At 70.5% G+C, this 55540-nt stretch carries 58 protein-coding genes (2 of these 58 running past the window's edge); 34 read left to right on the top strand and 24 right to left on the bottom strand.

What is annotated here, in order from left to right:
- Together lepA and ABD987_RS38340 are read left to right on the top strand one after the other, a co-directional pair.
- Nucleotides 1-1399 carry the 3' portion of a translation elongation factor 4 gene (lepA, locus tag ABD987_RS38345; RefSeq protein WP_345406235.1) on the top strand. 443 nt of this gene lie to the left of the window's left edge, so the window shows 1399 of its 1842 coding nt (coding positions 444-1842); the start codon falls outside the window, past its left edge; its stop codon occupies nt 1397-1399.
- Nucleotides 1400-1523: 124 nt separating this feature from the next.
- Nucleotides 1524-2099 (top strand): Uma2 family endonuclease, encoded by a 576-nt coding sequence (locus ABD987_RS38340; protein ID WP_345406232.1) that lies wholly within the window; start codon nt 1524-1526, stop codon nt 2097-2099.
- Here the strand turns inward: ABD987_RS38340 and ABD987_RS38335 are convergent, their stop codons facing one another.
- Together ABD987_RS38335 and ABD987_RS38330 are read right to left on the bottom strand one after the other, a co-directional pair.
- On the bottom strand, nt 2100-2549 hold the full coding sequence (locus tag ABD987_RS38335; protein WP_345406229.1) for a pyridoxamine 5'-phosphate oxidase family protein: 450 nt from the start codon (nt 2547-2549) through the stop codon (nt 2100-2102). It lies immediately after the preceding gene.
- A gap of 161 nt (nt 2550-2710) precedes the next feature.
- The gene (locus ABD987_RS38330; protein WP_345406226.1) at nt 2711-4474 is read right to left on the bottom strand and encodes a family 20 glycosylhydrolase; all 1764 of its coding nucleotides are present in this window, start codon (nt 4472-4474) and stop codon (nt 2711-2713) included.
- A 157-nt stretch (nt 4475-4631) separates the two neighbouring features.
- Here ABD987_RS38330 and ABD987_RS38325 point away from each other — a divergent pair, with 157 nt between their 5' ends.
- Nucleotides 4632-5684, top strand: a complete 1053-nt coding sequence (locus tag ABD987_RS38325; protein WP_345406223.1) for a nitronate monooxygenase — start codon at nt 4632-4634, stop codon at nt 5682-5684.
- Between the two features lie 65 nt (nt 5685-5749).
- Here ABD987_RS38325 and ABD987_RS38320 read toward each other — a convergent pair whose 3' ends face one another.
- From ABD987_RS38320 to ABD987_RS38310, 3 genes are all read right to left on the bottom strand, one after another.
- Complete coding sequence (locus ABD987_RS38320) at nt 5750-7213, bottom strand: amino acid permease (RefSeq protein ID WP_345406220.1); 1464 nt, start codon at nt 7211-7213, stop codon at nt 5750-5752.
- A gap of 109 nt (nt 7214-7322) precedes the next feature.
- The gene (locus tag ABD987_RS38315; protein ID WP_345406217.1) at nt 7323-8366 is read right to left on the bottom strand and encodes an alpha/beta hydrolase; all 1044 of its coding nucleotides are present in this window, start codon (nt 8364-8366) and stop codon (nt 7323-7325) included.
- 118 nt (nt 8367-8484) lie between these two features.
- Nucleotides 8485-9450 carry a quinone oxidoreductase family protein gene (locus ABD987_RS38310; RefSeq protein WP_345406214.1) on the bottom strand — a complete coding sequence of 322 codons (966 nt, stop codon included), beginning with the start codon at nt 9448-9450 and terminating at the stop codon, nt 8485-8487.
- Nucleotides 9451-9509: 59 nt separating this feature from the next.
- Here ABD987_RS38310 and ABD987_RS38305 point away from each other — a divergent pair, with 59 nt between their 5' ends.
- From ABD987_RS38305 to ABD987_RS38295, 3 genes are read left to right on the top strand one after another with little or no spacing between them, the layout of a single operon-like run.
- Nucleotides 9510-9710 carry a hypothetical protein gene (locus ABD987_RS38305; protein ID WP_345406211.1) on the top strand — a complete coding sequence of 67 codons (201 nt, stop codon included), beginning with the start codon at nt 9510-9512 and terminating at the stop codon, nt 9708-9710.
- A gap of 11 nt (nt 9711-9721) precedes the next feature.
- Nucleotides 9722-10207, top strand: a complete 486-nt coding sequence (locus ABD987_RS38300; protein ID WP_345406208.1) for a guanyl-specific ribonuclease — start codon at nt 9722-9724, stop codon at nt 10205-10207.
- Nucleotides 10204-10548 (top strand): barstar family protein, encoded by a 345-nt coding sequence (locus tag ABD987_RS38295; protein ID WP_345406205.1) that lies wholly within the window; start codon nt 10204-10206, stop codon nt 10546-10548. Before ABD987_RS38300 ends, ABD987_RS38295 begins: the two co-directional genes overlap by 4 nt.
- A gap of 139 nt (nt 10549-10687) precedes the next feature.
- Here ABD987_RS38295 and ABD987_RS38290 read toward each other — a convergent pair whose 3' ends face one another.
- Nucleotides 10688-11461, bottom strand: a complete 774-nt coding sequence (locus ABD987_RS38290) for an enoyl-CoA hydratase family protein (protein WP_345406202.1) — start codon at nt 11459-11461, stop codon at nt 10688-10690.
- A gap of 134 nt (nt 11462-11595) precedes the next feature.
- On the opposite strand from ABD987_RS38290, the gene ABD987_RS38285 reads away from it, so the two are divergent.
- A complete protein-coding gene (locus tag ABD987_RS38285; RefSeq protein ID WP_345406199.1) occupies nt 11596-12990 on the top strand; it encodes a M1 family metallopeptidase in 1395 nt (464 codons plus the stop codon).
- A gap of 24 nt (nt 12991-13014) precedes the next feature.
- Nucleotides 13015-14409 (top strand): M1 family metallopeptidase, encoded by a 1395-nt coding sequence (locus ABD987_RS38280; protein WP_345406196.1) that lies wholly within the window; start codon nt 13015-13017, stop codon nt 14407-14409.
- A gap of 74 nt (nt 14410-14483) precedes the next feature.
- On the opposite strand, the gene ABD987_RS38275 is transcribed toward ABD987_RS38280, so the two are convergent.
- The 9 genes from ABD987_RS38275 to ABD987_RS38240 all read right to left on the bottom strand — a co-directional run bounded on the left by ABD987_RS38275 (nt 14484) and on the right by ABD987_RS38240 (nt 21631).
- Nucleotides 14484-15122, bottom strand: coding sequence for a cyclase (locus ABD987_RS38275; protein ID WP_345406193.1), 639 nt, complete (start codon nt 15120-15122; stop codon nt 14484-14486).
- Between the two features lie 195 nt (nt 15123-15317).
- Nucleotides 15318-16055 carry a sirohydrochlorin chelatase gene (locus ABD987_RS38270; protein ID WP_345406190.1) on the bottom strand — a complete coding sequence of 246 codons (738 nt, stop codon included), beginning with the start codon at nt 16053-16055 and terminating at the stop codon, nt 15318-15320.
- A complete protein-coding gene (locus tag ABD987_RS38265) occupies nt 16052-17314 on the bottom strand; it encodes a sulfate adenylyltransferase subunit 1 (RefSeq protein ID WP_345406187.1) in 1263 nt (420 codons plus the stop codon). Before ABD987_RS38265 ends, ABD987_RS38270 begins: the two co-directional genes overlap by 4 nt.
- Nucleotides 17314-18234, bottom strand: coding sequence for a sulfate adenylyltransferase subunit CysD (cysD, locus tag ABD987_RS38260; protein WP_345406184.1), 921 nt, complete (start codon nt 18232-18234; stop codon nt 17314-17316). The genes ABD987_RS38265 and cysD overlap by 1 nt, the downstream gene beginning before the upstream one ends.
- A 12-nt stretch (nt 18235-18246) precedes the next feature.
- On the bottom strand, nt 18247-18942 hold the full coding sequence (locus tag ABD987_RS38255) for a phosphoadenylyl-sulfate reductase (protein ID WP_345406181.1): 696 nt from the start codon (nt 18940-18942) through the stop codon (nt 18247-18249).
- Nucleotides 18939-19097: an Insertion element protein gene (locus tag ABD987_RS38250; RefSeq protein WP_345406178.1), complete on the bottom strand. Its 159-nt coding sequence runs from the start codon at nt 19095-19097 to the stop codon at nt 18939-18941. Before ABD987_RS38250 ends, ABD987_RS38255 begins: the two co-directional genes overlap by 4 nt.
- On the bottom strand, nt 19094-20794 hold the full coding sequence (locus ABD987_RS38245; protein ID WP_345406175.1) for a nitrite/sulfite reductase: 1701 nt from the start codon (nt 20792-20794) through the stop codon (nt 19094-19096). Before ABD987_RS38245 ends, ABD987_RS38250 begins: the two co-directional genes overlap by 4 nt.
- Nucleotides 20795-20907: 113 nt before the next feature.
- Nucleotides 20908-20994, bottom strand: coding sequence for a putative leader peptide (locus tag ABD987_RS44660; RefSeq protein ID WP_378214257.1), 87 nt, complete (start codon nt 20992-20994; stop codon nt 20908-20910).
- Nucleotides 20995-21058: 64 nt separating this feature from the next.
- Nucleotides 21059-21631 (bottom strand): TetR/AcrR family transcriptional regulator, encoded by a 573-nt coding sequence (locus tag ABD987_RS38240; protein ID WP_345406172.1) that lies wholly within the window; start codon nt 21629-21631, stop codon nt 21059-21061.
- 75 nt (nt 21632-21706) lie between these two features.
- Between ABD987_RS38240 and ABD987_RS38235 the strand changes: the two genes are divergently transcribed.
- From ABD987_RS38235 to ABD987_RS38210, 6 genes are all read left to right on the top strand, one after another.
- A complete protein-coding gene (locus ABD987_RS38235; protein ID WP_345406169.1) occupies nt 21707-22123 on the top strand; it encodes a VOC family protein in 417 nt (138 codons plus the stop codon).
- 13 nt (nt 22124-22136) lie between these two features.
- Nucleotides 22137-23354: a radical SAM family heme chaperone HemW gene (gene hemW, locus ABD987_RS38230; protein WP_345406166.1), complete on the top strand. Its 1218-nt coding sequence runs from the start codon at nt 22137-22139 to the stop codon at nt 23352-23354.
- Nucleotides 23355-23427: 73 nt separating this feature from the next.
- Nucleotides 23428-24348: an NADP-dependent oxidoreductase gene (locus ABD987_RS38225; protein ID WP_345406163.1), complete on the top strand. Its 921-nt coding sequence runs from the start codon at nt 23428-23430 to the stop codon at nt 24346-24348.
- Nucleotides 24349-24561: 213 nt separating this feature from the next.
- Nucleotides 24562-25380 (top strand): siderophore-interacting protein, encoded by an 819-nt coding sequence (locus ABD987_RS38220; protein WP_345406160.1) that lies wholly within the window; start codon nt 24562-24564, stop codon nt 25378-25380.
- A gap of 9 nt (nt 25381-25389) precedes the next feature.
- The gene (locus ABD987_RS38215; RefSeq protein ID WP_345406156.1) at nt 25390-26622 is read left to right on the top strand and encodes a serine hydrolase domain-containing protein; all 1233 of its coding nucleotides are present in this window, start codon (nt 25390-25392) and stop codon (nt 26620-26622) included.
- Between the two features lie 69 nt (nt 26623-26691).
- On the top strand, nt 26692-27942 hold the full coding sequence (locus ABD987_RS38210; protein WP_345406152.1) for a styrene monooxygenase/indole monooxygenase family protein: 1251 nt from the start codon (nt 26692-26694) through the stop codon (nt 27940-27942).
- An 86-nt stretch (nt 27943-28028) separates the two neighbouring features.
- On the opposite strand, the gene ABD987_RS38205 is transcribed toward ABD987_RS38210, so the two are convergent.
- Nucleotides 28029-29564 (bottom strand): alpha/beta hydrolase, encoded by a 1536-nt coding sequence (locus ABD987_RS38205; protein ID WP_345406150.1) that lies wholly within the window; start codon nt 29562-29564, stop codon nt 28029-28031.
- A gap of 127 nt (nt 29565-29691) precedes the next feature.
- Between ABD987_RS38205 and ABD987_RS38200 the strand changes: the two genes are divergently transcribed.
- Both ABD987_RS38200 and ABD987_RS38195 read left to right on the top strand, forming a co-directional pair.
- Nucleotides 29692-30009 carry a hypothetical protein gene (locus ABD987_RS38200; RefSeq protein ID WP_345406147.1) on the top strand — a complete coding sequence of 106 codons (318 nt, stop codon included), beginning with the start codon at nt 29692-29694 and terminating at the stop codon, nt 30007-30009.
- A complete protein-coding gene (locus tag ABD987_RS38195) occupies nt 30006-30419 on the top strand; it encodes an acyl-CoA thioesterase (protein ID WP_345406144.1) in 414 nt (137 codons plus the stop codon). The genes ABD987_RS38200 and ABD987_RS38195 overlap by 4 nt, the downstream gene beginning before the upstream one ends.
- 15 nt (nt 30420-30434) lie before the next feature.
- On the opposite strand, the gene ABD987_RS38190 is transcribed toward ABD987_RS38195, so the two are convergent.
- Both ABD987_RS38190 and ABD987_RS38185 read right to left on the bottom strand, forming a co-directional pair.
- Entirely contained in the window at nt 30435-30653 is a 219-nt protein-coding gene (locus ABD987_RS38190) for a hypothetical protein (protein WP_345406141.1), read from the bottom strand.
- Nucleotides 30654-30790: 137 nt separating this feature from the next.
- A complete protein-coding gene (locus ABD987_RS38185; RefSeq protein WP_345406138.1) occupies nt 30791-31486 on the bottom strand; it encodes an SDR family NAD(P)-dependent oxidoreductase in 696 nt (231 codons plus the stop codon).
- A gap of 98 nt (nt 31487-31584) precedes the next feature.
- Here ABD987_RS38185 and ABD987_RS38180 point away from each other — a divergent pair, with 98 nt between their 5' ends.
- The gene (locus tag ABD987_RS38180; protein WP_345406135.1) at nt 31585-32184 is read left to right on the top strand and encodes a TetR/AcrR family transcriptional regulator; all 600 of its coding nucleotides are present in this window, start codon (nt 31585-31587) and stop codon (nt 32182-32184) included.
- Between the two features lie 539 nt (nt 32185-32723).
- On the opposite strand, the gene ABD987_RS38175 is transcribed toward ABD987_RS38180, so the two are convergent.
- The 4 genes from ABD987_RS38175 to ABD987_RS38160 are packed head-to-tail and all read right to left on the bottom strand — an operon-like array spanning nt 32724 to nt 37518.
- Nucleotides 32724-33722 carry a TIGR03842 family LLM class F420-dependent oxidoreductase gene (locus ABD987_RS38175; RefSeq protein ID WP_345406132.1) on the bottom strand — a complete coding sequence of 333 codons (999 nt, stop codon included), beginning with the start codon at nt 33720-33722 and terminating at the stop codon, nt 32724-32726.
- Nucleotides 33723-33732: 10 nt separating this feature from the next.
- Entirely contained in the window at nt 33733-35118 is a 1386-nt protein-coding gene (hydA, locus tag ABD987_RS38170; RefSeq protein WP_345406129.1) for a dihydropyrimidinase, read from the bottom strand.
- Nucleotides 35118-35960: a nitrilase-related carbon-nitrogen hydrolase gene (locus ABD987_RS38165; RefSeq protein WP_345406127.1), complete on the bottom strand. Its 843-nt coding sequence runs from the start codon at nt 35958-35960 to the stop codon at nt 35118-35120. The genes hydA and ABD987_RS38165 overlap by 1 nt, the downstream gene beginning before the upstream one ends.
- Nucleotides 35911-37518, bottom strand: coding sequence for an NCS1 family nucleobase:cation symporter-1 (locus ABD987_RS38160; protein ID WP_345406125.1), 1608 nt, complete (start codon nt 37516-37518; stop codon nt 35911-35913). Before ABD987_RS38160 ends, ABD987_RS38165 begins: the two co-directional genes overlap by 50 nt.
- A 249-nt stretch (nt 37519-37767) precedes the next feature.
- Here ABD987_RS38160 and ABD987_RS38155 point away from each other — a divergent pair, with 249 nt between their 5' ends.
- The 3 genes from ABD987_RS38155 to ABD987_RS38145 all read left to right on the top strand — a co-directional run bounded on the left by ABD987_RS38155 (nt 37768) and on the right by ABD987_RS38145 (nt 41131).
- Complete coding sequence (locus tag ABD987_RS38155; RefSeq protein WP_345406325.1) at nt 37768-38439, top strand: response regulator transcription factor; 672 nt, start codon at nt 37768-37770, stop codon at nt 38437-38439.
- Entirely contained in the window at nt 38436-39485 is a 1050-nt protein-coding gene (locus ABD987_RS38150; protein ID WP_345406123.1) for a HAMP domain-containing sensor histidine kinase, read from the top strand. Before ABD987_RS38155 ends, ABD987_RS38150 begins: the two co-directional genes overlap by 4 nt.
- A gap of 77 nt (nt 39486-39562) precedes the next feature.
- Nucleotides 39563-41131 (top strand): DUF4153 domain-containing protein, encoded by a 1569-nt coding sequence (locus tag ABD987_RS38145; RefSeq protein WP_345406120.1) that lies wholly within the window; start codon nt 39563-39565, stop codon nt 41129-41131.
- A gap of 88 nt (nt 41132-41219) precedes the next feature.
- Here ABD987_RS38145 and ABD987_RS38140 read toward each other — a convergent pair whose 3' ends face one another.
- Nucleotides 41220-41585 carry an SSI family serine proteinase inhibitor gene (locus ABD987_RS38140; protein ID WP_345406117.1) on the bottom strand — a complete coding sequence of 122 codons (366 nt, stop codon included), beginning with the start codon at nt 41583-41585 and terminating at the stop codon, nt 41220-41222.
- A 28-nt stretch (nt 41586-41613) separates the two neighbouring features.
- Nucleotides 41614-43281, bottom strand: coding sequence for a PucR family transcriptional regulator (locus ABD987_RS38135; protein ID WP_345406114.1), 1668 nt, complete (start codon nt 43279-43281; stop codon nt 41614-41616).
- 221 nt (nt 43282-43502) lie between these two features.
- Between ABD987_RS38135 and ABD987_RS38130 the strand changes: the two genes are divergently transcribed.
- From ABD987_RS38130 to ABD987_RS38065, 14 genes are all read left to right on the top strand, one after another.
- On the top strand, nt 43503-44999 hold the full coding sequence (locus ABD987_RS38130) for a CoA-acylating methylmalonate-semialdehyde dehydrogenase (protein ID WP_345406112.1): 1497 nt from the start codon (nt 43503-43505) through the stop codon (nt 44997-44999).
- Nucleotides 45000-45140: 141 nt separating this feature from the next.
- Nucleotides 45141-46166, top strand: coding sequence for a heat-inducible transcriptional repressor HrcA (hrcA, locus tag ABD987_RS38125; protein ID WP_345406110.1), 1026 nt, complete (start codon nt 45141-45143; stop codon nt 46164-46166).
- Between the two features lie 35 nt (nt 46167-46201).
- Nucleotides 46202-47371: a molecular chaperone DnaJ gene (gene dnaJ / locus ABD987_RS38120; protein WP_345406107.1), complete on the top strand. Its 1170-nt coding sequence runs from the start codon at nt 46202-46204 to the stop codon at nt 47369-47371.
- A gap of 5 nt (nt 47372-47376) precedes the next feature.
- Complete coding sequence (locus ABD987_RS38115) at nt 47377-48129, top strand: 16S rRNA (uracil(1498)-N(3))-methyltransferase (protein WP_345406104.1); 753 nt, start codon at nt 47377-47379, stop codon at nt 48127-48129.
- Between the two features lie 477 nt (nt 48130-48606).
- On the top strand, nt 48607-48966 hold the full coding sequence (locus ABD987_RS38110; protein ID WP_345406101.1) for a histidine triad nucleotide-binding protein: 360 nt from the start codon (nt 48607-48609) through the stop codon (nt 48964-48966).
- A gap of 115 nt (nt 48967-49081) precedes the next feature.
- Nucleotides 49082-50194, top strand: coding sequence for a PhoH family protein (locus ABD987_RS38105; protein ID WP_345406098.1), 1113 nt, complete (start codon nt 49082-49084; stop codon nt 50192-50194).
- Nucleotides 50191-50748, top strand: coding sequence for an rRNA maturation RNase YbeY (gene ybeY / locus ABD987_RS38100; RefSeq protein WP_345406095.1), 558 nt, complete (start codon nt 50191-50193; stop codon nt 50746-50748). Before ABD987_RS38105 ends, ybeY begins: the two co-directional genes overlap by 4 nt.
- 14 nt (nt 50749-50762) lie before the next feature.
- The gene (locus ABD987_RS38095) at nt 50763-52127 is read left to right on the top strand and encodes a hemolysin family protein (RefSeq protein ID WP_345406092.1); all 1365 of its coding nucleotides are present in this window, start codon (nt 50763-50765) and stop codon (nt 52125-52127) included.
- The gene (locus ABD987_RS38090; RefSeq protein WP_345406089.1) at nt 52120-52455 is read left to right on the top strand and encodes a cytidine deaminase; all 336 of its coding nucleotides are present in this window, start codon (nt 52120-52122) and stop codon (nt 52453-52455) included. Before ABD987_RS38095 ends, ABD987_RS38090 begins: the two co-directional genes overlap by 8 nt.
- Nucleotides 52455-53354, top strand: a complete 900-nt coding sequence (gene era, locus ABD987_RS38085) for a GTPase Era (RefSeq protein WP_345406086.1) — start codon at nt 52455-52457, stop codon at nt 53352-53354. The genes ABD987_RS38090 and era overlap by 1 nt, the downstream gene beginning before the upstream one ends.
- Nucleotides 53355-53501: 147 nt before the next feature.
- The gene (locus ABD987_RS38080; RefSeq protein ID WP_345406083.1) at nt 53502-53831 is read left to right on the top strand and encodes a CD225/dispanin family protein; all 330 of its coding nucleotides are present in this window, start codon (nt 53502-53504) and stop codon (nt 53829-53831) included.
- A gap of 127 nt (nt 53832-53958) precedes the next feature.
- A complete protein-coding gene (locus ABD987_RS38075; RefSeq protein WP_345406080.1) occupies nt 53959-54300 on the top strand; it encodes a CD225/dispanin family protein in 342 nt (113 codons plus the stop codon).
- On the top strand, nt 54297-54749 hold the full coding sequence (locus ABD987_RS38070; RefSeq protein ID WP_345406077.1) for a DUF2752 domain-containing protein: 453 nt from the start codon (nt 54297-54299) through the stop codon (nt 54747-54749). Before ABD987_RS38075 ends, ABD987_RS38070 begins: the two co-directional genes overlap by 4 nt.
- Before the next feature lie 215 nt (nt 54750-54964).
- Nucleotides 54965-55540 carry the 5' portion of an RDD family protein gene (locus ABD987_RS38065; protein ID WP_345406074.1) on the top strand. The gene runs 561 nt beyond the window's last position, so 576 of the gene's 1137 nt are visible here — the first part of the coding sequence; the start codon lies at nt 54965-54967; the stop codon falls past the right edge of the window.

Below are 55540 nucleotides of genomic sequence, written 5' to 3'. Positions count from 1 at the left end.
CGACCCGGACAAGTACGCCGCCGAGATCGCGCACATCATCGGCTGCGAGCCCTCGGACGTGCTGCGGGTCTCGGCGAAGACCGGCGCGGGCGTCGGCGAGCTGCTCGACGAGGTCGTCCGCCAGGTCCCGGCGCCGCAGGGCGACGCCGACGCCCCGGCGCGCGCGATGATCTTCGACTCGGTGTACGACACCTACCGCGGCGTGGTCACCTACATCAGGGTCGTCGACGGCAGCATCACCCCGCGCGAGCGGATCCGGATGATGTCCACCGGGGCCACGCACGAGCTGCTGGAGGTCGGCATCATCTCGCCGGAGCCCAAGGCCAGCAAGGGCCTCGGCGTCGGCGAGGTGGGCTACCTCATCACCGGGGTGAAGGACGTCCGCCAGTCGAAGGTCGGGGACACGGTGACCTCGGAGCGCAAGGGCGCCGCCGAGCCGCTTGCCGGGTACCGCGAGCCGAAGCCGATGGTCTATTCGGGGCTCTACCCGGTGGACGGCTCGGACTACCCCGAACTGCGCGAGGCGCTGGACAAGCTCCAGCTCAACGACGCCGCGCTCACCTACGAGCCGGAGACCTCGGTGGCGCTCGGGTTCGGGTTCCGCTGCGGCTTCCTCGGCCTGCTGCACCTGGAGATCACCCGCGACCGGCTGGAGCGGGAGTTCGGGCTCGACCTGATCTCGACCGCGCCGAACGTCGTCTACCGCGTGGTGCTGGAGGACGGGAACGAGGTCACCGTGACCAACCCGTCGGACTGGCCGACCGGGCTCAAGATCTCCGAAGTACACGAGCCGGTCAGCAAGGTGAGCATCCTCGCGCCTTCGGAGTTCGTCGGCACCATCATGGAGCTGTGCCAGACCAAGCGCGGTGTCCTGCTCGGGATGGACTACCTCTCCGAGGACCGCGTCGAGCTGCGCTACAACCTGCCGCTCGCCGAGATCATCTTCGACTTCTTCGACACGCTGAAGTCGCGTACGCGCGGCTACGCCTCGCTCGACTACGAGGAGGCGGGCGAACAGGTCGCCGACCTGGTCAAGGTCGACATCCTGCTGCAGGGCGAAACCGTCGACGCGTTCTCCGCGATCGTGCACAAGGACGCCGCCTACACCTACGGGAACCGGATGGCGACCCGGCTGCGCGAACTCATTCCGCGCCAGCAGTTCGAGGTGCCGATCCAGGCGGCCATCGGCTCGCGGATCATCGCCCGCGAGACCATTCGCGCGATCCGCAAGGACGTGCTCGCGAAGTGCTACGGCGGTGACATCTCGCGGAAGCGGAAACTGCTGGAAAAGCAGAAGGAAGGCAAGAAGCGGATGAAGACCGTCGGCCGGGTCGAGGTCCCGCAGGAGGCATTCGTCGCCGCACTGTCCACTGAGGACAACGGAAAGAACAAGAAGTAACCTTCGACGTTCTGGCGCCCCGTCTCACACGATCGAGTGAGGCGGGGCGTCCTCGTCTCTTCCGGCGCCGTTTCTGTCGGTCCCTCCTGGTGTGCTCTGGTCAAAGCCTGGGAAGGAGGGCACCATGACGGTTATGACGGACATACGGTATCCGGCCGGGTCGGGCCCCAAGACGGTGCGCGACCTCGAGGGGATGCCGGATGACGGCCGACGCTACGAACTCATCGACGGGATGCTCCTCGTGAGCCCCGCGCCGGGCCGCAGACATCAGACGATCGCTTATCGCCTCTACGGTGTGCTGGAGGCGGCCTGCCCCGTCCGGTTCGAGGTGGTGGGTGCGCCGTACGCGATCCACATCGGCGATCGGATCGAGTTGCAGCCGGATGTCTTGGTGGGCTGGGAAGAGGACTTCACCGAGAAGGATCTTCCGCGAGCGCCGGTGCTCGCGGTCGAGGTGCTGTCGCCGAGCACGGTGCTCTACGACCTGAACGACAAGAGGGTCGCGTACGAGCGGCTGGGCACTCCGAGCTACTGGGTGATCGATCCGGCCGAGCCCGAACTGACCGTGTTCGAGCTGGATGAAGACGGCCAGTACCAGCAGGTCGCGAAGGCCGCCGGGGACGAGCCGTTCGAGGCCGAGCGGCCGTTCCCGGTGCGGATCGTCCCGCGCGACCTGCTGGGGCGGCTGGCGGAGCGCTGATCAGGTCCGGTTGCGCAGGATCCGGTCCGCCCGGACGAACACCGCCACCCGGCGTTCGGCGGCCATCACGCGGTCGTACTCGTCCCAGTCGTCGTGGGTGCCCGTCGCGGCGATGAACACGTCCCGCAGCAGCTTCGGCAGCCCGGCGGCGTCGAAGGCGGGGTCCGGGTCGTCTGGTCCGATCAGGTGAACCGGGCCGTCGGCCGAACCCCAGTCCCAGCCGTGGCGGAAGGCCAGGCTCGCGTGTCCGGCCCGGCGCAGCAGCTTCAGCTTGTACGCGTCACCCCGCGCCACGAAGGCGACGCTGGTCGCGCCCGTCACCGGGTCGTCGATCACCCCGGCGTTGACGAGCGTGGAATGCACCGTCCCGTCGGCGCGGGTGGTCGCGATCGTGGCCAGGCCGTGTTCCCGTACGGACAGCGCGCGGAGGTGATCCAGGTCATCGCTCATGCGATCGCCTCGCTCCGCGAGACAGTGTTCAATCCCTTTTGGCGCATGACAACCATGATTCGCTCGCAAGCGTCGCTCATGTCCGTGCCCAACGCGGTGCGGTCCGATCCTGTTCCGGGCCGCACCGGAGAACGCCCGGACGGGCGTTCTCCGGTCGGTGGTCAGCAGACGCCGTCGTCGCGCCAGACGCCCCAATCACCGCCGGCGCCGGGTTCCTCGCCCTTCGTCCACCACTTGGCGGTCCACTTGTGCCCGTTGTGCGAGACGGTGTTGCCGCCGGTGTAGACGGATCCGCTGTCCCACGCGGGCAGGGTGCAGGTGCCCGGGGTACCGCCGTTGTCCCACGGGATCTGCGCCGAGCGGTAGAAGTTCATCGACTGCGCCTCCCAGCGCGGGCCCTGTGCCCCGAGCCGGGTCCGGAACGCGTTCCAGTTGTGCGTCGACCACGGCGACCAGCCGAGTTCGGCGTGCGCGGCCAGCCGGGGGAAGGCGAGCAGGTCGATGTGGGCCGGGGTCACCACGGTTTCGGTCCACAGTGGAGACTCGACGCCCCGTACCGCGGATTCGCCGACCCCGGACAGGTACGCGCCGGGATTCCACTCGTAGGCGTCCTTCACCTCGATGTACCCGGCCCAGTTGAGCCCGATCGGCGTGCTGGCGTTGTACTTCATGTCCAGGTACGCCTTGTTCGCCGGGGACATGATCACCTTGCTGCCCTTGGCGACCGCCTTGGCCACGCCGGCGTCGGAGGTGGTGGTGCCCCAGAACTGCGGGCTGGCGTTCGCGGGCAGATCGGCCTTGGCGATGTCGTGCCAGCCGTTCGCCTGCTTGCCGTTGGCCGCCACGATCGGCAGCACCTTGCCGATGAACTTGAGGTAGTCCGGCTGCGAGGTCGCCGCCGCCTCGTCCCCGCCGATGTGGAAGTACGGGCCGGGGGTCAGCTCCGCGATCTCGCGGATGACGTCGGAGACGAACTTGTAGGTGATGTCCTTCGAGATGCACAGCGAGCTGTAGCCGACCTCGATGTCGGTACGCAGCGGCGGCGCGACGCCGTTGCAGTTCAGCTCGGCGTAGGAGGCCTGCGCCGCGTTGGTGTGCCCCGGCATGTCGATCTCGGGAATGATCGTGATGTGCCGCGAGGCCGCGTAGTTCACCAGGTCGGTGTACTGCGCCTTCGTGTAGTACCCGCCGGGGCCGCCGCCGACCTGCGTGCTGCCGCCGTAGGTGGCCAGGCGCGGCCAGCTGTCGATCTGGATCCGCCAGCCCTGGTCGTCGGCGAGGTGCAGGTGCAGATGGTTGATCTTGTACTGGGCGAGCTGGTCGAGGTACCGCTTCACGGTGTCGACGGGGTGGAAGTGCCGGGCGACGTCGAGCATCGCGGCCCGGTAGCCGAAGCGCGGATAGTCGAGGATGTTCGCGCCGGGCACGGCCCACGGGCCCGGTTGCGTGGTCGGGCTTTCGATCTTGCCGGGCAGCAGCTGGCGCAGCGTCTGCACCCCGGCGAACAGGCCGTCGGCGGTGTTCGCGCGGAGCACCACCGAGCCGGCCGTGGAGTTCAGCTGGTAGCCCTGGTCGCCGACCTTCGCGTCGGCGCCGGACAGCAGCAGGGAGACGCCGTCGGCGGGGGTGCCCGCGGCGTCGGAGACCGGCAGCGGGAAACCGGTGGAGCGGCGGAGGACACCGGCGAGGTATTCGCCGACGTCCTTGGCGGGGGCGGAGCCCGCTTCGGTGTGGATCTTGGTGGTTTCGGTCAGCGCGTAGCTGACGCCGTCGAGCGCCTGGACGGAGACCGGGACGGGGACGATCGACTGCAGCGGCGGGGTGGCCGCGGCGGCGGTGCCTGCCGTGGTGGCACTCGCCGTGCCGACGAGCAGGGTCAGTGCGGCGAGCGCGTGACCGAGCCGCCGCGTGCGGGTTTTCTTCACGGGAGTCCTCCTGGCGTGAAGGGGACGCGGCGCCGGTGCCGCGCCTGTCCGGATCGTCGCACTTCGCCGGAGACAGGTCTAGACCACTTTGCAGCAATTCGTGATCCCGCTCGCTCCCGCCGGGAACGGTCCGTGCCGGAGAACTACCCTCGGTGGCATGTTCGAAGATCTCGATTTCCCGGTGATCGCGGCCCCGATGGCGGGCGGCCCGACGACACCCGCGCTGGTCGCGGCCGTGACGAGGGCGGGTGGCTTCGGTTTCCTCGCCGGGGGCTACCTCACGCCACAGGCGCTCGCCGAGCGGATCGACGAGACCGCCGCGCTGACCACGGGCACGTTCGGGGTCAACCTGTTCGTCCCCGGCCCCCGGGCCGCCGTGGACGTCTCCGCGCACCGCGAGCGCATGCTCGCCGAGGCCCGCCGCTACGGCGTCGAGCCCGGCGAGCCGCTGTGGGACGACGACGCGTACCTCGGCAAGTTCGAGGTCGTCGCCGAGCGGCGGATCCCGGTGGTGTCCTTCACCTTCGGGATGCCCGGTGCGGCCGACATCGCCCGCCTGCGCGAAAACGGCAGCAAGGTCCTCGTCACGGTGACTTCGCCGAGGGAGGCCGAACTCGCCGCCGCGGCGGGCGCGGACGCGCTGGTCGTGCAGGGGTTCGAGGCGGGCGGGCATCGCGGGCTGTTCGCCGACGACCCGGCCTCGCCCACCGGTGGCGAGACCTACGGGCTGCTGTCGCTGCTGCGGCTCGTCGCGGCGCGGGTGGACCTGCCGCTGGTGGCCACCGGCGGGCTGGTGCACGGCGCCGACGTCGCCGCGGTGCTGGCCGCCGGCGCCGACGCGGCGCAGCTGGGCACGGCCTTCCTGCGGGCCGACGAGGCGGGGACCTCGGCGCCCTACCGCGCCGCGCTGGCCGAACGCGCCAGGGCCACCGCCGTCACCCGCGCGTTCAGCGGCCGCCCGGCGCGCGGGCTGGTCAACCGGGTGCTCACCGAGCTGTCCGCGCAGGCGCCGGCGGCCTATCCGCAGCTGCACCACATCAGCCGCCCGGTGCGCGCCGCGGCCGCGAAGGCGGGCGACCCGGAGGCGCTTTCGCTGTGGGCCGGGCAGACCTACCCGCTCGCCGCCGAGGGGCCCGCGGAGTCCATTGTGGAGCGTCTGCGGACGGAGGCGCGCGCCGCGGCCGACCGGCTGTCCCGGCTGCGGAACTGAATCACCACAAACGAAATCGGGCCGCACCCCGGGTGGGGGAGCGGCCCGCTTTTCGTGGTGCGGGGCTATTCCGCGGCCTTGGCCTCTTCGGCGGCGGGCGGGTTGTTGAGCACCGAACGACGTCGTCCGTAGGCGAAGTAGATCACCATGCCGATGGCGAACCAGATCGCGAACCGCAGCCAGGTCTCCGGCTGGAGGAACGTGATGAGCCAGATCGAGAACACGACCCCGATGATCGGCACCACCGGCATGCCCGGCGTCTTGAACGTCCGCTTCAGCTCGGGCCGCTTGTAGCGCAACACGATCACCGCGACGCAGACGACGATGAACGCGAGCAGGATGCCGATGTTGGTCAGCTCCGCGGCCTCGCCGATCGGTAGGAACCCGGCGATGACCGCCGAAGCGCCCCCGAGCACCCAGGTCATCCGGCTCGGCACCTTGCGCACCGGATGCGCCTTGCCGAACCACTTGGGCAGCAGCCCGTCCTTGCTCATCGCGTAGCCGACGCGGCTGGCGCCCATGAGGAAGGTGAACAGCACGGTGAGGATGCCGAGGATCGCGCCGACCGCGATCACCGCGCCCAGCCACGGCATGCCGATGCTCTTGAACGCCGCGGAGAACGCGGCCTCGGCGCTGATGTCCTTGTAGTTCACCATGCCGGTGAGCACCAGGCAGGCCAGCACGTAGAGCACCATCGAGATGGCCAGCGAGTAGATGATCGCCTTGGGCATGTGCTTCTGGGAGTCGACGGACTCCTCGGCCGCGGTCGACATCGCGTCGTAGCCGAACACCGCGAAGAACACCGTCGCCGCGCCGGTGAACGCGCCGGAGAGGCCGAACGGGAAGAAGTCGGCGTAGTTGCCGCTGTTGATGTGGAACGCGCCGACCACCACGACCAGGACCACCAGTCCGACCTTCAGGTACACCAGCAGCGTCTCGAACCGCGCGGCGCTCTTCATGCCCTGGTTGAGGATGTACGCGATCAGCAGGCACAGCAGGACCGCGAACAGATTCACCTTGTACGAGCCGGGCGCGACCTCGCCGACCTTCTCGCTGCCCGGCGCGCCGGACATCCACAGCGGTAGCTTGACGTGCAGGAAACCGAGCAGGTCGTTGAAGTAGCCGGAGATCCCGATCGCCACCACGGACACGATCGCGGTGTACTCCAGCAGCAGGTCCCAGCCGATGAACCAGCCGACCACCTCACCCAGCACCGCGTAGCCGTAGGTGTAGGCCGAACCGGCCTTCGGGATGAGCCCGGCGAACTCCGCGTAGGAGAACGCCGCCGCCGCGCTCGCGACACCCGCGATCAGGAAGGAGATGAGCACCGCGGGTCCGGCCGTCTTGTTGGCCACCGCGCCCGCGAGAGAGAAGATTCCCGCCCCGATGATGCCGCCGACCCCGATCGCGGTGAGCTGCCACAGGCCCAGCGTCCGGTTCAGCCCACCTCCTTCGGAGCTGGCGATCTGGTCGATCGGCTTGCGCCGGAAAATTCCGGAGCCCGTGCCGAAGCTCTCTGGAGCGGACATCACTGTCTCCCAAACGGTTTGTGCGAGGGAGCCCGGGGTACGGGCTCAACGCGGCACCGTACTGTATGTCACCCGGGATCACACCCGATCGGGTGACGGTCGGGGGTTTTCAGCCGACCGCTGTGCCCTTGCGCGCGTCCGGCGACGTCCCGGCGCGCTTCGCCTGTGCCGTCCGTACCGCGCCGGTGGCGAAGAACGAGAGCAGCTCGGCGATCTCGGGCGGGTCGTCCAGCTGCGGGCAGTGGCCCCAGTCCTCGCGCACCAGCAGCCTGCTGTGCGGGACGAGGCTGTGCAGCTGCCGCCCCGACCGGGCGGTGACCAGCTTGTCCTTGCCGCAGGCCACGACCAGCAGCGGGATCCGCACGGCGTCGAGACGGTAGGCGTCGGCGAGCTCGGCGACCAGCTGCCTGGCCTGCTCGAGCCGGGCGGTGGTGGCGCGGTAGTCCGGGAACAGCGAGGTGAAACGGCGGACCTGGGACTCGTCGGCGGCGCCCGCGTCGGCGTAGAGCAGCCGGGGCACGACCTGCTCGGCGACCTTGCGGACCAGGAAACCCGGCACCGGGACCGGCAGCGACGAGTACAGCCGCAGCGGCAGCGGGTAGCGCCCGACCGCGCGGACCAGCCACGAGTCGGCGAAACCGGGCGCCGCGATGGACACCACCCCCGCGATCGGGAGCCGGGGCTGCTGTGCCGCGCGCAGGCTCATCGTCCCGCCGAGCGAGTTGCCGGCCAGCACCACCGAGCCGAGCACGGCCTGCTCCCGGATGACCGCGGTGGTGAACGCGTCGAGCTGCGGCAGGATCGGGCCGGGACGCAGCGGCTGCGCGTCACCGAAACCGGGCAGGTCGACCGCGATCGCCGGGATGCCCGCCTCGGCGAGTTCGGCCAGCACCGGACGCCAGGTGTCCGCGCTGTCGCAGTAGCCGTGCAGGAGGACCAGGCGCGGCGCGGTCACCGTCTCCGCGGCGGCCCGCCGACGGGAACGGCGCCCGAGCGGGCGCCGCACCGGCTCCGGCTCGCAGGCGGGGTGACCGACCTCCAGCACCCGCGTCCTGACCCCGGCGTAGCGCCGGAAGGAGACCCGGACCGGATCCGGGTCGGTGCTGGGCCGGCCGCCCGGTCCAGCCGGTGCGGGCCGCTGCGTCGCGGTCATGTCACCAGGTTAACCAGCCATGGTCGAGTTCCGGTGGATTTCCGGTGGTAACAAACGGGTTTCGAACCGGAGTCCGTGGAGAATTCTCGACCTCGCCGGGCGTGCGGTTGCTCGCTGGTCAGCGAGTGAAGACGATCTTCCCCGCGGTGTCGCCGTCCAGCATGGCCTGGAATCCCTTGGCGGCCTCGCCGAAGGGCAGCTCGCTGCCGATCTGCGGGCGGACGCCGGTCAGTTCGAGGTAACTGAGCAGGTCGGCCAGCTCGTCCCGGGTACCCATGGTCGACCCGGCGACCCGCAGCTGGAGGAAGAAGACCCGCTGCAGTTCGGCGTGCGCGTCGGGGCCGCTGGTGGACCCGGAGACCACGATGATGCCGCCCGGCTTGAGCGACTTCACCGAATGCGACCAGGTCGCCTTGCCGACGGTCTCGAACACCGCGTCGACCCGTTCCGGCAGCCGTGCCCCCGGCTCGAACGCCTGGTGCGCGCCGAGCTCGACCGCGAGCGCGCGCTTGGCCTCGGTCCGCCCGGTGACCCACACCCGGATCCCGGCCGCCTTGCCGAGCTGCACCAGCGCCGTCGAGACGCCGCCGGAGGCACCCTGCACGAGCATCGTCTGGCCCGGCCGCAGTCCCGACTTGACGAACAGCATCCGGTAGGCGGTGAGCCAGGCGGTGCCCATCGTGGCGGCCTCGGCGAAGGACAGCCCGGCGGGCTTCGGCACGACGTTGCGGGCGGGCACCACGACCTGGTCGGCGAAGGTGCCCTGGTGCTTCTCGGTGAGCAGCGTGCGCTTCGGGTCGAGCGTGTCGTCGCCCTGCCAGCCGGGCGCGTTGATCACCGAGTGGATGACGACCTCGCTGCCGTCGTCGAGGGTGCCCGCGCCGTCGCAGCCGAGGATCATCGGGAACTGCTCGGGCTTGATGCCGACCCCGCGCAGGGTCCACAGATCGTGCATGTTGAGGCTGGCGGCCTTGACGTGCACCCGGACCCAGCCCTCGGGGACGGTGGGATCCGGCCGCTCGCCGACGACGAGCGAGTCCAGCGGGCTTTCGGCGTTGGGTTCCTGCGCGTATACGGCGAACATGCCTGCAACGTACCGCCCCGCACGGCGGTGTGGCGCGGGACGCGCGTAGGCTCACATCCGTGTTCGCAGGGCTGGCCGACTGGTGGGACAGCGCCGAGCTGTGGCTCGCGCAGGCCTCGTTCCCGGTGCAGTTCGTGCTGGTCATGGCCGTCGTGGTGCCGTTGTGCCTCGTCGCGGCGTGGGCGATCGACAAGCTGGTCGAGCGCTTCGCCCGCCGCTTCGGCCCGGCCCGTGACGATGATCGTCCCGGCCCCTCCTAAGCTGGCCAACCATGGTCAACCGAAGGCGGATCACCGCCGCACTGGTCGGGCTCCTCGTGCTGGTGCTCGGGGGCTGGCTGGTGAAGAGCCAGCTCAGTGACTCCCCGTCCGCCGCGCCGTCGTCCTCCCCGTCGGCCCCCGCCTCGTCCGGTGCTGGCGCGCCCGCCAAGGGCGGCGTGTCGAACGCGAAGCTGCCCGGCACCGACTCGGGGCTGCCGGTCAAACCGCTGTCCGCCCTGCCGTCGCAGGCCGCGGACACCTGGAAGCTGATCGAGAAGGGCGGGCCGTACCCCTACCCGCGCAACGACGACGTCGTGTTCGAAAACCGCGAGAAGGTGCTGCCGCGCAAGCAGTCCGGGTACTACCACGAGTACACCGTGAAGACGCCGGGCAGCCCGGACCGCGGGCCGCGCAGGCTGGTGACCGGGCAGGCGAAGGAGCTGTACTACACCGAGGACCACTACTCCTCGTTCGTCGTCGTGGACCCTGCCCGGTGAGCGAGCAGGAGGCGCGGACCGCCGCGGAAAACGCTTTCGCGCGGGGCGCGTTCCCGCACACCGTCGACGGCGGTCGCGCGGCCGACAAGGCGGGCACACTGGCCGCGATCGCCGAGGCACTGTCCTTTCCGGACTACTTCGGGCACAACCTCGACGCGCTCTACGACTGCCTGACCGACCTGTCCTGGCTCCCGCCGGGCGAGCACGTGCTGATCTGGCCGGGCTCGGACCTGCTGCGGACCGCCGACCCGAAGTCCTACCTCGCGATCCGGAGCGTGCTCTCGGACGCGGTGCGCGCGCTCGGGCCGGGCCGCCTCACCGTGGTGCTCACCGGGACCTGATTCCGCGCGGCTCGCGGACCGAGATGCGCTCTGAAGGACGCCTTCAGCGCATCGAGCGCACCGAAGGCGTCCTTCAGCACCCGGCCTGACCGCAGCAAGAGCCTTCTAATCTCTAGGTCGCAGGTTCGAGCCTCGCGGGTCAGTCCTGCGGGACCCAGTTCGGCTTGCGCTTCTGGGCGAAGGCGAGGATGCCCTCCTGGCCTTCCTCGCTGGCGAACAGGCTCGCCGAGAACGATGTCATCGCCTCGAAGCCGTCGCTCGGCGTGGCCGGGCGCGGCTTGCTCAGCAGTTCCTTGGTCAGCGCCAGCGCCTTCGGCCCGCCGAGCGTGAGCGCCTTGACGAACCGGGCGACCTCGGCGTCCAGCCGGTCGGCGGGGACGGCGGAGTTGAGCAGCCCGATCTCGGCCGCGCGCCGCGCGTCGAAGGTGTCGCCGGTGAGGAAGAGTTCGTGCGCGGCGCGGGCGTTGAGGCGGGGGAGCACGGTCAGCGAGATGACCGCGGGCACGACGCCGATCCTGACCTCGGTGAAGGCGAACGTCGCCTCCTCCACGGCCACCGCGATGTCGCAGGCGGCGACCATGCCGATGCCGCCGGCGCGGGCGGGCCCGGCCAGGCGCGCGACGACCGGTTTCGGGCTCGTCCACAGCTGGTCGAGGATCTTGGGGAACTCGTTGACACCCTGGTCACCGGTCCCGGCGCCGCGGGCTTCCTTGAGGTCCATGCCCGCGCAGAACACCGGCCCGGTGTGGGTGAGCACGACGACCCGCACGGCGTCGTCCCCGGCCGCCTTCGCCAGCGATTCGCTCAGCTCGCGCCGGAGCTGCGCGGACAGCGCGTTGCGGTTGTGCGGGGAGTCGAGCGTGATCGTGGCCGTGCCGCCTACCACGTCGTAGTGCACCAGTTCGTCAGCCATGGTCACACCCTCGCACATCCGGCCGCCGGGTTCGGTGTGACGTCCGCCGGGCCGTCCCCGGGCGGCGAGGTTACGACGTCGCTCGGACCGGACTGGGACCGGACTGGGACATCGCGTCCCTAGGTTTCACCGTCATGAAACCCCAATACCGCTTGACCACGACAGCCATGATCGGTGTCTGCGCGGCGCTGGTGTCCGGCACGGGGATCGCCGCGGGCGAACCCGTGGCGGGTACCGGAGACTACGACGCCCTGGACTACGCGGTGTCCCTGGAATACCGGTCCGGTACTCGGGAGATGGCCGGTACCACCACGCTGAAGGCCAGGGCCGCCGAGCCACTGTCCGGGTTCGCGCTGGACTTCGCCGGCGGGAAGGTCGGCGAGGTCACCGTGGACGGCAGGCCGGCCGGATTCGAGACCAGGGGCGAGAAACTACTCGTCTTCCCGCATCGGCTGGCCGGTGGTACGGAGTTCACCGTCACGGTGGACTACCTGGTCACCAGGACCAATGGGCCGGACGGACACGGACCGTGGCGGGAAATCGAGGACGGCTTCGCCCTCGGGCCCCAGATGTACGAGACGATGCACCACGTTTTCCCGTGCAAGAACGACATCGCGGACAAGGCTACCTACACCTTCACCATCACCGCTCCCGCCCGCCTCACCGGCATCGCCACCGGGGACCTGATCGCGACCACCCCGCTCGGCGGGGACCGCACGGCCCGCACGTACCGGATGGCCTACCCGATGCCCGTCGACGACGGCCAGATCGCCGTAGGCCCCTACTCGTGGATCACCCGCGGTGGTCCGGACGGGGTGACCATTCGCGATGTCGTGCCGACCGCGCAGGCCGATCGGTTGCGCGAGACGCTGGCCAGGACCGATGACCAGCTACGGTGGCTGACCGCGAAACTGGGGCCCTATCCGTTCGGCACCTACGGAATCTTCGCCCCGCTGGGCACCATAAGTCCTTTTGAGAGCCAGACGATGAGCACGATCCAAGCGGCCACGCTGTCCGCGGGCCCCGCGGACTACGTGCGCGTACACGAGCTGACCCATCAGTGGTTCGGTGCCTCGGTCACGCAGAAGACCCTCGCCGACAACTGGATCGCCGAAGGGCACGCCCACTTCTACGGAGCCTGGTACGACGCCGGACAATCCCGTCCCGGTTCCGAAGATGCCTTCGCCGACAGCATGCGGATGTTCTACGGCATCGATCAGAAGACACGTGACAGGGAAGGACCGCCCGCCGCGCCGAAGCCGATCTCCGGCCAGACTCAGCGCGCTGGCGGCGCACTGGCCCTCTATGCCCTGCGCCAGACGGTGGGCCCGCGGATGTTCGAGGAGATCGAGCGTGCGGTCGCCGCCCGGTTCAAGGGCGGGTTGGCGTCCACTGCCGACTACATCAAGACCGCGCGCGAGGTCGCCGGCCGCGATGTCACCGCGCTGCTCACCGACTGGCTGTACGCGAAGAAGACCCCGCCGATGCCCGGCCATCCCGACTGGAAGCCCGACGGCGCCGCGTCCTGATCGCCGCGAAGGAAGGAGAAAACGTTGAAACGAAGCTCACTGACAGCGGGCGCGGTGCTCGCCTGCATGATGCTCGGCGTGTCCGTCGCCTCCGCCGGTGTCGGTAGTGACGGTATCGGCGACCCGTATTGGCCGCAGGACGGCAATGGGGGATATCGCGTCTCCGACTACGACGTGAAAGTGGGTTACGACCCGGCGAAACCGGACGAGCTCACCGGCGACACCACGGTGTCGGCCACCGCGACCGAAGCACTGGACCGGTTCGATCTGGACTTCACCAGGGCCTTCGACATCTCCTCGGTCACGGTGAACGGTACCGCTGTCCAGGGTTTCTCCCGTGCCGGTGAGCACGAGCTGGTCGTCACCCCCTCCCGGCAGATCCCCCGCGGGGCCAGGTTCGACGTGCGCGTGGTGTACTCGGGCACGAACAGCGGTGCCTGGTTCAAGCCGGAAACCGGCGGCATGCTCCTGGTCGGCGAGCCACATTCGGCCACTCGCTGGTACCCCTCCAACGACCACCCGTCGGACAAGGCCACCTTCCGGCTCACCGCGACCGTGCCCGAGGGCTGGACGGTAGTCGGCAACGGCAGGCAGGGACCCATCACCACCGAGGGCGGCAAGACCACCTTTCGCTGGCACGAGGACAAGCCGCTGGCCACGTGGACCGCGGTACTGGCCATCGCGAAGTTCACCATGGTGCGGGCCGCTCTCTCCAATGGCACCCCGGTCATCAGCGCCTACGCCCCGGGAGCGGAGGCCGCGGCGAGGAAATACGGCGACCGCGTTCCGGAGATCATCGACTTCCTGTCGACCAGGTTCGGGAAGTACCCGTTCTCCTCGGCCGGTGGCATCTATTTCAACGAGAAGATCGGGATGGGTCTGGAGACACAGAGCAGGCCGATCTACCCGGGTACCGACTTGCCCGACGTCGTTCCCGAGCTCATCGTGCACGAGCAGGCCCATCAATGGTTCGGTGACAACGTCACCGGCAAGCAGTGGCGCGACATCTGTGTCGCCGAATGCTTCGCCAGTTACGCGACCTGGATGTGGTACGAGGCGAAGGAGGGGAAGGATCTCGACGCGAAGTACCGGGACATCGTCGCGGCCAACAGGGACAAGCCGGAGTTCTGGCATATCCCGCTCTACGACCCTGGTGCGGAAAGATACCTGTCGGCGGTATATCGCACGGGTCCGCTGATGCTGCACGCGCTGCGGCGCACCGTCGGTGATGACGCCTTCGATCGCACGCTGCACGCGTGGCAGCAGCAGCACGCTGGCGGAAATGCCTCCTGGCCGGAATTCGAAGCGCTCGCGCAACACATTTCTGGTAGGGACCTGCGCGGATTCTTCCAAGCCTGGACCCGGAGCACCACGATTCCCGCCGACGAATACCTCTACCCGGGCCCGCTGAAGCCCTGATCGGAGGAAACTGCCTCTGAAGGCCACCTTGAGGGACTTCAAGTCCCTCAAGGTGGCCTTCAGAGGCAGTCGCGTCAGCCGATGGTGGTCGTGGTGAAGACCGGGCTCGGGTTGGGGAAACAGGCCGTCGGCGCCGAGATGTCGACGATCTGGTTCACCACGGCGGTGAAGGTCAGGCCGGGGTCCTGGTAGCTCGTCCCGGCCAGCTTGGTCTCGATCTTCCCGGACGTGCCCGCCTTGAGGTGCGCGGTCACGGTCGGCAGTTCGAAGGTCGAGCCGCCCGCGATCGGGCCGGGGAAGGCGAGCGTCGCCACCCCGTTGTCGACCGTCAGCTTCGGCGGGGTCGAGCCGAGACCGGAACCGCCCGCGAGGTCCGCGCTGACGAAGGTCGAGTTGGCCGGGATCGGGATCTTCAGCGCGAAGTCCTTGATCTCCTTGACCTTGTAGCCGCTCACGTCGCCGGGCACGGTGTTCGGCGCCGGGTCGATGACGACGTCGAGCGCGCCGCCGGCCGCCACCGTGGCGGGCGCGGTGACCGCGGCGTCCTGCTTGAGGCTGACGTGCTGCGGGCCGACGACCGGCGCGTTGGCCTCGCAGTCGAAGTTGACGCTGGTCGCCGCCGAGGCGGGAGTGGCGAGACCGATGAGCGGGACGAGCGCCGCCGTGACGACGGCCGCGACACGGGGACGGGTAAGACGCAGAGCTGTCTTCATGTTCCACCTGTCTGGGGTCCGGAGAGGGGAGATACGAAGCCGCGCGGCGCTTAGATAGTTACCGGCAAGTTAACAAAGCCGTCAAGAACTCACGATTCACATGCGAGCCCGGTGACGAAAATGTGAAAAAGATTCACCGATGAGCCGATTCAGGCGTCGACATGGTCCGGATCAGTGATACGGACAGTGGCTCGTTCAGGAGGAAAGCCGCGCGGGTCGCGGGACGGCCGCGGCGTAGCGGCGCAGGACGACCTCCGCGACGCGGGGATCGGGACCCAGTGCCCCGGCCACGAACGCCGCGTCCCCGGCGCCGGCCAAGGTGGCGATCCGATCGGGAAGCAGGCCGGGCGCGAGAAACCACGACGCGACGACGATCCGCCGCGCGCCGCGGGCGCGGAGCCGGGCGACGGCGGCGGGGACGTCCGGCCGCGCCGCGCTGGCGAATGCCTCGCTCACCGGGACACCGAGCCGCTTTTCCCAGCGGGCGGCCAGATCCGCGACGACGGCGTTCGCGCGCGCGTTGGACGAACCCACCGCGCTCAGCACGATCCCGGTGCCCGGCGCGGCCGGGGCCGCCGCGGCGATCCGGTCCAGCGCGACGGTTTCCAGCGCCGGATCGGCGCCGAGGACGTCGGCGACCCGCACGGTGAAGTCCGGCCGGTCCGCGGTGACCGCCTCGACGAGCGCGGGGAGGTCGACCCGCGCGTGGTAGGCGCTGCCCAGCAGCAGAGGGACCACGACGGCCTCGCGGTGTCCCTGGTCGTGCAGCCGTCGCAACACGGCCGGCAGGCCCGGCTCCGAAAGGTCCAAAAAGGACTCGTAGACGTCGGTGCCGGGCGCCGAGGCGCGCACGAGGTCGATCAGCTCCCGCACGGTCGCCGCCGAACGGGGATCACGGCTGCCGTGCGCGACGGCGACCAGCGGGGGCGTCACGAGAACCGCTCGCCGACCAGTCCGGCGGCGAGGGTGTCGCCGTCCTTCGGATCGATCACCAGGAACGCGCCGGTCCGCGGGATGTCGCCGTAGTCGTCGACCCCGATCTCCTCCGCCAGCTGGAGGGTGACCCGGCCGATGTCGTTGAGCTCCAACGACTCTGGACCATCCACACTGGACAACGTCTGTTCGTCGAAGCGGGCGTGCAGCTCGGCGGCGAGTGCCTGCACGGTCCGCGTGCCGTGCTTGACCAGCAGCCGCGCGCCGGGCCTGAGCGCCTTGGTGGACAGCCAGCACAGCGTCCCGGTGATCTCGTCGGTCACCCGGGGCGGGTTCGACGCGGTGGCGATGAGCTCGCCGCGCGCGATGTCGAGGTCGTCGGCGAGCAGCAGCGTGACCGAGGTGCCGGCGCCCGCCTCGGCGAGCGGTCCGTCGGCGGTGTCGATGCGCTCCACCCGCGAGCGCAGCCCGTGCGGGAGCACGACGACCTCGTCGCCGGGGCGGACGGTGCCCGCTGCGATCTGGCCGGCGTAGCCGCGGTAGTCCGGGTACTCGGGGGTGCGCGGCCGGATCACGTACTGCACCGGGAAGCGGAACGGCGTGTCATGTGGGTCCGGCGCGACCGGGACGTCCTCCAGGTGCTCCAGCAGCGTCGGCCCGGTGTACCACGGTGTGCGCGCGGACTTCTCGGCGACGTTGTCGCCCACCAGCGCCGACACCGGGATCGCCAGGACGCTCCCGCGCGCGTAGCCGAGGGACTCGGCGTGCCGGGCGAACTCTTCGGCGATCACGGTGAACGTCGCCTCGTCGTAGCCGACCAGGTCGATCTTGTTGACCGCGAGCACGAGCTGTGGGACGCCGAGCAGCGCGAGGACGGCGGCGTGGCGCCGGGTCTGTTCGATGACGCCCTTGCGCGCGTCGACCAGCAGTACGGCCAGCTGCGCGGTGGAGGCGCCGGTGACGGTGTTGCGGGTGTACTGCACGTGCCCCGGCGTGTCCGCGAGCACGAAACTCCGCTTGGGGGTGGCGAAGTACCGGTAGGCGACGTCGATGGTGATGCCCTGCTCCCGCTCCGAGCGCAGCCCGTCCACCAGCAACGAGAGGTCCGGAGTGGACAGTCCCTTGTCGACGCTGGCGCGGGTGACCGCGTCCAGCTGGTCGGCCAGCACCGACTTCGTGTCGTACAGCAGCCGTCCGACCAAAGTGGACTTGCCGTCGTCCACGCTTCCGGCGGTGGCAAGCCTCAGCAGGCTCGACATCAGAAGTACCCCTCCCGCTTGCGGTCTTCCATGGCCGCCTCCGACATCCGGTCGTCGGCGCGGGTCGCGCCGCGCTCGGTCAGACGCGAGGCCTGCACCTCGGCGATCACCTCGTCCACTGTGGACGCCGTGGACTCGATCGCGCCGGTGCACGAGCCGTCGCCGACGGTGCGGTAGCGCACCATCAGCTCCCGGACCTGTTCGCCGGGACGCGGGCCACCCCACGGCCCCTCGGCCAGCCACATGCCGTCGCGCTGGTAGACCTCGCGCTTGTGCGCGTAGTAGATCGAGGGCAGTTCGACCTTCTCGCGGGCGATGTAGTTCCACACGTCGGCCTCGGTCCAGTTGGACAGCGGGAAGACGCGGACCTGCTCGCCGGGGCGGTGACGGCCGTTGTAGAGGTTCCACAGCTCGGGACGCTGCCGTCGCGGCTCCCACTGGCCGAAGGCGTTGCGCAGGCTGAAGATCCGTTCCTTGGCGCGGGCGCGTTCCTCGTCGCGGCGGCCGCCGCCGAACACCGCGTCGAACCGGTTCTCGGCGATGGTGTCGAGCAGCGGCGTGGTCTGCAGCGGGTTGCGCATCCCGTCCGCGCGTTCCTCGAGCCGTCCGTCGTCGATCCAGTCCTGCACCTTCGCGACCACCAGCCGCAGCCCGTGCTGCTCGACCACCCGGTCGCGGAAGTCGAGGACCTCGCGGAAGTTGTGCCCGGTGTCCACGTGCAGCAGCGGGAACGGCACCGGCGCGGGCCAGAACGCCTTGATCGCCAGGTGCAGCAGCAGGGTCGAGTCCTTGCCGCCGGAGAACAGGATCACCGGCCGGTCGAACTCGCCGGCGACCTCGCGGAAGATGTGGATGGCCTCGGATTCGAGCGCGGCCAGGTTGTCTTGGGCAGCGTCGGTTGCGGGCTCCAACGTCGTCATGCTTCCCTTCCCTCAGCCGTGCAGGCCGCACTCGGTCTTGGACTGCCCGGCCCAGCGGCCGCTGCGCGGATCCTGCCCCGGCGCGACCTTCGCGGTGCACGGCGCGCAGCCGATGGACAGGTAGCCGATCGAGACGAGCGGGTTCTCCAGGATCCCGTGTTCGCGGATGTAGCCGGTGAACTCCTCGTCGGTCCACGCCGCGATCGGGTTGACCTTGACCAGCCCGTTGCGCTCGTCCCAGGTGACGATCGGGGTGTTCGCCCGTGTCGGCGCGTCCACCCGTCGCACGCCGGTGACCCACGCGGAGTAGTTCGACAGCGTTTCGCGCAGCGGCACCACCTTGCGCAGATGGCAGCACTGGTTCGGGTCGCGGTCGTGCAGCTTCGGCCCGTACTCCGCGTCCTGCTCCGCGACGCTCTGCTCGGCCTGCGCGTTCACGATCTTCACGCCGGGGTAGACGGTCTGGACCGCGTCGCGGGTGCCGAGCGTTTCCGCGAAGTGGTAGCCGGTCTCCAGGAACAGAACGTCCACATCGGACTTGACACGGGTCGCGAGGTCGATGAGCACCGCGTCCTGCATGTTCGAGGCCACGATGAAGTCGTCCCCGAACGTTTCCGCGGTCCAGCGCAGCGCCTCGTCCGCGGTCGCGTCGGCGAGTTCCTTCGCGGCGCGTTCGGCGAGCGTGCGGTAGTCGGCTGTGGCGGTCATGACTGCGACACCTCCGGGAGTGAGAGCCCCAGGAACTTCACGGAGAAAACCCTTCTACAGGCCGAACAAAGCCAGGCACCGTTCTCTTCCGGTCGCAGGTCCTCGTCCCCGCAGTACGGGCAGTGGAACGGTGTGGCGCGCTCGTCCGAGCTCACCGCAACGCGCTTTCGTCGGCCCTGGCGGCCCACTGCGGGAACCGCTCGCCGGGCTCGCGGTCGGCGAGGTAGGCGCGCACGAGGCGTTCGACGTAGCCGGTCAGCTCGTCGGCGGTCACCTTGTGGCCCCGCAGTTTCCGGCCGAACCCGGCGTCGAGACCGAGCCCGCCGCCCAGGTGCACCTGGAAGCCCTCGACCTGGTTGCCGTGGTCGTCGGTGACGATCTGGCCCTTGAGCCCGATGTCGGCGGTCTGCACCCGGGCGCAGGAGTTGGGGCAGCCGTTGAGGTGCACGGTCACCGGCGTGTCCAGGTCGCCCTGGAGATCGGCGAGGCGCTTTTCCAGCTCGGCCACCAGCTGCTGCGCGCGGGCCTTGGTCTCGACGATCGCGAGCTTGCAGAACTCCAGCCCGGTGCACGCCATCACGTTGCGCCGCCACGGCGACGGGGCGCTCGGCAGGCCCAGTTCGTCCAGTTCGGCGCGCAGCCCGGCGAGCTCGGCCTCCTGGACGTCCAGCACGACGAGCTTCTGTTGCGGCGTAAGGCGGACGCGCTGAGAGCCCGCGCGCTCGGCCGCCTTCGCGACCGCGAGCAGCGTGCCACCGGACACCCGGCCGGCGATCGGCGCCGCCCCGACGTAGAACCTGCCGTCGACCTGCCGGTGTACCCCGACGTGGTCGATCGGGACGGCCGGGACCTCCGGCGCGGGCCCGTCGATCAGCGCGCGCTTGAGGTATTCGTCCTCCAGCACCTGGCGGAACTTCTCCGCGCCCCAGTCCTTGACCAGGAACTTGATGCGCGCCCGGCTACGCAGCCGCCGGTAGCCGTAGTCACGGAAGATGCTGATGACGCCTTCCCAGACGTCGGGAACCTCGTCACGCGGTACCCACGCGCCGAGCCGCTGCCCGAGCATCGGGTTGGTGGAGAGCCCACCGCCGACCCAGACGTCGAAACCGGGGCCGTGCTCGGGGTGGTTCACCCCGACGAACGCGACGTCGTGGATCTCGTGGGCGACGTCCGGCAGCCCGGACACCGCGGTCTTGAACTTGCGCGGCAGGTTGGCGTAGCGCGGGTCGCCGATGTAGCGGCGCTTGATCTCCTCGATCGCTGGCGTGCCGTCGATGATCTCGTCGGCCGAGATCCCCGCGACGGGCGAGCCGAGGATGACACGCGGGCTGTCGCCGCACGCCTCCATCGTCGTCATGCCCGCCTTCTCCAGTTTCTCCCAGATCGCCGGGACGTCCTCGATCTGGATCCAGTGGTACTGGATATTCTGGCGATCGGTGATGTCCGCGGTGTCACGCGCGTGGGTCTGGGAGATTTCGCCGAGCACGGCCAGCTGCTCGGTGCTCAGCACGCCGCCGTCGAGGCGGACCCGCAGCATGAAGTAGCGGTCGTCCAGCTCCTCCGGCTCCAGCGTCGCGGTGCGGCCGCCGTCGATGCCGGGCTTGCGCTGGGTGTAGAGCCCGAACCAGCGGAACCGGCCGCGCAGGTCGCCGGGGTCGATCGCGTCGAACCCGCGGTGCGCGTAGATGTTCTCGATCCGCGCGCGCACGTTGAGCGGGTGATCGTCCTTTTTGGAGCGTTCGTTCGGGTTGAGCGGTTCGCGGTACCCGAGGGCCCACTGACCTTCGCCGCGGCGTTGCCTGGCTCGTGGGGCGCGTGCCTTGCTCGGGGTTTCGCGCGTGGGCGAGGCCATGAGGCGTCCTCCGTGGGCGGGGTCGTGGCACCCGGCACGCCGTGGGCGAGGGAGTTCGCGCGGCGCGCCCGGCGCCGGCTGTCCTGATTCGTGGCAGTGGTGGCGGCGGGGAGTCAGTCGGCGGGCCCGCAAAGGGCACTGGCGACCCGCAGGAGGTCGACGTGGCGGCGGGCCACGAGCAGTACACCGGCGGAAGTCACCGGCTCAGGGTGCCATGTGCCCACAATGTGGTCGAGCCGTGCCCGAATGCTGGGAACCCCTTCCTCACCTGCGAAAAGTATGCTCCACCAGCATGTCGACGACGTCGCTGTCCGAGATGTCCGCGAAGGCGCCGGGAAGTGTGAGCCGTTCCACGGTGAGCCCGGTCAACGCGAGGTAAAGCATCAGCACCGCGTCCCGCCCGCCGGGGAGTCCGGCGCTTTCGTGGAACTCGACGCTCAGGTCGAACCCCTCGCGCACCGTGCGGGTCAGTGCCCGCGCGAGATCGGGTCGCCGGGTCGCTTCGAGGCGGAGTTCCAGCAGGGCCAGGTACACGGTCCGGTCGGCGGTGAGCCGGTCGGCGAGCGCGCCGAGCAGTTCGCGCAGCCGGGGTTCCGACGGCGCTTCGGCACGGGGGTTCGCCATCACCTCGGCGGGTGCGGACAGGCGCTCGTGCACCCGCTCGCCCGCCGCGCCGAGCAACTGGTCGCGGTTGCGGAAGTAGTTCGACGTCGTGCCCGGCGGCACGTCCGCCTCGATGTCGACCGCGCGGTAGGTGAGCCCGCGGGCGCCGTCCCTGGCGAGTACCGCGACGGCGGCGTCGGTCAGTGCCGTGCGTCGCTCGGAATTTTGCCGCATTGATCCTCCTTGCCGGATCCAAACCACTATGTTTATAGTACTACGGACATAGTGATTGAGGGAAGGAAACCGCGAGTGCAGGTCAAGGGATTCGGCGCGGGCGTTCTGGTCGAGGACGTCGCCGCGACCACGCGGTACTACCGCGAGTACTTCGGCCTGGCGGTCACCGTCGAGCTCGACTGGTTCTCGAGCCTCAACGTGGGCGCGCCCGGCTACGAGATCAGCTTCGTCAAGCGCGGCCACGAGTCGACGCCGGAGCCGTACCGGTGGCAGGAGCCCGCCGCGGCGATGTTCGGCTTCGTCGTCGAGGACGCGGCGGCCGAGGAGAAGCGGCTGCGCGAAGCGGGTGCCGAGATCGTCAAGCCGCTCGTCGACGAGGTGTACGGGCAGCGGCACTTCTTCGTCCGCGATCCCAACGGCGTGCTGGTCGACGTGATCGAGCCGATCGCGCCCGACCCGCAGTGGCTGGCCGAGAGCGGTCTGGCCGGGTGAGGGAGACTGGGGTGTGCCCCAGCTACTGCCCGAAACCACCACCCCGGTCGAGTCCGCCCTGCCCGAGAGCGCGTTGCGCGGGCTGGGCACCCGCCCGTTCGGGGTCTACGTCCACGTCCCGTTCTGCGCGACCCGGTGCGGCTACTGCGATTTCAACACCTACACCGCGGGAGAGCTGGACTCCGGCTCCTCGCCGCAGTCGTGGCTGGACGGGCTGCGCCGGGAACTGGACCTCGCGGCGCGGGTGCTGGGCGCGCCGCCCCGCGCGGACACGGTGTTCGTCGGCGGCGGGACGCCGTCGCTGCTCGGTGCCGACGGGCTCGCCTCGGTCCTCGACGCCGTCCGCGGTGCCTTCGGGCTCGCGGACGGCGCCGAGGTGACCACCGAGTCCAATCCGGAGTCGACGTCGCCGGAGTTCTTCGCGGGCATCCGCGAGGCCGGGTACACCCGCGTGTCGCTCGGGATGCAGTCCGCCGCGCGGCACGTGCTGCGGGTGCTCGACCGGGTGCACACGCCGGGCCGCCCCGTCGCGGCGGCGGGGGAGGCGCGGGCCGCCGGGTTCGAGCACGTCAACCTCGACGTCATCTACGGGACGCCGGGGGAGCGCGTCGAGGATCTCCGCGCCTCGCTGGAGGCCGTGCTCGCCGCGGGGGTCGATCACGTCTCGGCGTACGCGTTGATCGTCGAGGAGGGCACCGCGCTGGCCCGCCGGGTCCGGCGCGGCGAGCTGCCCGCGCCCGACGACGACACACTGGCCGAGTACTACGAGCTGATCGATTCGACGCTCGCGGCGGCGGGGCTGCGCTGGTACGAGGTCTCGAACTGGGCCTCCTCCGAACAGGCGCGCTGCCGTCACAACGTCGGCTACTGGCGGGGCGGTGACTGGTGGGGTGCCGGTCCCGGCGCGCACAGCCATGTCGGCGGGGTGCGCTGGTGGAACGTCAAGCACCCGGCGCGGTACGCGTCGCTGCTCGCGGAGGGGAACTCCCCGGCCGCCGGGCGCGAGGTGCTCACCGGCGCCGATCGGCATCTCGAACGGATCATGCTCGAACTCCGTGTCGTGGAAGGACTTCCGCTCGACGCGCTGGACGCCGGCGGGCTCGCCGAGGCGCGCGCGGCCGCGGCGGAGGGGCTGCTCGACGAGTCCGCTTTGGACAGTCGGAATCGTGCCGTGCTGACCGATCGGGGACGGTTGCTGGCCGACGGCCTCGTCCGCAGGCTCGCGGGCTGAGTTCCTCGCGCCGGGCATAAACCCCGCCGGTTCGTTGTTGCCGACCGACGACGAACGAAAGAGGGAGCTGGGTATGCCGCAGGCTGTGAGGTTCGACGGGTACGGCGGGATCGACGTACTGCGCGTGGCGGACGTGCCGCGGCCGGTTCCCGGCGCGGGCCAGGTACTCGTCGAGGTCCGGGCGGCCGGGATCAATCCGGGCGAGGCGGCCATCCGCGAGGGCGTCTTCGCCGAGCGGTGGCCCGCGACCTTCCCGTCCGGGCAGGGCAGTGACCTCGCCGGTGTCGTCGTGGAGCTGGGGGAGGACGTCGACGGGGTCGCGGTGGGCAACGAGGTCATCGGCTTCGTGCACACCCGGTCGAGCCACGCGGAGTTCGTGGTCGTGAACGCCGGTGACCTGACACCGAAACCCGCCGGGCTGCCGTGGGAGGTGGCGGGCGCGCTGTTCGTCGCCGGTACCACCGCCTACGCGGCGGTGCGCGCGGTGTCCCCGCGTCCCGGGGAGACGGTCGTGGTGTCCGGGGCGGCGGGCGGGGTCGGCTCGATCACCGCGCAGCTCGCGAAACTGGCCGGTGCCACGGTGATCGGCCTCGCCGGCGCGGATAACCACGCGTGGCTCACCGAGCACGGCGTCGTGCCCGTCGCGTACGGCGAGGGTGTCGAGGAGCGGATCAAGGAGGCGACCGGGGGCAGGGTCGACGCGTTCGTCGACACCTTCGGCGCGGGCTACGTGGAACTCGCCCTCCACCTCGGTGTGCATACCGACCGCATCGACACCGTGATCGACTTCGCGGCGGCGGAGAAGTACGGCGTGAAGCAGGAAGGCAGCATGGACGCGGCGGAGGCCGGGGTTCTTGCCGAGCTGGCCGCGTTGCTGGACAAGGGATTGCTGGAGATCCCGATCGCGAACAGGTACCCGCTCGCCGAGGTACGGGAGGCGTACCGCGAGCTGGAACGGCGGCACACGCGCGGCAAGATCGTCCTGCTGCCCTGAGCCGGAACGGCGATCTCGCGTGCTCGAACGGCGATCTCGTGTACCTGAAGGGCGATCTCGCGTGCCTGGATGGACGACTCGCGTACCTGGAGGGTCGGTTCGCAGTTGGACGGGGGCTGGCCGGAACCGGGAACGGGCGCGTACGGTGAGAAGGCGAGTAAGGTTAGCCTTATCATTGGGACGTCCGGGTGAATTCCGGTGGAGGAGAGGCGCATGGCCGAGGCACCAGCACGTGGGGGACGGGCGGCGGCGCGGCTGGAGGTGCTGCGCACCGAACGGCTGACCCCGCACATGATCCGCATCGTCGCGGGCGGGGAGGGCCTGCGGGACTTCCAGCCCAACGCGTTCACCGACGCCTACGTCAAGGTCATCTTCACGGTGCCGGGGGTACGCTACCCGGAGCCGTTCGACGTCCGGGTGATCCGGGCGGAGCTGCCGCGCGAGCACTGGCCGCGGATGCGCACCTACACGGTGCGTTCCTACGACGAGCAGGCCGGTGAGCTCGTCTTCGACTTCGTGCACCACGGCGACGAGGGCCTGGCCGGGCCGTGGGCCGCGCGCGCGAAGCCCGGCGACGAGCTGCTGATCTCCGGGCCCGGCGGGGCGTACGCGCCGGGCACCGAGGCCGACTGGCACCTGTTCGCCGGCGACGAGAGCGCGCTGCCCGCCATCGCCGCGTCGCTGGAGGCACTGCCCGCTGGCGTGCCCGCGCACGCGGTGATCCTGGTCGAGAACGCCGCCGAGGAACAGCCGCTGGTCACCAAGGCCGACGCGCGGATCACCTGGCTGCACCGGTCGGCCGGGGGCGACGTCGCCGCCGCGGTCCGCGCGCTGCCGTGGCCCGACGGTGTCGTCCAGGCGTTCGTGCACGGTGAGGCCGGCTTCGTCCGTGAGCTGCGGCGGTACCTGCTCGACGAGCGTGGTGTCCGGCGCGATCTGCTGTCGATCTCCGGGTACTGGCGGGCGGGGAAGGACGACGAGGCCTGGCGCGAGGAAAAAGCGGCCGAGCGGGCGCGGGAGCAGAACGCGTAACCTCGCTCCATGACCGGTGAGCTGAAGGTGGATGTCGATCCGGCGGAAGTCGGTTTCGACGCGGAACGGCTGAAACGGATCGACCGGCATTTCGCCCGGTATGTCGACAATGGACAGTTGCCCGGCTGGCTGGCGGTGGTCAGCAGGCACGGCCGGATCGCGCATCTTTCCGCGTACGGCGAGCGTGATGTCGAGGCGAGCGCACCCGTCGAGGCGGACACGCTGTGGCGCGTCTTCTCGATGACGAAGCCGGTCACCTCGGTCGCCGCGATGATGCTCGTCGAAGAGGGGCTTATCGAGCTCACCGATCCGATTTCGGCCTGGTTGCCCGAATTCGCCGAGCCTCGCGTCTATGTCAAAGGGTCGTCGCTGCGCCCGCTGACCGAGCCCGCGACCGAGCCGATCCGGCTGTGGCACCTGCTCACGCACACCGCGGGCCTGACCTACGGTTTCTTCCACGAGCACCCGGTCGACGCGATGTACCGCGAGGCCGGGTTCGACTGGAGCACCCCGCCCGGTGTCGATCTGGCCGACTGCGTCCGGCAGTGGGCCGCGCTGCCGCTCGCGTTCCAGCCGGGCAGTGAATGGAACTACTCGGTGGCCACCGACGTGCTCGGCCGCCTCGTCGAGGTCGTCTCCGGCAAACCGCTCGACGAGTTCTTCGCCGAACGGATCTTCGGTCCGCTCGGCATGACCGACACCGGTTTCGTCGCCGGGGACGCCGATCGCGTCGCCGCGATCTACACCCCGCACCCGGGGACCGGGCGGATCGTCCGCGCCCCCGCGTTCGACGGCTGGGCGCGATCCCGGCCCGCCTGCCTCTCCGGCGGCGGCGGTCTGGTGTCGACCGCGGGCGACTACCACCGGTTCACCCAGTTGCTGCTGCGCCGCGGTGAGCTCGACGGTGTCCGGCTGCTGGGCCCGCGTACCGTCGACCTGATGGCGAGCAATCACCTGCCAGGGCACGCGGATCTGGAGGAGTTCGGCCGGCCGGTGTTCTCCGAGTCGCCGATGCACGGCCACGGTTTCGGGCTCGGGTTCTCCGTGCTCGAAGACCCGGTGAAGGCGAAAACGCTTGCCAGCGCGGGGGAAATCGCCTGGGGTGGCGCCGCGTCCACCGCGTTCTGGGTCGACCAGGACGAGGACCTGACCGTCGCGTTCTACACCCAGCTGCTCCCCTCCAGCACCTATCCGATCCGGACCCGGCTGCGCCAACTGGTGTACCAGGCCCTGACGGACTAGAGCTCGGCCGCCGCGGTCGGGCACCCTGGTGCGTGAGGGCACCGGAGCGCTCGACGCGAGGGGTGGGCCATGCGGCGGATCGTCGTCATCGGAGCGGGGCAGGCCGGGCTGGTGCTGGGCATCGGGCTGCGACGGCACGGCTACGAGGTCACGATCGTCACCGAGCGGACCGCGGCGGACCTGCGCGGGGGCAGGCTGATCTCCAACCAGAGCCTCTTCCACCAGGCGCTGACCCGGGAACGCGAACTCGGCATCAACTTCTGGGACGCGCACGCGCCGGAGATCGGCGAAGTGGCCCTCGCGGTCAGCCCGGAGCCCGGCACGGGCGACCCCGGCATCGTCTGGCGCGCGCCGCTCGACCATCCGGGGCAGTCGGTGGACCAGCGGGTCAAGGTCTCGGACTGGATGGCCGAGTTCGTCCGCCGGGGCGGCGAGATCCGGCTGCGGAAGGTTTCGCCGGACGACCTCGACGCCTACGCCGCGGAGTTCGACCTCGTCCTCGTCGCGGCCGGTCGCGGGCCGCAGTTCGACGCCCTTTTCCCGCGCGAGGCGGACTTTTCGCCCTACGCCGAGCCACAGCGCACGATCGGTGTGCTGTACGTCGAGCCCACCGGTGACGAGCCGTTGGCCGCGCCCGGCATCCGCGTCGGCCTCGCCCCCGAGGGGGAGTTCTTCGGCCTGCCGGTGTGGTCGGTCGGCGGCCCCGTCTACGGGGCGGGGTTCTTCGCCGTCCGCGGCGGCCCGCTCGACTGCTGGGACGGCGTCGACGACGTCGAGCAGCACCTCGCCCTCGCGCGGGACCTGCTGCGCACCTATTTTCCCCACTACGCGGGGATCCTCGACGAGTCGCGGCCGAGCGGCCCGCTGGACATGCTTCACGGGGCCGTCCAGCCGGTGGTGCGGAACCCGGTCGGCACGCTGCCCTCGGGCGCGAAGGTGCTCGCGATGGGCGACACCGCGGTCACCAACGACCCGGTGGCCGGGCAGGGGGCCAACCTGGCGGCGCACGCGGCGCACACCTACGAGGAGGCGATCCTCGCCCAGGAGGACCGGCCCTTCGACGAGGAGTTCATGCGCCGCGCGTTCGCCCGGTACTGGGAACGGGCCCGTCATTCGACCCGGTTCACCAACGACCTGCTGGCGCCCGGCCCGCCCCCGGACCACTTCGTCGAAACGCTCGACGCCGCGCAAAGATTGCCCGAAGTCGCCCATCGATTCGCTCACCTCTTCGAGAACACCGCGGACTACACCGCCTGGCTCACCGATCCCGGGACGGCGCGGGCCTACCTCCGTGCGGCGGAGGCCCGCGCCGCGTCCTGAATCACCCGAGTTCTCCGTCCCAGCACGCGAGTTCCGCCTTCGATCACGCGAGAATCGCGCTCGATCACGTGAACTCGCCGGTCCGGCTACCGGTCGTCGAACGGCCCGTGGTCGGGACGGCACACCGTACCGCGCGGCGGGACCACGCCGTCGGCGAGATAGCGGTCCAGCGCCGTGTCGACGCAGACGCTCTTGCCGCGCGCGCCGTGACCGTACGCGTCGAGTGCGAGCAGCCGCGCGTCACCGAGCAGCCGTTCGGTGCGTTGCGCGCCCTGGTACGGGGTTTCCGGGTCGCCGCCCCGGTTGCCGATGAGCAGCACCGGCGCGGCGGTCGGCCGGTTCCACGGCCCGGTGTACCGGTCCGGGTCGGCGACCGGCCACATCGCGCACGGCAGGGACAGGTACAGGTCATAGGAACCGAATCCCCGCCCGACGCGGTCGGCGGCCTTCGCGTACCGCCACCACAGCTCGGGATCGCGCGGGTTACTGGAGTCGGCGCACACGGTGCCCGCCCCGGCCATCGCCGAGTCGAAGGGTGTCGGAATCGGTTCGTCCACTGTGGACTTCACAGCCGCCGGGGCGGCGGGCGCGGCGGCGAGCGCCTGGAGGAATCCCGCCAGCTCGGCGGCCTTGGCCTCGTCGAGCAGGCCACGGTGGACTTCGCCGACGGCGTCCTGGTAGCGGACGACCCGGCCGTTTCCGTCCTTGCCGGGGATCGTCACCGGACCGGCTTGGAGCCGGTCGAGGATCCCGTTCCACTTCCCGAGCAGGTCGGTGCCGGGCTCGCGGAAGGCACAGCGGGTGTCGGCGGCACAGGCGGTGAGGAACGTGTTCAACGCCTGCCGCGCGCCGTCGAACCCGCCGAGCCGGTAGCTGAACGGCACGTTCGCGTCCTGCGGCCGGTAGCCGGTCGACCAGTTCACCGGATCGTCGACCGCGTCGAGCGCGAGCGCGCCGACCCGGCCGGGGAACAGGTTCGCGTAGTTCTCGCCGACGTAGGTCCCGTACGAAAGCCCGTAGTACCGCAGCTTCGGTTCGCCCACGGCGGCGCGGAGCCGGTCGAGGTCGCGGGCGACGTTGGCGGTCGACAGATGACCGAGCAGTGGACCGGCGGCGCGCCCGCACGACTCGGCGACCGCGCGGGCGTCCTCGACCTGCCGCCGCTCCTGCTCGCGGCTGATCGGGAACTGGCCGAGCACGCGCCGCAGGGGCTCCAGCTGTGCCGGATCGGTGAAGCACCGCACGGGCGTGCTCGCCCCGACACCGCGCGGATCGAATCCGACGATGTCGAACCGCTCGTGCAGCGCGGGGGTCAGCGCCGGCGCGAACCGGCCGGAATTGCCGGGACCGCCCGGGTTGTAGAAGATCGTGCCGCGCTTGCGGGACTGGTCGGCCGCGGGCAGCAGCCCCAGCGCGAGCTGGATCTTCGGGCCGCCCGGGTCGCGATAGGACAGTGGGACGTCGTAGGTCGCGCACCGGTAGCCGGCGCTCGGTGCCTTCGACGAGGGGTCACAGGCGTGCCAGGCAACCCCCGGTGCCTGGTCTGCGGAGGCGGCGGGCGCGAGCAGCGCCGTCGCCGTGACGGCGGCGGTGGCCGCTGCCGCGAAGTGGAAGAACTTCATGCCGTCAGCCTGGCCCGCTGATCGTCCGCTGTCCCTGGGGTTCACCGTAGTCCCGGGGTGGGGTTAACCGCAGTAATCGGAATTCGATCGCTAGCGATCGCTCAACGATGAGTGCTAGCCTCGCGGCATGGACCTGTCCCGCGTGCAGGCGAGCCTGCGGTTGATCTCCCGCGGGTTCGCCGAACTCGCCGACGCGCTCGGCGACGCCGAAGAGCCCGGCGAGACCGAACGCACCGCGCGCGTCATCCGGGAGTGGGGCGACCGGGGGCTCGGTCAGCAGGAGGCTTCGGCGCTGTTCCGGCGCCACGGGTTCGCCCCGCAGACCGCGGGTGGCTGGAAGCGGGGCGACTGGATCGAGATCGGCGAGGACGGATTGCGGTACCTGACCGCGAAATCGCGCGAGTGGATCGCCGAGCACGACGGTGAAACGGAGGAGAGCACATGACGTTTTCGGTGCGGGTCGTCGTGCGTGGCTACGAACTCGACCTCAACGGACATCTCGGCGGCGCGGTCTACCACCAGTACGGCGACCACGCCCGCTGGGAATGCCTGCGTGCCGCCGGAATCACCGTCGCCGAGCTGCAGGCGGCCGGGCTCAGCCCGGTCACGCTGGAGAGCACGATCCGCTACCACCGTGAACTCACCGCGGGCGACGAGGTCGAGATCACCTGCGAATTCCTGTGGGGTGAAGGGAAAACCTTCCGCGTCGTCCAGGAGCTACGCCGCGACGGGGAGCCGGCCGCCGAGATCGCCAGCGTCGGCGGGCTGCTCGATCCGGCGACCCGGCGGCTCGTGCCCGAGCCGGGGACGCGGTGGCGCGCGCTGGCCACCGCGCCCGAACGGCTGGGACTCTGAAACGACCGGAAACCCTTACGCCGGAGCGGCTTCGAGGTACCAGAAGCCGGTTTCCGGCGGGAGCGGTTCGGCCGCCGAAACGGTGAATCCGGCGCGCTCGCACAGCCGCGTGAAGTCGGCGAAGTCGTGTTTCGGCGCGACGGTCAGCGCGCCCCGCGCGTCACACGAACCCACGACGAACGCGCCCTGTGCCACCGGGTACTGCCGCGCGCACCGGCCCTTCTCGTCGGCCACGACCGCTGTCGCCAGTGCCGTGCGTTCCTCCGTCGTCGTCGTGAACTGTCACTTGAGGACTGATCGACGACCCGGAACCCGTGGTCAGTGCGGCCTTTCACGTCGCACTGGGTGTCCGATCGGGAAGGGTGCCAGGGTTACCACGGGACGACTTCGCCCTGGTAGTCCAGGAACTGGAGACCGGGCGCCCCGGCCTGTGCTTCGAGGACGTCGACGACGGCGGGGACGCTCTCCTTCGGGTCCAGCGGGGCGTCGGGGCCGCCGAGCCGGGTCCGGTTGTGCCCGGGGTCGATGAGCAGCTTGGTGTGCTCGTCGGTGGCATAGCGGGTGGTGTAGCTGCGCATCAGCTGGTTGAGCGCGGCCTTGCTGGCCTTGTAGAGCTCGTAGCCGTCCTCGGTGTTGCGGGAGATGCTGCCCTGCTCCGACGACATGACCGCGACGGTCCCGCCGGGCACCACGAGCCCGCGGAGGGCTTCGAGCGTGCGCAGCGGGCTCAGCACGTTGGTGATCATCACCTCGGTGAACATCTCGGTCGGGACCTCGCCGATCGGCAGGTCGCCACGGTCGATCGCGGCGTTGACGAACAGCAGGTCGAAACGGCTCCCGGCCAGGCGTTCGCGCAGCGCGGCCAGTTGTTCTGGGCTCGTCATCTCCAGCGATTCGACGCTCAGCCGTCCGCTCCTGGTGTGGGCGTTCGCGCGCAGCTCGGCGTCGTCGCCGCGGGTCGTGGCGACGACGCGCCAGTCACGCCGGGCGAGTTCGCCGGCGAGGACGAGCCCGAGGCCCCGGGACGCTCCGATGACGAGGGCGTGGCGGTCGGCGGTGGGGGACATGAGTGCTCCTGGGATTTGATTAGACGAGACGTTGCGTCTAGACAGTAGCACGGCACCGTCGCCTGATCACGGCCTCGCCGCCGGGTATCGTGTCCGGTATGCCCGCCGTGAGCCCCCAGTCCCGCAGGCCGCGCTCCGGCAACCGGCGCGACGAGTCGGCGCGGCTGGCCGTGCTCCACGCCGCCGACGATCTGCTCGTCGAACACGGTTTCGGCGGGCTGACCATCGAGGCGATCGCGCGCAGCGCCGGTGTCGCCAAGCAGACGATCTACCGCTGGTGGCCCTCGAAGGTCGAAATCCTGCTCGACACGCTCATCGAAGACAGCGAGAAGCGCTTTCCGGTCCCGGACGGGAAACCCACGGCGGAGAACCTGCGTGGCTATCTGCGCGGCTTCGCGCGGTTCGTCACCCGTGATCCCGCGGGCAAGGTCCTGCTCGCGCTGCTGGCCGAGGCCCAGCACAACCCCGGCACGGCCGAGATCCTGCGCGAGCGTTATCTCGACCCGCGCCGTGATCGCGAACGCGCCCTGCTCGCGCGTGCCATCGAGGCGGGGGAGGTCTCGCCGAAGCTCGGTCCCGACGCCGTGCTCGACGCGCTGGTCGGCCCGATCGTCTACTGTGTCCTGACCGGATCGAGCGTTCCGCGTGGCCTGGTGGACACCCTGTTCGACGACCTGCTCCGGCCGCGCCCGGACTGAATGTTTTCGTCAGGCCGCGCCGTCCTTCTGGCTTTCCCGCAGGTTGTCCAGGGCTTCCTGGGAGGCTTTCGCGAGGGTGGCGAGACCGCCTTCGGTCGCGATGAGGTTCAGCGACACCGCGCTTGTGGTTCCGCGACACGAAGGACCGCGCTGCTGGCACTCTGGCGATCTCCCACCGCGCCCACACCGCCCTCCTCCACACCCTCCGCCGCTGACCGGCCGGGCGCCCCCAGAGCCGTGGTCTCTGAAGGCCACCTTCAGGGAACCCAGGTCCCTCAAGGTGGCCTTCAGAGCGCTGGACGCGCGAAGTCGGCGGGCGGGCTGGCAGGTCCGGTCGCCAAGCGCCCCAATGTGGCGTTCGGTGCGTCCACCGCACCCAATGCCACATTGGGGCGCTCGACCCCGCCCATCGCCCACCCCGGCGCAAAGGTCCGTGGGGGCCTCCTTGAGGGAGCTAGAGTCCCTCAAGGAGGCCCCCACGGACCACCGCTGTGCGGTCACCCGGCGGCAAGGGCTGTGAAGGACTCCTTCAAGGCACGTCAGGCGGTGAGTTTCGGGATGATCTGGGCACCGTAGTGCGCCATGGTCTCTTCCCGCCGGTCGTGCATCAGGTACAGCGCGAACTGGTCGACGCCCAGCTCCGCCAGCTCCTCCAGCCGCTCGACGTGCGCGGAGGCCGGGCCGAGCAGGCAGAACCGGTCGACGATCTCGTCCGGGACGAAGTCGGTCGACGGGTTACCCGCGCGGCCGTGGTGCGCGTAGTCGTAGCCCTCGCGCTCGCGGATGTAGTCGGTCAGTTCGCGCGGCACCGGGCCGGAGTCGCCGTAGCGGGCCACCAGGTCCGCGACGTGGTTGCCGACCATCCCGCCGAACCACCGCAGCTGTTCCCGCTGGTGCGCGACGTCGTCGCCGACATAACCGGGAGCGGCCACGCAGACGGTGATGCCGCTGGGATCCCGCCCGGCCGCGCGCGCGGCCTCCCGCACCGAACCGATGGTCCAGCGCGCGATCGCCGGATCGGCGCACTGGAGGATGAACCCGTCGGCGTGCTCGCCGGCCAGCTTCAGCGCCTTCGGCCCGTACCCGGCCATCCACATCTCCAGCCGCCCGCCCCGGATCCACGGGATGCGCACGGCCGTGTCGTTCATCGTCACCTCGCGGCCCTCGGCGAGGTCCTTCACCTGCCGCATGCACTCGCGCACGGTGGCCAAAGTAGACGGTGGGTTGCCGACGACGCGGTGGGCGGAGTCACCGCGGCCGATGCCGCACACGGTCCGGTTGCCGTACATGTCGTTGAGCGTGGCGAAGGTCGAGGCCATCACCGACCAGTCGCGGGTGCCGGGGCTGGTCACCATCGGCCCGACCACCAGCGACGACGTCGCCGCGAGGATCGCCGAATAGATGACGAACGGCTCCTGCCACAGCACGCACGAGTCGAACGTCCAGCCGTAGCGGAACCCCGCGTCCTCGGCCGCGGTCATCAGCCGCACGACCTCGCGCGCGGGCGGGTCGGTCTGCAGCACGATCCCGAAATCCATTGACGCCCCCTCAGTTCAGATACTGGTTGAGCTGCCGGGAAAGGAACTTGCCGTGCGAGGTACTCCCGGTGAACCCCGAAGGCGACACCACGACGCGCCCACGCGAAAGGACTGTGTGCACGCGACCGGTGATCTCGAACCCTTCGTACGCCGAGTAGTCCACGTTCATGTGGTGGGTTTCCACGGACAGGGTCTGGCGGGCGGCCGGGTCGTAGATCACGATGTCCGCGTCCGAGCCCGCCGCGATGACGCCCTTGCGCGGGTAGAGGCCGAACATCCGCGCCGGGGTGGCCGAGCACGTCTCGACCCAGCGTCCCAGCGACAGCTCGCCCGCCACGACACCCTGGTGCAGCAGGTCCATCCGGTGCTCGACCCCGGGAATCCCGTTCGGGATGGCCCGGAAGTCGCCGCGGCCCAGTTCCTTCTGGTCCTTGAAACAGAACGGGCAGTGATCGGTCGAGACCACCGAAAGGTCGTTCGTGCGCAGGCCGCGCCAGAGGTCGGGTTGATGCGACTTGTCGCGCAGTGGCGGCGAAGCGACGTACTTCGCGCCCTCGAATCCCGGCTTCGCCAAGTCCTCAATGGACAGATAGAGGTACTGCGGGCAGGTCTCGGCGAAGACGTTCTGGCCGTTGTCGCGGGCCTCCGCCACCGCCGCGAGCGCCTGCGACGCCGACAGATGCACGATGTACAGCGGCGCGCCGGTGACGTTCGCGAGCTGGATCGCCCGTGACGTCGCCTCGCCTTCCAGCTCCGGTGGGCGCGTCAGTCCGTGCTGGACCGGGTCCACGCGCCCCGCCGCGACGGCCTGCGCGGCCAGCTGGTCGATCGCGATGCCGTTCTCCGCGTGCATCATGATCGTGGCGCCGATCTCGCGTGCCTGCTGCATGGCCAGCAGGATTTCGCCGTCGGTCGAGTAGAACACGCCGGGGTAGGCCATGAACATCTTGAAGCTGCCGACGCCGCCGTCCACGCAGGCCGACATCTCCTTCAACGTCGATTCGTTGACGTCGGAGACGATCATGTGGAAGCCGTAGTCGATCGCGCAGTTCCCGTCGGCCTTCTCGTGCCATTTGTCCAAGGTGGACAGTAGAGAAGTTCCCTTGGCCTGCACCGCGAAGTCGATGATCGTGGTGGTGCCGCCCCAGGCGGCGGCCGTGGTCCCGGTGCCGAAGGTGTCCACCGAATGCGTGCCGCCGAAGGGCATCTCCATGTGGGTGTGCGCGTCGATCCCACCGGGCATGACGTACTTCCCGGTGGCGTCGATGACCTCGTCGGCCTCGGTCAGCACACCCGGCGCGGCGACGGCGGCGATGCGCTCGCCGTCCACCAGGACGTCGGCCGCCGTCGCGCCCGCCGGGGAAAGAACCTGGCCACCCTTGATGAGCGTCGTCATCACGCCTCCGCGAGGGGTCCGTAGCTGTCCGGACGACGGTCGCGGTAGAACGCCCACAGGTCACGGACCTCGGCGAGCCTGCCCATGTCGAGATCGCGGACGACGATCTCCTCCTCGGTGTCGGACGCGGCCTCGCCGACGAGCTGGCCGCGCGGGTCCGCGAAGTACGACTGACCGTAGAAGTCGTTGTCGCCCAAGGGTTCCACGCCGACACGGTTGATCGTGCCGACGTAGTACTCGTTCGCCACCGCGGCCGCGGGCTGCTCCAGGCGCCACAGGTACTCCGACAGTCCGCGGCTCGTCGCCGACGGGTTGAACACGATCTTCGCCCCGGCCAGGCCCAGCGCGCGCCAGCCCTCGGGGAAGTGCCGCTCGTAGCAGATGTAGACGCCGATGCGGCCGACGGCGGTGTCGAACACCGGGTAGCCCAGGTTGCCGGGCCGGAAGTAGAACTTCTCCCAGAATCCCTTGACCTGCGGGATGTGGTTCTTGCGGTGCTTGCCGAGGTAGGTGCCGTCGGCGTCGATCACCGCGGCGGTGTTGTAGTACACGCCGGGCTGTTCGACCTCGTACATCGGGACGACCAGCACCACCCCGTGGCGTTCGGCGACCTCCTGCATGAGTTTCGTCGTCGGCCCGTCGGGAATGCCCTCGGTGTAGGAGTAGTAGTCGGCGTCCTGCACCTGGCAGAAGTACGGGCCGTAGAACAGTTCCTGCAGGCAGACGACCTGCGCCCCCTGCGAGGCGGCCTTGCCGACGGCGTCGACCGCGTTGGCGATCATGGACTCCTTGTCACCCGTCCACCGCTGCTGGATCAACCCGGCCCGGACCACTTCGCTCACTGATCTCCTCCTTCTTCGTTGCGGGACGGCCCAGCGCCAGGTAGACGACGAACGCGCCGACCAGACCGGCCACCCAGTTGTAGTCGTAAAGAGGCTTGAGGAACGGGATCAGCCCGCCCGAGGGGAAGGGGCCGCTCCCTTCGGCGCTGTACGCGCCCCCGACCGCGAGGACCGCACCCACCAGGGTGGCCACCAGCGCCCGCCAGTTCCAGCCACCGGTGAACCAGTACACCCCATCGGGGGTGTAGAGATCCTTCAGTTTCAGGCGCGTCCGGTTCACCACCCAGTACCCGGCGACCAGCACCCCGGCGACGGCGCCGAGCAGCCCGCCGTAGAACCCGAGCCACGCGAAGATGTAGATGCTCGGGTCCGAGTAGAGCCGCCACGGCTGGATGAGGACGCCGATGATCCCGGTGATCAGCCCGCCGACGGCGAAGGTGATCCGCTTCGGGAACGCGTTCGAGAAGTCGTAGGACGGGCTGACGACGTTGGCCGCCAGGTTCGCCGAGATCGTCGCGAGCACCAGCGCGACGAGCGCGACGACCACCACGATCGGGCTGGAGAACCTGTCGGCGAGCTTCGCCGGGTCCCACAGCTCTTCGCCGTAGAGCACCTTGCCGCCGGAGGTGGTCAGGATCGCCACGACCGCGATGAACGTCATCGTGGTGGGCAGGCCGAGCAGCTGGCCGCGTACCTGCTTGCGCTGGCTGCCGCCGAAGCGGGTGAAGTCCGGCATGTTCAGCGACAGCGTCGACCAGAACGCGATCATCGCCATCAGCGACGGCGCGAACACCTTCCAGAAGCCCGCGCCCCAGCCGAGTTTCCCGGGATCGGCCAGGATCGGCCCGAACCCGCCCGCGTTGACCAGCACGTAGCCGAGCATGATCAGGAAGCCGACCGACACCAGCGGCGCCGTCCAGTTCTCGAAGCGGCGCACCGCCTCCATGCCGCGCCAGATGATGAGCATCTGGATCGCCCAGAACACCGCGAACGACAGCCACAACGTCCAGTGCTGGCCGGCCACGATCGCCGAATCACGCCAGCCGGACCCGGCGAGCCGTCCGACGATGATGTAGATCGCCTCGCCGCCGACCCAGGTCTGGATGCCGAACCAGCCGCACGCGATGAACGCGCGCAGCAGCGCCGCGAGGTTCGCCCCGCGCAGGCCGTAGAAGGCGCGGGCGAACACCGGGAACGGGATGCCGTACTTGGTGCCCGCGTGGCTGTTGAGCAGCATCGGCGCGAGCACGATCAGGTTGCCGAGGGTGATCGTGATCAGCGCCTGCAGCCAGTTCATGCCGAGCGCGATGAGCGACGCCGCCAGCGCGTAACTGGGGATGTTGTGCGCCATTCCCATCCACAGCGCGAAGTAGTTGTAGGTGGTCCAGGTCCGCTTCCCGACCGGGACCGGCGCCAGTTCCTCGTTGAAGAAGCGGCTGTTCGCCAGCGACCGGACGTCACCGAGTTCGACCCGGCCGTCGCCGTGCACGAACTGCGCCGGCGCACCCTCGGCGGGAGGACCTACCTCGGGCTGGCCCAGACGACTCGTCGGCTTCATCGCCGAATCCTGCGCGCCGCCCGAGTCTGGTTGGGACTGTCAGTCTGTTCATTCTTCGGCCGCTCGGAACGCAGTCTGTCGATTGCGCACGGCCCCCTCGGATGCATGACGTACGTCACATACCTCGCGGTAGCGCTTTCGCAACAGGTGCGAAACATCGGCCGGTCTCCACAGGATCTCCACAGTTCGCGCGGAACGCCTCCACGGGTGTTGCCTAAAGTCGGCGGCATGGACAGGGGAGGACGGCGCGTGCTGGTCGTCGAGGACGACCGCACCATCGCCGACGCGATCGCCGCCCGGCTGCGGGCCGAGGGATTCACCGTGGAACTGGCCCACGACGGACCGGCCGCGGTCACCGCCGACGTCGAGCACGAGCCCGATCTGGTGGTGCTCGACGTCATGCTGCCCGGGTTCGACGGGCTGGAGGTGTGCCGCCGGATCCAGGCGCGGCGCCCGGTGCCGGTCCTCATGCTGACCGCCCGCGCGGACGAGACCGATCTGCTGGTCGGCCTCGGGGTCGGCGCGGACGACTACCTCACGAAGCCGTTCTCGATGCGGGTGCTGACCGCGCGAGTGCACGCGTTGCTGCGCCGGGTCGAGCGCGCGGTGCGGCACTCCGGCAGCCGGATCGTGCTGGGCGATCTGGAGATCGACGTCGACGAGCGCCGGGTGTCGCGGTCCGGGGTGGCCGCGCAGCTGACGCCGATCGAGTTCGACCTGCTCGTGCACTTCGCGAAGCGCCCGAGGGCGGTGCAGCCGAGGGAACGGCTGCTGGCGGAGGTGTGGGACTGGGACGTGCACGGCACCGCGTCGGGCACGCGCGCGGTGGACAGTCACATCAAGGCGTTGCGCCGCAAGCTCGGCGCGGACCTGATCCGCACCGTGCACGGCGTCGGCTACGCGCTGGAGGCGGGCTCGTGAAGGTGTTCCTGGGCAAACTCGTCGATCTGCTGCCGAGGCCGCTCGACCCGATCCGGTCGATCAAGCTCAAGCTCGCCATCCTGCTCGTCGTCTCGGGCGGCAGCGCGCTGACCTTCTTCACCTACCAGATCGGCTGGATCCCGCCGCGCACCACGATCGCCGCCGTGGTGCTCGCGCTGGTCACCTCGCAGATCCTCGCGCACGGCATGACCCGGCCGCTGCGTGAGATGACCACCGCCGCCCGCGCGATGGCCAAGGGCGACTACACCCGGCGGATCCGGGCCACCGCGCGGGACGAGGTCGGCGAGCTGGCCCACGCGTTCAACCAGATGGCCGCCGACCTCGACGCCGCCGACCAGCAGCGCCGCGAGCTGATCGCGAACGTCTCGCACGAGCTGCGCACGCCGATCACCGCGCTCAACGGCGTCCTCGAAAACCTCGTCGACGGCGTCGCCGAACCGGATCCGGCGACGCTGAAAACGGCTTTGCAGCAGACCGAACGGCTCAGCAGGCTGGTCACCGAGCTGCTCGACCTGTCGAAGATCGACGCCGGGACGTTCCCGCTCGCCATCGAGGAGTTCGACCTCGCCGAACTGCTGGCCGACGTCGCGGCCGAGGCCGGGGTGATGGCCACGGCCACCGGTCGCGGCGTCCGCTTCGCCGTCGACGTCACCCCGCCCGGCGCCACTGCGGTCGCCGATCGCGGCCGGCTCTACCAGGTCGTGGTCAACCTGCTGGAGAACGCCGCCCGCCACGGGCCCGCCGGGGGAGAAGTCCGCGCCTACGCGGAAAAACGCGGCGATGAGGTGCTCATCGAGGTCCGTGACCAGGGGCCAGGGATCCCGGTCGAAGAGCGGGACCGCGTGTTCGAGCGGTTCACCCGTGGTGAGCGCGCCGGGGGCGGCGGGACCGGTCTCGGCCTCGCGATCGCCCGCTGGGTGGTCGACCTGCACGGCGGCACCATCGGCGTCGTCGGTCCCGATCCGGCGGCTCCGCCCGGTGAGCCCGAGGGCTGCCGCATCCGCGTCACCCTGCCCGCTTCCTGACCCGAAAGCACCCGACGACCTGGCCCGCCGCGGCCGAGGTCTGCTTCCTGCTGCCTTGAAACCGAGGAGAATTCCCTATGCCGGAACAGGTCAAGCCGGTGCCCGCACACGCCGTGCCACCCGGGGCGACGAAGCCGACGGCCGCCGACAAGTCCACTGTGGACGTACCGAAGGCGCCGCCGGTGCCGGTGCTCTACGCGGCGTCGCCGCCTCCTAAGTGGACGGTCGTCCCGCTGCCACCCGCCGTGCTGCCCGTCGCCGCGCTCGCCGGGATCGCCGTCGCCGTCCTGCTGCCGCTGGGGGAGCCTGGCCTCGGCTGGGTGCTGAGCGGGCTCGTGCTGGCGGCCGGGGTCCTGGTCGTGGACCGCCGGTCCCGGGAACCGGAGGCACCGCGCCACTTCACCAAGGCGAGCGCGGGGTGGGCGCTGCTGGCGCTGGCGCTGCTCGCGGTCGGCGCGGTCCGCGACGCGGGATGGCTGTTCGTGCTGTGCGTGCTCGCGGCCTGCCTGTGCGGTTCGCTCGCGGTGGTCGGCGCGCGGACGGTCAACTCCCTGTGCTACGACGTCCTCGCGGTGCCGCTCGAAGCGCTGCGGGCGCTGCCGTGGGTCGGCAAAGGGCTGGGCGCGCTCGCCCTGCGCCGGGCAGCGGGCGGGCAGCGGGCGGTGTTCGCGGTACTGGCGACCGCGGGCCTGCTCGCGGTGTTCGTGCCGTTGCTGAGCAGCGCCGACGCGACCTTCGCGCATCTGGTGTCCGCGCTCGTGCCGGACATCGACCCGCCCTCGGCGTTGCGCTGGGGCCTGGTCTTCGTCGCGGCCGCGCTCGGCCTCGCCGGGGCGTGCTACCTGCTCGCCGCCCCACCACACCCCGCCACGGACGGGCGCCCGGCCCGGACGGCGAACCGGCTGGAGTGGGCGTTGCCGCTTGGGGTGCTGGTACTGGTGTTCGCGGTGTTCGTGGCCGTGCGGCTCGTGGTCCTGTTCGGCGGGACCGACTACGTGCTGCGCACCGAAGGACTGACTTCGGCGGACTACGCGCGCGGCGGGTTCTGGCAGCTGTGCGCCTGCACGGTGCTCACCCTCGCGCTGGTCGCCGCCGCGTTGCGCTGGGCGCCGAACGCGACGGCGGCCGACCGGGCGTGGCAGCGGACGCTGCTCGGTGCGCTCAGCGTGCTGAGCCTGGTGCTGGTGGTCTCCGCGCTGAGTCGCATGTGGACATACCAGCAGGCGTACGGATTCACCGTGCTGCGGGTGCTGGTCGAGGTCTGCGAGGTCTGGCTCGGCGTGGTGTTCCTGCTCGTGCTCGGCTCGCTGGTGCGGCTGCGGACGGCGTGGCTGCCGAGGGCCGCGATCGGCGCGGCGGCGCTCGCCCTGCTCGCGCTGGCGGTGCTCGACCCGGAGCGGACGATCGCCGAGGCCAACATCGACCGGGCGGCGCACGGGAAGCCGCTCGACACAGCCTACCTGAGCGGTTTCTCCGCCGACGTGGTGCCCGCCGCCGGGCGGCTGCCCGAACCGCGGCGGTCGTGCGTGTTGCTGCCGGTACTGGATCACCTGTCCGAGGACGGCTGGACGGGTTGGAACGCCAGCCGCGCCGTCGCCCGCGCGGCCCGTGCGGACGTCGACTGGGCTGGGGCGCCCTGCGGGTGAACCGGGAGGGGTCCGCGCCCCGTGGTGGTAGGGGTGTGGACGGAGGTGGCCGGGCCGCCGAGGGGGCAGCCCGGCCACCCACGTCCGATCAGAACTTGAACACGCCGTCGGTCTCGGCGTCGGCGGCGCACAGGTTCGGGAAGGTCGCGCGGTAGGCGACCGGTTCACCCCGCCACTCGCCGGTGGCCGTGACGTCCACCGGCGAGTAGTTGAGGGTGCACGGCTGACGGCGCGGGGAGATCCTGCCGAAGTCGCCGTCGGCGCGGCTGAGCACGCGGCAGGCGGCGTCGCGCGCGGGATGGGTGCCGCCCGCCGGATCGCAGGTCAGCGTCACGGCCGACAACCGGCCGGTGACCTCGTGGGCGCTGAGCTGGAGCGTGGACGGGAGTTCGTGCGGCGCCGGGCACAGGCCGATCAGGCAGGCCGCGACTGGCGCGAGAGGGAGAAAAGGCATATCGGCTCTATCGGCAGCCCCGTACCGATCACTGTGTTCCTCGTCCGGGTGAGTCTTCGTCGCTCGGCTGGGTGACATCGCGCGTGATGTCGTGTGCGAGCAGTGCGACGTGGAGCGAGAGCATCGATTCGGGGTCTTCGAGCCGGACCCCGAGCACCTGCTCGATGCGGGCGAGCTGCTGGTAGTACGCCGTCCGCGAGGTGTGGGCCGCCGCCGCGGCGGCGGACTTGTTGCCGCCGTGGGCGCAGTAGTGCCGCAGCGCCTGCACGAGCCTGCTGCCCGCGGCGGCGTCGCGCTGGAGCAGCGGGCCCAGCTCCCGCGCGGCGAACGCGGTCACCCGCTCGTCACCGGCGAGCAGGTGCAGCAGCCCGCGCAGCCGGACGTCGGCCAGCCGGTGCACCGGCCGGGCGGTGTCTTCGTCGTCTTCCCGGCCCTCCCGCAGCGCGGCGGCCGCGACGTGCGCGGCTTCGACGAGCGTCCGGCGGGCGTCGGCGGGAGCGGACACCGTGGTGCCCGCCGCGATCACCGCGGGCGCGCTGCTCCTGGCCTCGTGGACGTCGGTGGCCAGGCGCCGCACCACCGCTTCGGCGTTCGCCTCCGGCGACAGCGCGATCAGCGCGCGTACCGCGACGTCGTCCGTCCCGACCAGGACCGCCACCTTCGCCCGCCGCGCCGACAGCGCGGCCGCCTCGGCCAGCTCCCGCAGCACCGGCGGGGTGGACAGCGCCGCCCGCGCCGTCGCCGGGATCCGCGGGCGGATCGCCAGCCCGACCAGCCGGCGTCCGGTCAGCGGGACGGCCAGCGCCGAGGCACGGGCCAGCAGCTCCGCGGACGGCGTCGGCGAGCACAGCAGCTCGGTCAGCACCGCGCGGTGGGCCTGTCGTTCGAGCCCGTCGGAGTCCTTCGCGACCAGCCGGTGCACCGCCAGCGCCGACGCGGCCCGCTCGGCGACGACGCGGTGCCGGTGCGGCGGCGCCTCGGCGCACACCACGACCAGCCGGGCCCAGTCGTGCCCGCGCGCGCCGACCACGGTCACCAGCCAGCCCGCCCCGGCGTGGTACCCGGTCCGCTCGCCGACCTGGATCGCCCGCGAACGCGCGGGCCAGCCGGTCAGCAGCTCGCCGGGGTCGGTGCCCGCCGCGTCGTAGGCGAGCACCTCGTGGTCCAGGGTCTCCAGCACCACCGGCTGACCGGTGATCCGCGCCACCTCGCCCAGCACCACCCGTGGCTCGGCGCCCGCGACGGTCAGCGCGGTGAACGTCTCGTGCACGCGCTCGGCCGCGCGCAGCTCGGCGACCTGCGCGTCCACGATCATCCCGTTGACCGCCTCGGTGACCGCGACATAGCGCGTCTCGCGGGAGAGCGTGACCAGCGGCAGATCGTGCCGGTCGGCCGCCTCGACCAGCGCGGGCGGCAGCTTCTCCGACCAGTGCCGGACCAGTTCGATCACCAGGCCCGCGGCGCCGACGCCGGCCAGGTCGCCGATGTACGCCGCGAGCGCGGCGCCGTCGTCGGGCAGCGCCACGCCGGTGGTGAGCACCAGCTCGCCGCCACGCAGCAGGTGCGCGATGTCGGCGACCTCGCCGACGTGCGCCCAGCGCACGGCGGCGTCCAACCCCGCCGCCCCGGCCACCACGTGCGGGTGCCCCTGGCGCAGCACGGGCAGGGCCAGGACCTCGGCGACGGTCGGGTACATCGGCTCACTTTTCTCCGGATGGGCACAGTCTCCAGGGTGGAACAGACTGTACGGCCGCGCGGCCGAGTCGGTACACGTTGCCGATAGTGCCCACCCGGCGCGTCCCCGGACACTTCCCGTGCAGGCAACACCGGAGGAGAAGGAGCGGACCTCGTGGCCGAGCGAAGCGAGGGCACCATCAGACACAGCACCCCGGTCACGGGGCCGACGAAGGAGGTCTCGTGACCGATCGCATCAGCCACTGGATCGACGGCAAACCCTTCGCGGGGGCGGCGCAGCGCGGCGGGGACGTGTTCGACCCGGCGACCGGCGAGGTCAGGGCGAAGGTCGACTTCGCGGGCGAGCACGAGATCGCGCAGGCCGTGGCGGCCGCGTCGGCGGCGCTGCCGGGCTGGCGGGGGACCTCGCTCGCCGCGCGCACGCGGATCCTCTTCGCCTTCCGCGAACTCCTCGTGGCCCGCAAGCACGAACTGGCGAAGATCGTCACGAGCGAGCACGGCAAGGTCGAGTCCGACGCGGCGGGCGAGATCGCCCGCGCGATCGAGAACGTCGAATACGCCTGCGGCGCGGCGCAGCTGCTGAAGGGCGGCTTCAGCGAAAACGCCTCGACCGGCGTCGACGTCTACTCCATCGCGCAGCCGCTCGGCGTCGTCGGCGTCATCTCGCCGTTCAACTTCCCGGCGATGGTGCCGCTGTGGTTCGTCCCGAACGCGCTGGCCTGCGGAAACACCGTGGTGCTCAAGCCCAGCGAGAAGGACCCCTCGGCCGCGAACTTCATCGCCGAGCTGTTCGCCGAGGCCGGTCTGCCCGCGGGCGTGCTCAACGTGCTGCACGGCGACAAGGTCGCGGTCGACGGGCTGCTGGAACACCGCGACGTCAAGGCGATCTCCTTCGTCGGGTCGACCCCGATCGCCCGGTACGTCTACGAGACCGCGACCCGCAACGGCAAGCGCGTCCAGGCACTCGGCGGGGCGAAGAACCACATGGTCGTGCTGCCCGACGCCGACCTCGACCTCGCCGCGGACGCCGCCGTGTCCGCGGGCTTCGGCTCCGCGGGCGAGCGGTGCATGGCGGTGTCCGTCGTGGTCGCGGTCGACCCGGTCGGCGACGAACTGGTGCGGAAGATCGCCGAGCGGATCGCGAAGCTGCGGGTCGGCGACGGTCGGAAACCCACCTCGGAAATGGGGCCGCTGGTCACCAGGGCACACCACGAACGCGTCGAGTCCTACGTGGACGCGGGGGTGTCCGCGGGCGCCACGCTGGTCGTCGACGGCCGGGGCGTCGAGGTGGACGGCGAGCCGGGCGGGTTCTGGCTCGGCCCGACCCTGTTCGACCACGTGCGCCCGGAGATGCCGGTCTACACCGACGAGATCTTCGGCCCGGTCCTCTCGGTCGCCCGCGCGGACTCCTACGAGGCCGCGCTGGAGCTGGTCAACGCGAACGCCTACGGCAACGGCACCGCGATCTTCACCGGCGACGGCGCGGCCGCCCGGCGCTTCCAGAACGAGGTCGAGGTCGGCATGGTCGGGATCAACGTGCCGATCCCGGTCCCGGTCTCCTACTACTCCTTCGGCGGCTGGAAGGACTCGCTGTTCGGCGACTCGCACGCGTACGGGCCGGAGGGCTTCCACTTCTTCACCCGCACCAAGGTCGTCACCTCCCGCTGGCCCGACCGCTCCCACGCGGGCGTCAACCTGGGCTTCCCGAAAAACTCCTGAGCAGCAGTCTCCGAAGGCCACCTTGAGGGAACCCAGGTCCCTCAAGGTGGCCTTCAGAGCCCTTCGGGAGACGAGGCTGCGCGCCGGGCACTCAAGGTTCCGTAAACTCGTTGTGAGTGCGACGGGTGTACGGAGGTGTGTGTGGCCAACGCGGACGAGCGCCGCTTCGAGGTGCTGCGCGCGATCGTCGCCGACTACGTCTCCAACCAGGAGCCGGTCGGGTCGAAGACGATCGTCGAGCGGCACAACCTCGGCGTGTCCAGCGCCACCGTGCGCAACGACATGGCCGCGCTGGAGGAGGAGGGGTACATCACCCAGCCGCACACCAGCGCGGGCCGCATCCCGACCGACAAGGGCTACCGCCTGTTCGTCGACCGGCTCTCCGAGATCAAGCCGCTGTCCACCGCCGAGCGCCGGGCGATCACGAACTTCCTCGACAGCGGCACCGACCTCGACGACGTCCTGCGCCGCTCCGTCCGCCTGCTCGCCCAGCTGACCAGGCAGGTCGCGATCGTGCAGTACCCGGCCCTGACCAACGCCGCGGTACGCCACCTCGAAGTCGTCCCGCTGACCCCGGCCCGGCTGATGCTGGTGCTCATCACCGACTCCGGGCGCGTCGACCAGCGTACGGTCGACCTGGGCGACATCCTCACCGACGAGGACGTCACGCGGCTGCGCGCCGTGCTCAACACGGCGATGGCGAACCGGCGGCTCAACGACGCGGCGGCGCGAGTGGCCGAGCTGCCCGAGCAGGCACCCGGTGAGCTGCGCGACGCGCTGACCCGGGTCTGTACCGTGCTGGTGGAGTCGCTGGTCGAACACCCCGAGGAACGGCTGGTGCTCGGTGGCACCGCGAACCTCACCCGCAACGTCGCGGACTTCCCCGGCTCGCTGCGCCAGGTGCTCGAGGCGCTGGAGGAGCAGGTGGTGGTGCTGAAGCTGCTCGCCGCCGCGCGCAACCCCGGTGCGATCACCGTGCGTATCGGTGAGGAAAATGAGGACGAGCAGATGCGCAGCACCTCGGTCGTGTCCATCGGGTACGGGCGCGACGACATGCTGCTCGGGGGCATGGGGGTGGTCGGCCCGACGCGGATGGACTACCCGGGCACGATCGCGGCGGTGCGCGCCGTGGCCAACTACGTGGGGCAGATCCTGTCCGCCCGATAGCCGGGCAGGCAGAGAAGAAGGAGAAGGCAAAGACGGTGGCGAGGGACTACTACGGCATCCTCGGCGTGGCCAAGAACGCGTCCGATCAGGAGATCAAACGCGCGTACCGCAAGATGGCCCGGGAGCTGCATCCCGACGTCAACCCGTCGGAGGACGCGCAGCACCGCTTCGGCGAGGTCACCACGGCGTACGAGGTGCTCTCCGACCCGCAGAAGCGCAAGATCGTCGACCTCGGCGGCGACCCGATGGACAACGGCGCCCGTGGCGGCGGTGGAGGTGACCCCTTCGCCGGTTTCGGCGGCCTCGGCGACATCATGGACGCATTCTTCGGCGCCGCGGGCGGAGGCGGCGGCGGACGTGGCCGCGGCCCCCGCAGCCGCGTCCAGCCCGGCTCCGACGCGCTGATCCGGCTCGGCCTCACCCTCGAGGACTGCGCCACCGGAGTCGACCGCGAGATCAGCGTCGACACCGCCGTCGTCTGCGACCTGTGCCGCGGCGCGGGCACCAACGCCGGCACCGGCACCAAGACCTGCGACACCTGCGGCGGCGCCGGCGAGGTCCAGTCCGTGCAGCGCTCCTTCCTCGGCCAGGTCGTCACCGCGCGCCCCTGCCCGGTCTGCCGCGGCTTCGGCGAGGTCATCCCCGACCCCTGCCGCCAGTGCGGCGGCGACGGCCGGATCCGCTCGCGCCGCACCGTCACCGCCAAGATCCCGCCCGGCGTCGGCGACGGCATGCGCATCCGCCTGTCCGGACAGGGCGAGGTCGGGCCCGGCGGCGGCCCCGCGGGCGACCTCTACGTCGAGATCGACGAGGCCCCGCACGAGGTGTTCGTCCGCCAGGGCAACGACATCCACTGCAACTTCCGCATCCCGATGACCACCGCCGCGCTCGGCGCCACCGTGCCCATCGCGACACTCGTCGACGGCGACTACGAACTCGACATCGAACCCGGCACCCAGCCCGCCACCGAGCTCGTGCTCACCGGCAAGGGCATGCCCCGGCTCCGGTCCTCCGGCCGCGTCGACGGCCGCGGCGACCTGCACGTCCACATCGACGTCCAGGTGCCCACCAAACTCGACGAGGCCCAGCGCGAGCTGCTCATCGACCTCGCCCAGCAGCGCGGCGAGGAAGTACCCACCCTGGCCACCAACGGCACCAAGCACGGCGGGCTGTTCTCCAAGCTGCGCGCCAAGAACCACCGGTAACCCGCGTGCCGGACACCACCCTGCCGGTCTTCCTCGCCGAAACCGTGCCCACCAGCGGGCACACCGTTCTCGACGGCGAGGAAGCCCGGCACGCGGCCACCGTCCGCCGCCTGCGCGCGGGGGAGCGGCTCGTCCTCTCCGACGGCGCGGGCACCATGGCACGCTGCGTCGTCGAAGCCGTCCGCGCCGGCCGCGACGCGTCGGTCACCCTGACCGTCGAGCACCACTGGACCGAGGAACCCCCCGCCCTCCGCGTCCTCGTCGCCCAGGCACTCGCGAAAGGCGACCGCGGCGAACTCGCCGTCGAACTCGCCACCGAGGCCGGCGCCGACGCCATCGTCCCCTGGCGCGCCGCCCGCAGCATCGCCCGCTGGGAGGACGGGGCCCGCGGCGACAAAGCCCTCGCCCGCTGGCGCGGCACCGCCCGCGCCGCCGCCAAACAGGCCCGCCGCGCCCACGTCCCCGACGTCACCGACCCCGTCGGCACCCCCGAACTCGCCGAACTCGCCGCCACCACCGCCCTCGCCGTCGTCCTCGAATCCGACGTCCCCGACCGGCTCACCGACCTCGACCTCCCCACCACCGGCGACCTGCTCCTCGTCGTCGGCCCCGAGGGCGGCGTCACCGACGAGGAACTCGCCACCCTCACCGCGGCCGGCGCCCGCCCCGTCCGCCTCGGCCCCACCGTCCTGCGCACGTCGACGGCCGCCGCGGTCGCGCTCGGCGCGCTCGGCGCCCTCACCGTCCGATGGCGGTGAAAAACCTCCGACCAAAAAATTCGCGACAATTTGCGGCGAGTTATGGCGCGATCACACTGCGAGCCGTTACTCTCGTTTACTAACGCGCCACACACGGTTTCGGCGCGCTACTGGGCGAGAACCGGTCGCGCGCGAAGAACCCCGCCGGGCACCTCCCCCCTCGGTCCGGCGGAGCCGCGGCGGCGGTGGAGCGACCCCCAGGCTCCACCGCGCCGCGGCGTCTTCGTGTGTGCTTCCGCTTCGCTCCAGCCCACCCTTCGCCTCCGGGCGGTTCCGCGTCCTACCCGGGGGCCGAGCCCCCCGGACCCCCCACGGTGCGGCAGGTCCCGACCCAGCGTGGTTCCCCTTTCCATCACGTGAGAGCTCCGTCTGATCACGTGGGACCTCCTGTCGTGCACGTGAGGGCGCCGGCTGGTCACGTGGTTCGTGCTACTTGGGCCTGGCGGCCCGGCGTGCACTGGTCGATAGGGTGGGCGTATGAGTGACGCTGAGACGTTGTTTGAGCGGATCATTGGTGGGGAGATTCCGGCGGAGGTCGTGTATCAGGATGAAACGACGTTCGCGTTTCGGGACATCAATCCGCAAGCGCGGGTGCACGTGCTGGTGGTTCCGCGGAAGCGGTATCGCAATGTCGCCGAACTCGCGGCCGCGGATCCGCAGTTGTTGGCTGATGTGATCTCTGCCGCGGCCAAGGTGGCCTCGCTGGAAGGGATCTCGTCGTCGGGGTACCGGGTGGTGTTCAACACCGACGCCGACGCCGGGCAGACCGTGTTTCACGTGCACGCGCATGTGCTCGGCGGGGAGCAGCTGGGGCACTTCGGCGGACTCGGCGGGTAGCGCGGGCCCCGGGCCTGCGGTAACCGGACTGCGCCCCGGCGGGCGAAACCGCTAGCATCGAAGGGTCAGAAACCGCCGAAAGCAGCGATAGCGCAGAAAGCAGGCCCGAGGCCACGTGGCCGGAACCGCACAGGGTGGAGCCGCCCAGCCCGACGTCCCCAACGGCGTCCCCGCAGAGCCCATCGACGCACAGTCCATCGACAGCGCGGCCCTCGATGAGGCCACCGCCACCGAGGCGGCCCAGTCCCGATTCCCGATCCCCGACGCGGCGGCGCTGTCCCTGCTCGGCTCCCGCGACGAGAACCTCCGCGTCGCCGAGGAACTCCTCGCCGCCGACGTCCACGTCCGCGGCAACGAGGTCACCCTCACCGGCACCCCCGCCGACGTCGCCTTCGCCGAACGCGTCTTCGCCGAACTCGTGACACTGGCCGGTGGCGGCCAGCACGTCGGCCCCGACACCGTCCGGCGCACCGTCGGCATGCTCTCCACCGGCGACGCCTCACCCGCCGAGGTCCTCAGCCTCAACATCGTCTCCCGGCGCGGCAAGACCATCCGGCCCAAGACGCTCAACCAGAAGCGCTACGTCGACGCCATCGACAAGCACACCGTCGTCTTCGGCATCGGCCCCGCCGGCACCGGCAAGACCTACCTCGCCATGGCGAAGGCCGTGCAGGCGCTGCAGGCCAAGCAGGTCACCCGCATCGTGCTCACCCGCCCCGCCGTCGAGGCCGGCGAGCGGCTCGGCTACCTGCCCGGCACGCTCAACGAGAAGATCGACCCCTACCTGCGCCCGCTCTACGACGCGCTGCACGACATGGTCGAGCCCGAGTCCATCCCGCGGCTCATGCAGGCGGGCACCATCGAGATCGCGCCCCTCGCATACATGAGGGGCCGAACCCTTAATGACGCCTTCATCATTCTCGACGAGGCGCAGAACACCACGCCCGAGCAGATGAAGATGTTCCTCACCCGGCTCGGCTTCGGCGCCAAGATCGTCGTCACCGGCGACATCACCCAGGTCGACCTGCCCAGCGGGCAGCGCAGCGGTCTCCGCGTCGTCCGGGACATCCTCAGCGGCGTCGACGATCTGCACTTCTCCGAGCTGACCAGCCAGGACGTGGTGCGGCACAAGCTCGTCGGCGACATCGTCGACGCGTACGAGAAATGGCAGGCCGTGCAGGATGCCCAGGACCAGCCCGGCAACGGCTGGAAGGGTGGTAGGCGATGAGCATCGAGATCGCCAACGAGTCCGGGGTCGACGTCGACGAGACGTCGATCGTGGCGGCCGCGCGCTTCGCGCTCGACAAGATGGAGGTCAGCCCGCTCGCCGAGCTGTCCATCCTGCTCACCACCCTCGACGTCATGTCGGACCTGCACGAACGCTGGATGGACCTGCCGGGCCCGACCGACGTCATGGCGTTCCCGATGGACGAGCTGGACTCCTCCCGGCGTCCCGACGCCCCGGACGCCTCGCCCGCGTTGCTCGGCGACATCGTGCTCTGTCCGGCGTTCGCGAAGGACCAGGCCAAAAAGGCGGGCCACGCGCTGCTCGACGAGCTGCACCTGCTCACCGTGCACGGCGTCCTGCACCTGCTCGGCTACGACCACGCCGAGCCCGCCGAGGAACGTGAGATGTTCGGTCTGCAGAAGCGCATCCTCGGCGAGTACCAGGCCGCGGTGGCCGCGCACGACCGCCGGGACGCGCAGCGCAACGCGGACGAACGGCTGCTCGGCACCGCCGGGCTCGACACCGTCCCGTCCGCCGAAGAGCCACCGGCCTGACGGGTCCTCCGCCGATGGGCGACTACACCGCACTGCTCGTCATCGCGATCGCGCTGGTCCTCCTCGGCGGGGTGTTCGCGGCGGCCGACGCGGCCATCAGCACCGTCTCCAAGGCACGCGCCGAGGGGCTGGTCCGGATGGGCCGCGTCGGCGCGCGCCAGCTCGCCGCGGTCATCGACGAACGCCGCCGCCACATCAACCTGCTGCTGCTCCTGCGGGTCAGCTGCGAGCTGACCTCGACCGTGCTGGTCACCGTGGTGTGCCTGGACGAGATCGAGCCGTTCGGGCTCGCCGTCGCGGTGGCCGCGATCGTGATGGTCGTGGTCGTCTACGTCATCGTCGGCGTCGGGCCGCGCACCATCGGGCGCCAGCATCCGTACTGGGTCGGCACCCTCGTCGCGGGGCCGGTGCGCGTGCTCGGCTCCGTGCTCGGCCCGCTGTCCCGGCTCCTCATCGTCATCGGTAACGCCATCACGCCCGGCCGCGGCTTCCGCGAAGGGCCGTTCAGCTCCGAGGTCGAGCTGCGCGAGCTCGTCGACCTCGCGCAGGAACGCGGCGTCGTCGAGGACTCCGAGCGCGAGATGATCCACTCGGTGTTCGAGCTGGGTGACACCGTGGCCCGCGAGGTCATGGTGCCGCGCACCGAGATCGTCTGGATCGAGCAGGACAAGACGGTGCGGCAGGCGCTGGCCCTCGCGCTGCGCACCGGGTTCACCCGGGTCCCGGTGATCGGCGAGTCGGTCGACGACATCGTCGGCGTCGTCAACATCAAGGACCTCATGCCCGCGTACATGGCGGGCGGGTCCACGCGGCGGGTGGCCGAGGTGATGAACCCGGCGAGCTTCGTGCCGGACTCCAAACGCCTCGACGAGCTGCTGAAGGAGATGCAGCTCTCGCACAACCACATGGCCATCGCGGTCGACGAGTACGGCGGCACCGCGGGTGTGCTCAGCATCGAGGACATCCTGGAGGAGATCGTCGGCGAGATCACCGACGAGTCCGACGCGGACGAGCGGCCCGAGGTCGAGGAGCTGCCGGACGGCGAGTTCCGGGTGTCCTCCCGGCTCGGGCTCGGCGACCTCGGCGAACTGTTCGGGATCGACCTCGAAGAAGACCACGACGTCGAGACCGTGGGCGGGCTGCTCGCCGAGCAGCTGGGCCGGGTTCCGCTGCCGGGCGCGGAGGCCGAGGTGGCCGGTCTTAGGCTGTTCGCCGAAGGGGGCAAGGACCGGCGCGGGCGGATGAGGATCACCTCGGTCGTCGTCCGGCCGGTCGCGAAGGCCGAAGAGGAGCCGCCGGAAGGCAACGGCGGATCCGGGCGCCGTCGCGGCAAGCCGCCCCACCCCGACGAACGTGACAGGAGAGTCGAACATGCCTGAGCTGGACGCCGAGGACCAGAAGCTGGTCACCCTGGCCCGCTCGTCGCGGGCGCGCACGCGGGCCGCCGAGGGCGCCGCCGTGCGCGACACCGACGGCCGGACCTACGCCGCGAGCACGGTCGACCAGCCCTCGTTCCAGCTCACCGCGATGCAGGCGGCCATCGCCGCGGCGCTGTCCAGCGGTGCCGAGGGCATCGAGGCGGCCGTGGTCGTCAGCGGCGAGCCGCTGCTGAAGGAGGCGTCCGTGCACGCGGTGCGCGATCTCGCCGAGCACGCGCCGATCGTGCTCGCCGATCCGTCGGGCGCGGTGCTGGAGGTGCTGCGCTGATGGGGGAACCGCATCGTTCCGGGTTCGCGTGCTTCGTCGGCAGGCCCAACGCGGGGAAGTCGACGCTGACCAACGCGCTGGTCGGCACGAAGGTCGCCATCACCTCCAGCAAGCCACAGACCACCCGCCACGCGATCCGCGGCATCGTGCACCGCGAGGACAGCCAGCTCGTCATCATCGACACACCGGGCCTGCACCGACCCAGGACTCTGCTCGGGCAGCGCCTCAACGACGTGGTGCACTCGACATGGTCCGAAGTGGACGTTGTCGGATTCTGTGTGCCCGCCAACGAGAAGATCGGGCCGGGCGACCGGTTCATCGCCACCGAGCTGGCCAAGATCGCGAAGCGTACACCGGTGATCGGCATCGTCACCAAGACCGATCTCGTCAAACCGGAGCAGGTCGCCGAGCAGCTTTTGGCGCTGCAGAAGGTGATGGACTTCGCCGAGCTGATCCCGGTGTCCGCTGTGGACGGTTTCCAGGTCGGCGAGGTCGCCGACGTGCTCGTGTCGAAGCTGCCCGAGGGCCCGCAGCTGTACCCGGGCGGCGAGCTCACCGACGAGCCGGAGCAGACCCTGGTCGCCGAGCTCATCCGCGAGTCCGCGCTGGAGGGTGTCCGCGACGAGCTGCCGCATTCGATCGCGGTCACCGTGGAGGAGATGCTGCCCCGCGAGGGCCGCGACGACCTCATCGACGTTCACGCGTTCCTGTACGTCGAGCGGCCGAGCCAGAAGGGGATCATCCTCGGGCACAAGGGCGAGCGGCTGCGCGAGGTGGGCGCGACCGCGCGTAAGCAGATCGAGGCCCTGCTCGGCTCGAAAGTGTATCTCGACCTGCATGTCAAGGTCGCCAAGGACTGGCAGCGCGATCCCAAGCAACTGCGCAGGCTCGGTTTCTGAACTCCTGATCTCGATTCGGTCGCGACGGCACAAAACGGGGACCGGTACCGGAGGAGAGGTCTTACAGTCTCACCTCCGGCATGGGGCGCTGATCGGGCAGCGCGCCGGGCCGCTACCGCACGTACACCGAAAGGGACATCGAGAACAATGACCGAGAACCAGGGCCTGCCCAACTACTCCGGCGGCCAGGGGGGCGGCTACCAGCCCGGGCCGCCGCCCAGCAACAACCTCGTGTGGGCCATCCTCACCACGATCTTCTGCTGCCTGCCGTTCGGTATCGTCTCGATCGTCCAGGCGGCCAAGGTCAACGGCCTGTGGGCGCAGGGCGAGCAGACCGCGGCCCAGGAGGCGGCGAACTCGGCGAAGAAGTGGGCGATCATCTCCGCGGCGATCGGCGCCGTGTGGATCGTGCTCGTGGTCATCCTGTCGATCGCCGGGGTGTTCACCTTCGGCGGCACCATCAGCACCCGATACTGAGGTACCGCGCCCGTGCGTTACCAATCCGACTACAGTCACGGCGGAAACGGGTGGCCGGGAGCAGCTCGGTCGCGGCCCGTGTCCGCCGGCTTCCGGCCGGATCGGTAACACCCAAGCAGGGGGCTAGATGACCTACCAGTACCCACCGCCCTACCCGCCCGGCGGGCAGCAGCCCTACGGTGGTTACCCGAACTACGGGCCGCCGCCGGACAACAATCTCGTGTGGGCGATCCTGGCCACCGTGTTGTGCTGCCTGCCGCTCGGGATCGTCGCGATCGTGAAGTCGAGCCAGGTGAATTCCCTGTGGTTCCAAGGAATGCACGTGGAGGCACGGAAGGCGGCCGACGACGCGAAGAAATGGGCGATGTGGTCGGCCATCAGCATCGGGATCATCCTGCTGCTCTACGTCATCTTCATCGTGGTGATGCTCGTGATCGTCGGTACCTCGGTCAAGGGGTTCACCCCGTGACCACCACCGTCTACACGGGATTCCCGGCGCGGGGCTGGCGTGCGAAGACTCGCGCGCTGGCCCCGCCGCTGGCCGTCGCCGCGGGCGCCGGGGTGTGCTGCGTCGCGGTGTGGCTCGGCGACCCGACCACGCCCGGCGGCCCGCTCCCGGTCTGCCCGACCAAGGCGCTGCTGGGCATCGACTGCCCCGGCTGTGGCGGGCTCCGGATGGCCTACAGCCTGTTGCACGGCGACATTCCCGCCGCGCTGCACTACAACGCGGTGTCCTTTGTGGTCGTTCTGCTGTTCGTGTGGAGCACTGCGGGCTGGGCGGTCGGTCGGCTGCGCGGCAGACCGGTGAACAGCTGGCTCCACTGGCGGTGGACCCCGCTGGCCTTCGCCGTGGTGTTCGTCGTGTGGTTCGTCGTCCGCAATCTGCCGTTCGCCCCGTTCACCGGCCTGTACGTCTGATTCCCGCCGATTCGGCGGCACCCGGGAACCGGCGGCGCGCCCGGCGCGTCGGACCGGGTTCAGCCGTTCGCCCGGCATCGGCGCCTGCCGTGTGTAACCCTTTCGGCACCGAGTACGCTCCGCGAGCCGGACGGGCGGTGGGCAGTGCCGTACATTCGGCCCGATTCCCGCACGAGAACCGTGCGGGGGAGCGACCAGCGAGGGGGAAAGACCCGATGACCGATCCCTACGGCCAGCAGCCTCCCGGGCAGCAGCCGTTCGGCCAGCCGGCGCCGTTCGGGCAGCCGCAGCCCGGTCAGCAGGCCCCGTTCGGCCAGCCGGGCCCGTCCGCGCCCTACGGCCAGCCCGCCCCGTTCGGGCAGCCTCCGGCGTTCGGCGGACCGCCGAACAACCTCGCGAACTGGGGCCAGCGCGTCGGCGCCTTCCTCATCGACCTCGGCCCGATCATCGCCATCCAGCTCATCGGCTATCTGGTGATGATCGGCTCCGTCGCCGCGGGCTCGATCCTGCTCGGCCTCGGCGGTCTCGCCGGGCTCGGCTGGACCGTCTACAACCGCTGGATCCAGGGCGGGAACACCGGTCAGTCGCTCGGCAAGCGGATCCTGAAGATCAAGCTGGTCAAGGAGGACACCGCCCAGCCGCTCGGCGCGGGCGGCGCGTTCCTCCGCGACATCTGCCACATCCTCGACAGCGCCATCTGCTACCTCGGTTTCCTGTGGCCGCTGTGGGACGACAAGGCGCAGACCTTCGCCGACAAGATCGTCGGGTCCATTGTGGTCACCGCGGACGGC

Source organism: Amycolatopsis samaneae, assembly GCF_039541975.1.
GTDB lineage: Bacteria > Actinomycetota > Actinomycetes > Mycobacteriales > Pseudonocardiaceae > Amycolatopsis > Amycolatopsis samaneae.
This window is presented reverse-complemented; position numbering and strand designations above follow the sequence as displayed.

Coding starts and splice junctions, on each gene's coding strand:
- ABD987_RS38140 (WP_345406117.1), bottom strand. CDS start 41,585: ATGCCTTTTCTCCCTCTCGCGCCAGTCGCGGCCTGCCTGATCGGCCTG.
- ABD987_RS38175 (WP_345406132.1), bottom strand. CDS start 33,722: ATGGATTTCGGGATCGTGCTGCAGACCGACCCGCCCGCGCGCGAGGTC.
- ABD987_RS38195 (WP_345406144.1), top strand. CDS start 30,006: ATGACGTTTTCGGTGCGGGTCGTCGTGCGTGGCTACGAACTCGACCTC.
- ybeY (WP_345406095.1), top strand. CDS start 50,191: ATGAGCATCGAGATCGCCAACGAGTCCGGGGTCGACGTCGACGAGACG.
- ABD987_RS38290 (WP_345406202.1), bottom strand. CDS start 11,461: ATGGCTGACGAACTGGTGCACTACGACGTGGTAGGCGGCACGGCCACG.
- ABD987_RS38215 (WP_345406156.1), top strand. CDS start 25,390: ATGACCGGTGAGCTGAAGGTGGATGTCGATCCGGCGGAAGTCGGTTTC.
- ABD987_RS38225 (WP_345406163.1), top strand. CDS start 23,428: ATGCCGCAGGCTGTGAGGTTCGACGGGTACGGCGGGATCGACGTACTG.
- ABD987_RS38180 (WP_345406135.1), top strand. CDS start 31,585: ATGCCCGCCGTGAGCCCCCAGTCCCGCAGGCCGCGCTCCGGCAACCGG.
- era (WP_345406086.1), top strand. CDS start 52,455: ATGGGGGAACCGCATCGTTCCGGGTTCGCGTGCTTCGTCGGCAGGCCC.
- ABD987_RS38110 (WP_345406101.1), top strand. CDS start 48,607: ATGAGTGACGCTGAGACGTTGTTTGAGCGGATCATTGGTGGGGAGATT.
- ABD987_RS38335 (WP_345406229.1), bottom strand. CDS start 2,549: ATGAGCGATGACCTGGATCACCTCCGCGCGCTGTCCGTACGGGAACAC.
- ABD987_RS38135 (WP_345406114.1), bottom strand. CDS start 43,281: ATGTACCCGACCGTCGCCGAGGTCCTGGCCCTGCCCGTGCTGCGCCAG.
- ABD987_RS38145 (WP_345406120.1), top strand. CDS start 39,563: ATGCCGGAACAGGTCAAGCCGGTGCCCGCACACGCCGTGCCACCCGGG.
- ABD987_RS38220 (WP_345406160.1), top strand. CDS start 24,562: ATGGCCGAGGCACCAGCACGTGGGGGACGGGCGGCGGCGCGGCTGGAG.
- ABD987_RS38080 (WP_345406083.1), top strand. CDS start 53,502: ATGACCGAGAACCAGGGCCTGCCCAACTACTCCGGCGGCCAGGGGGGC.
- ABD987_RS38075 (WP_345406080.1), top strand. CDS start 53,959: ATGACCTACCAGTACCCACCGCCCTACCCGCCCGGCGGGCAGCAGCCC.
- ABD987_RS38090 (WP_345406089.1), top strand. CDS start 52,120: ATGCCTGAGCTGGACGCCGAGGACCAGAAGCTGGTCACCCTGGCCCGC.
- ABD987_RS38275 (WP_345406193.1), bottom strand. CDS start 15,122: ATGAAGACAGCTCTGCGTCTTACCCGTCCCCGTGTCGCGGCCGTCGTC.
- ABD987_RS38160 (WP_345406125.1), bottom strand. CDS start 37,518: ATGAAGCCGACGAGTCGTCTGGGCCAGCCCGAGGTAGGTCCTCCCGCC.
- ABD987_RS38255 (WP_345406181.1), bottom strand. CDS start 18,942: ATGACCGCCACAGCCGACTACCGCACGCTCGCCGAACGCGCCGCGAAG.
- ABD987_RS38300 (WP_345406208.1), top strand. CDS start 9,722: ATGGTCAACCGAAGGCGGATCACCGCCGCACTGGTCGGGCTCCTCGTG.
- ABD987_RS38185 (WP_345406138.1), bottom strand. CDS start 31,486: ATGTCCCCCACCGCCGACCGCCACGCCCTCGTCATCGGAGCGTCCCGG.
- ABD987_RS38200 (WP_345406147.1), top strand. CDS start 29,692: ATGGACCTGTCCCGCGTGCAGGCGAGCCTGCGGTTGATCTCCCGCGGG.
- ABD987_RS38320 (WP_345406220.1), bottom strand. CDS start 7,213: ATGTCCGCTCCAGAGAGCTTCGGCACGGGCTCCGGAATTTTCCGGCGC.
- hydA (WP_345406129.1), bottom strand. CDS start 35,118: ATGACGACGCTCATCAAGGGTGGCCAGGTTCTTTCCCCGGCGGGCGCG.
- ABD987_RS38205 (WP_345406150.1), bottom strand. CDS start 29,564: ATGAAGTTCTTCCACTTCGCGGCAGCGGCCACCGCCGCCGTCACGGCG.
- ABD987_RS38340 (WP_345406232.1), top strand. CDS start 1,524: ATGACGGTTATGACGGACATACGGTATCCGGCCGGGTCGGGCCCCAAG.
- cysD (WP_345406184.1), bottom strand. CDS start 18,234: ATGACGACGTTGGAGCCCGCAACCGACGCTGCCCAAGACAACCTGGCC.
- ABD987_RS38310 (WP_345406214.1), bottom strand. CDS start 9,450: ATGTTCGCCGTATACGCGCAGGAACCCAACGCCGAAAGCCCGCTGGAC.
- ABD987_RS38095 (WP_345406092.1), top strand. CDS start 50,763: ATGGGCGACTACACCGCACTGCTCGTCATCGCGATCGCGCTGGTCCTC.
- ABD987_RS38210 (WP_345406152.1), top strand. CDS start 26,692: ATGCGGCGGATCGTCGTCATCGGAGCGGGGCAGGCCGGGCTGGTGCTG.
- ABD987_RS38240 (WP_345406172.1), bottom strand. CDS start 21,631: ATGCGGCAAAATTCCGAGCGACGCACGGCACTGACCGACGCCGCCGTC.
- ABD987_RS38245 (WP_345406175.1), bottom strand. CDS start 20,794: ATGGCCTCGCCCACGCGCGAAACCCCGAGCAAGGCACGCGCCCCACGA.
- ABD987_RS38265 (WP_345406187.1), bottom strand. CDS start 17,314: ATGTCGAGCCTGCTGAGGCTTGCCACCGCCGGAAGCGTGGACGACGGC.
- ABD987_RS38315 (WP_345406217.1), bottom strand. CDS start 8,366: ATGACCGCGACGCAGCGGCCCGCACCGGCTGGACCGGGCGGCCGGCCC.
- ABD987_RS38285 (WP_345406199.1), top strand. CDS start 11,596: ATGAAACCCCAATACCGCTTGACCACGACAGCCATGATCGGTGTCTGC.
- ABD987_RS38325 (WP_345406223.1), top strand. CDS start 4,632: ATGTTCGAAGATCTCGATTTCCCGGTGATCGCGGCCCCGATGGCGGGC.